The 57,671-nt window shown below is 43.0% G+C and carries 48 protein-coding genes and 4 tRNA genes (1 of these 52 running past the window's edge); 34 read left to right on the top strand and 18 right to left on the bottom strand.

Annotated features, from left to right (window positions below; genetic code table 11):
* From OO184_RS14515 to ilvA, 3 genes are all read left to right on the top strand, one after another.
* On the top strand, positions 1-505 hold the 3' portion of the coding sequence (locus OO184_RS14515) for a branched-chain amino acid transaminase (protein WP_265379800.1). It extends 422 nt beyond the left edge of the window; the window shows 505 of its 927 coding nt (coding positions 423-927); the start codon falls outside the window, past its left edge; the stop codon is at positions 503-505.
* 192 nt (positions 506-697) lie between these two features.
* A complete protein-coding gene (ilvD, locus tag OO184_RS14510; protein ID WP_265379799.1) occupies positions 698-2,548 on the top strand; it encodes a dihydroxy-acid dehydratase in 1,851 nt (616 codons plus the stop codon).
* Between the two features lie 4 nt (positions 2,549-2,552).
* Positions 2,553-4,127, top strand: coding sequence for a threonine ammonia-lyase, biosynthetic (gene ilvA / locus OO184_RS14505; protein ID WP_265379798.1), 1,575 nt, complete (start codon positions 2,553-2,555; stop codon positions 4,125-4,127).
* Between the two features lie 194 nt (positions 4,128-4,321).
* Here the strand turns inward: ilvA and OO184_RS14500 are convergent, their stop codons facing one another.
* The 9 genes from OO184_RS14500 to OO184_RS14460 all read right to left on the bottom strand — a co-directional run bounded on the left by OO184_RS14500 (position 4,322) and on the right by OO184_RS14460 (position 13,466).
* Positions 4,322-5,839: a DHA2 family efflux MFS transporter permease subunit gene (locus OO184_RS14500; protein ID WP_265379797.1), complete on the bottom strand. Its 1,518-nt coding sequence runs from the start codon at positions 5,837-5,839 to the stop codon at positions 4,322-4,324.
* Between the two features lie 7 nt (positions 5,840-5,846).
* The gene (gene emrA, locus OO184_RS14495) at positions 5,847-7,025 is read right to left on the bottom strand and encodes a multidrug efflux MFS transporter periplasmic adaptor subunit EmrA (RefSeq protein ID WP_265379796.1); all 1,179 of its coding nucleotides are present in this window, start codon (positions 7,023-7,025) and stop codon (positions 5,847-5,849) included.
* A gap of 317 nt (positions 7,026-7,342) precedes the next feature.
* The gene (gene fabG / locus OO184_RS14490) at positions 7,343-8,086 is read right to left on the bottom strand and encodes a 3-oxoacyl-ACP reductase FabG (protein ID WP_265379795.1); all 744 of its coding nucleotides are present in this window, start codon (positions 8,084-8,086) and stop codon (positions 7,343-7,345) included.
* Positions 8,087-8,142: 56 nt separating this feature from the next.
* Positions 8,143-8,958, bottom strand: coding sequence for a MaoC/PaaZ C-terminal domain-containing protein (locus OO184_RS14485; protein WP_265379794.1), 816 nt, complete (start codon positions 8,956-8,958; stop codon positions 8,143-8,145).
* The gene (locus OO184_RS14480; RefSeq protein WP_265379793.1) at positions 8,955-10,220 is read right to left on the bottom strand and encodes a beta-ketoacyl-[acyl-carrier-protein] synthase family protein; all 1,266 of its coding nucleotides are present in this window, start codon (positions 10,218-10,220) and stop codon (positions 8,955-8,957) included. Before OO184_RS14480 ends, OO184_RS14485 begins: the two co-directional genes overlap by 4 nt.
* 155 nt (positions 10,221-10,375) lie before the next feature.
* A complete protein-coding gene (locus OO184_RS14475) occupies positions 10,376-10,612 on the bottom strand; it encodes an acyl carrier protein (RefSeq protein WP_011148745.1) in 237 nt (78 codons plus the stop codon).
* 115 nt (positions 10,613-10,727) lie between these two features.
* Positions 10,728-11,918 (bottom strand): cysteine desulfurase family protein, encoded by a 1,191-nt coding sequence (locus OO184_RS14470; protein ID WP_265379792.1) that lies wholly within the window; start codon positions 11,916-11,918, stop codon positions 10,728-10,730.
* Positions 11,915-12,271 carry an iron-sulfur cluster assembly scaffold protein gene (locus OO184_RS14465; RefSeq protein WP_065388965.1) on the bottom strand — a complete coding sequence of 119 codons (357 nt, stop codon included), beginning with the start codon at positions 12,269-12,271 and terminating at the stop codon, positions 11,915-11,917. The genes OO184_RS14470 and OO184_RS14465 overlap by 4 nt, the downstream gene beginning before the upstream one ends.
* A 16-nt stretch (positions 12,272-12,287) precedes the next feature.
* Entirely contained in the window at positions 12,288-13,466 is a 1,179-nt protein-coding gene (locus tag OO184_RS14460; RefSeq protein ID WP_265379791.1) for a LuxE/PaaK family acyltransferase, read from the bottom strand.
* A gap of 390 nt (positions 13,467-13,856) precedes the next feature.
* Here OO184_RS14460 and OO184_RS14455 point away from each other — a divergent pair, with 390 nt between their 5' ends.
* A complete protein-coding gene (locus OO184_RS14455) occupies positions 13,857-14,942 on the top strand; it encodes a flavin-containing monooxygenase (RefSeq protein WP_265379790.1) in 1,086 nt (361 codons plus the stop codon).
* A 233-nt stretch (positions 14,943-15,175) separates the two neighbouring features.
* On the opposite strand, the gene OO184_RS14450 is transcribed toward OO184_RS14455, so the two are convergent.
* Positions 15,176-16,030: an AraC family transcriptional regulator gene (locus tag OO184_RS14450; protein ID WP_265379789.1), complete on the bottom strand. Its 855-nt coding sequence runs from the start codon at positions 16,028-16,030 to the stop codon at positions 15,176-15,178.
* 580 nt (positions 16,031-16,610) lie between these two features.
* A complete protein-coding gene (gene ilvY, locus OO184_RS14445) occupies positions 16,611-17,492 on the bottom strand; it encodes an HTH-type transcriptional activator IlvY (protein ID WP_265379788.1) in 882 nt (293 codons plus the stop codon).
* Between the two features lie 192 nt (positions 17,493-17,684).
* Here ilvY and ilvC point away from each other — a divergent pair, with 192 nt between their 5' ends.
* Both ilvC and rep read left to right on the top strand, forming a co-directional pair.
* Positions 17,685-19,163, top strand: coding sequence for a ketol-acid reductoisomerase (gene ilvC / locus OO184_RS14440; protein WP_265379787.1), 1,479 nt, complete (start codon positions 17,685-17,687; stop codon positions 19,161-19,163).
* A 212-nt stretch (positions 19,164-19,375) separates the two neighbouring features.
* Positions 19,376-21,403: a DNA helicase Rep gene (gene rep / locus OO184_RS14435; RefSeq protein WP_265379786.1), complete on the top strand. Its 2,028-nt coding sequence runs from the start codon at positions 19,376-19,378 to the stop codon at positions 21,401-21,403.
* 57 nt (positions 21,404-21,460) lie between these two features.
* On the opposite strand, the gene gppA is transcribed toward rep, so the two are convergent.
* A complete protein-coding gene (gppA, locus tag OO184_RS14430; protein WP_265379807.1) occupies positions 21,461-22,957 on the bottom strand; it encodes a guanosine-5'-triphosphate,3'-diphosphate diphosphatase in 1,497 nt (498 codons plus the stop codon).
* A 6-nt stretch (positions 22,958-22,963) separates the two neighbouring features.
* Positions 22,964-24,250, bottom strand: a complete 1,287-nt coding sequence (rhlB, locus tag OO184_RS14425; protein WP_265379785.1) for an ATP-dependent RNA helicase RhlB — start codon at positions 24,248-24,250, stop codon at positions 22,964-22,966.
* 118 nt (positions 24,251-24,368) lie between these two features.
* Here rhlB and trxA point away from each other — a divergent pair, with 118 nt between their 5' ends.
* The 20 genes from trxA to OO184_RS14325 all read left to right on the top strand — a co-directional run bounded on the left by trxA (position 24,369) and on the right by OO184_RS14325 (position 42,955).
* On the top strand, positions 24,369-24,695 hold the full coding sequence (gene trxA, locus OO184_RS14420) for a thioredoxin TrxA (protein WP_265379784.1): 327 nt from the start codon (positions 24,369-24,371) through the stop codon (positions 24,693-24,695).
* Between the two features lie 477 nt (positions 24,696-25,172).
* Complete coding sequence (gene rho / locus OO184_RS14415) at positions 25,173-26,432, top strand: transcription termination factor Rho (RefSeq protein WP_011148733.1); 1,260 nt, start codon at positions 25,173-25,175, stop codon at positions 26,430-26,432.
* 297 nt (positions 26,433-26,729) lie between these two features.
* A complete protein-coding gene (wecA, locus tag OO184_RS14410; RefSeq protein ID WP_265379783.1) occupies positions 26,730-27,815 on the top strand; it encodes a UDP-N-acetylglucosamine--undecaprenyl-phosphate N-acetylglucosaminephosphotransferase in 1,086 nt (361 codons plus the stop codon).
* 29 nt (positions 27,816-27,844) lie between these two features.
* Positions 27,845-28,900 carry an ECA polysaccharide chain length modulation protein gene (gene wzzE, locus OO184_RS14405; protein WP_265379782.1) on the top strand — a complete coding sequence of 352 codons (1,056 nt, stop codon included), beginning with the start codon at positions 27,845-27,847 and terminating at the stop codon, positions 28,898-28,900.
* 125 nt (positions 28,901-29,025) lie between these two features.
* Positions 29,026-30,147, top strand: coding sequence for a non-hydrolyzing UDP-N-acetylglucosamine 2-epimerase (gene wecB / locus OO184_RS14400; RefSeq protein ID WP_265379781.1), 1,122 nt, complete (start codon positions 29,026-29,028; stop codon positions 30,145-30,147).
* A gap of 4 nt (positions 30,148-30,151) precedes the next feature.
* Positions 30,152-31,414, top strand: coding sequence for a UDP-N-acetyl-D-mannosamine dehydrogenase (gene wecC / locus OO184_RS14395; protein ID WP_265379780.1), 1,263 nt, complete (start codon positions 30,152-30,154; stop codon positions 31,412-31,414).
* A complete protein-coding gene (gene rffG, locus OO184_RS14390) occupies positions 31,411-32,481 on the top strand; it encodes a dTDP-glucose 4,6-dehydratase (protein ID WP_265379779.1) in 1,071 nt (356 codons plus the stop codon). Before wecC ends, rffG begins: the two co-directional genes overlap by 4 nt.
* 21 nt (positions 32,482-32,502) lie before the next feature.
* Positions 32,503-33,384 (top strand): glucose-1-phosphate thymidylyltransferase RfbA, encoded by an 882-nt coding sequence (gene rfbA / locus OO184_RS14385; protein WP_265379778.1) that lies wholly within the window; start codon positions 32,503-32,505, stop codon positions 33,382-33,384.
* Positions 33,362-34,075: a dTDP-4-amino-4,6-dideoxy-D-galactose acyltransferase gene (gene rffC, locus OO184_RS14380; protein WP_265379777.1), complete on the top strand. Its 714-nt coding sequence runs from the start codon at positions 33,362-33,364 to the stop codon at positions 34,073-34,075. Before rfbA ends, rffC begins: the two co-directional genes overlap by 23 nt.
* Position 34,076: 1 nt before the next feature.
* Entirely contained in the window at positions 34,077-35,207 is a 1,131-nt protein-coding gene (gene rffA, locus OO184_RS14375) for a dTDP-4-amino-4,6-dideoxygalactose transaminase (protein WP_265379806.1), read from the top strand.
* A 1-nt stretch (position 35,208) separates the two neighbouring features.
* Complete coding sequence (wzxE, locus tag OO184_RS14370; protein WP_265379776.1) at positions 35,209-36,459, top strand: lipid III flippase WzxE; 1,251 nt, start codon at positions 35,209-35,211, stop codon at positions 36,457-36,459.
* On the top strand, positions 36,456-37,541 hold the full coding sequence (locus OO184_RS14365; protein WP_265379775.1) for a TDP-N-acetylfucosamine:lipid II N-acetylfucosaminyltransferase: 1,086 nt from the start codon (positions 36,456-36,458) through the stop codon (positions 37,539-37,541). The genes wzxE and OO184_RS14365 overlap by 4 nt, the downstream gene beginning before the upstream one ends.
* The gene (wzyE, locus tag OO184_RS14360; RefSeq protein ID WP_265379774.1) at positions 37,538-38,917 is read left to right on the top strand and encodes an ECA oligosaccharide polymerase; all 1,380 of its coding nucleotides are present in this window, start codon (positions 37,538-37,540) and stop codon (positions 38,915-38,917) included. Before OO184_RS14365 ends, wzyE begins: the two co-directional genes overlap by 4 nt.
* Entirely contained in the window at positions 38,908-39,645 is a 738-nt protein-coding gene (gene wecG, locus OO184_RS14355; protein ID WP_265379773.1) for a lipopolysaccharide N-acetylmannosaminouronosyltransferase, read from the top strand. The genes wzyE and wecG overlap by 10 nt, the downstream gene beginning before the upstream one ends.
* Positions 39,646-39,904: 259 nt before the next feature.
* Positions 39,905-41,281 (top strand): bifunctional threonine/serine APC transporter ThrP, encoded by a 1,377-nt coding sequence (gene thrP, locus OO184_RS14350; protein ID WP_265379772.1) that lies wholly within the window; start codon positions 39,905-39,907, stop codon positions 41,279-41,281.
* Between the two features lie 157 nt (positions 41,282-41,438).
* Positions 41,439-41,515, top strand: a tRNA-Arg gene (locus OO184_RS14345).
* Between the two features lie 75 nt (positions 41,516-41,590).
* A tRNA-His gene (locus tag OO184_RS14340) sits at positions 41,591-41,666 on the top strand.
* 15 nt (positions 41,667-41,681) lie between these two features.
* Positions 41,682-41,768, top strand: a tRNA-Leu gene (locus tag OO184_RS14335).
* A 31-nt stretch (positions 41,769-41,799) separates the two neighbouring features.
* Positions 41,800-41,876 (top strand) — tRNA-Pro (locus tag OO184_RS14330).
* Between the two features lie 776 nt (positions 41,877-42,652).
* The gene (locus OO184_RS14325; RefSeq protein WP_265379771.1) at positions 42,653-42,955 is read left to right on the top strand and encodes an NINE protein; all 303 of its coding nucleotides are present in this window, start codon (positions 42,653-42,655) and stop codon (positions 42,953-42,955) included.
* Positions 42,956-43,043: 88 nt separating this feature from the next.
* On the opposite strand, the gene hemY is transcribed toward OO184_RS14325, so the two are convergent.
* The 4 genes from hemY to hemC are packed head-to-tail and all read right to left on the bottom strand — an operon-like array spanning position 43,044 to position 47,109.
* Positions 43,044-44,276 (bottom strand): protoheme IX biogenesis protein HemY, encoded by a 1,233-nt coding sequence (gene hemY / locus OO184_RS14320; RefSeq protein ID WP_265379770.1) that lies wholly within the window; start codon positions 44,274-44,276, stop codon positions 43,044-43,046.
* A 3-nt stretch (positions 44,277-44,279) separates the two neighbouring features.
* On the bottom strand, positions 44,280-45,410 hold the full coding sequence (gene hemX, locus OO184_RS14315; protein ID WP_265379769.1) for a uroporphyrinogen-III C-methyltransferase: 1,131 nt from the start codon (positions 45,408-45,410) through the stop codon (positions 44,280-44,282).
* A gap of 20 nt (positions 45,411-45,430) precedes the next feature.
* The gene (gene hemD / locus OO184_RS14310; RefSeq protein ID WP_265379768.1) at positions 45,431-46,171 is read right to left on the bottom strand and encodes a uroporphyrinogen-III synthase; all 741 of its coding nucleotides are present in this window, start codon (positions 46,169-46,171) and stop codon (positions 45,431-45,433) included.
* Positions 46,168-47,109, bottom strand: a complete 942-nt coding sequence (gene hemC, locus OO184_RS14305) for a hydroxymethylbilane synthase (protein ID WP_265379767.1) — start codon at positions 47,107-47,109, stop codon at positions 46,168-46,170. Before hemC ends, hemD begins: the two co-directional genes overlap by 4 nt.
* A 599-nt stretch (positions 47,110-47,708) precedes the next feature.
* Here hemC and OO184_RS14300 point away from each other — a divergent pair.
* Positions 47,709-50,282 (top strand): class I adenylate cyclase, encoded by a 2,574-nt coding sequence (locus OO184_RS14300; protein ID WP_265379766.1) that lies wholly within the window; start codon positions 47,709-47,711, stop codon positions 50,280-50,282.
* Between the two features lie 28 nt (positions 50,283-50,310).
* On the opposite strand, the gene cyaY is transcribed toward OO184_RS14300, so the two are convergent.
* Entirely contained in the window at positions 50,311-50,631 is a 321-nt protein-coding gene (gene cyaY, locus OO184_RS14295) for an iron donor protein CyaY (RefSeq protein ID WP_132347367.1), read from the bottom strand.
* 78 nt (positions 50,632-50,709) lie between these two features.
* Between cyaY and lptM the strand changes: the two genes are divergently transcribed.
* The 7 genes from lptM (at position 50,710) to corA (ending at position 57,403) form a co-directional block, all read left to right on the top strand.
* Positions 50,710-50,895, top strand: coding sequence for an LPS translocon maturation chaperone LptM (gene lptM / locus OO184_RS14290; RefSeq protein WP_088374044.1), 186 nt, complete (start codon positions 50,710-50,712; stop codon positions 50,893-50,895).
* Between the two features lie 47 nt (positions 50,896-50,942).
* Positions 50,943-51,767, top strand: coding sequence for a diaminopimelate epimerase (gene dapF, locus OO184_RS14285; protein WP_265379765.1), 825 nt, complete (start codon positions 50,943-50,945; stop codon positions 51,765-51,767).
* Positions 51,768-51,799: 32 nt separating this feature from the next.
* Positions 51,800-52,504 carry a DUF484 domain-containing protein gene (locus OO184_RS14280; RefSeq protein WP_265379764.1) on the top strand — a complete coding sequence of 235 codons (705 nt, stop codon included), beginning with the start codon at positions 51,800-51,802 and terminating at the stop codon, positions 52,502-52,504.
* Positions 52,501-53,412, top strand: a complete 912-nt coding sequence (gene xerC / locus OO184_RS14275; RefSeq protein ID WP_283256311.1) for a tyrosine recombinase XerC — start codon at positions 52,501-52,503, stop codon at positions 53,410-53,412. Before OO184_RS14280 ends, xerC begins: the two co-directional genes overlap by 4 nt.
* Positions 53,412-54,128, top strand: coding sequence for a 5-amino-6-(5-phospho-D-ribitylamino)uracil phosphatase YigB (gene yigB / locus OO184_RS14270; protein ID WP_265379763.1), 717 nt, complete (start codon positions 53,412-53,414; stop codon positions 54,126-54,128). The genes xerC and yigB overlap by 1 nt, the downstream gene beginning before the upstream one ends.
* A gap of 66 nt (positions 54,129-54,194) precedes the next feature.
* Entirely contained in the window at positions 54,195-56,357 is a 2,163-nt protein-coding gene (gene uvrD, locus OO184_RS14265) for a DNA helicase II (protein ID WP_446500470.1), read from the top strand.
* Between the two features lie 95 nt (positions 56,358-56,452).
* Positions 56,453-57,403: a magnesium/cobalt transporter CorA gene (corA, locus tag OO184_RS14260; protein WP_049585403.1), complete on the top strand. Its 951-nt coding sequence runs from the start codon at positions 56,453-56,455 to the stop codon at positions 57,401-57,403.
* Positions 57,404-57,671 lie beyond the last annotated feature (268 nt).

Genomic DNA, 57,671 nt, shown 5'->3' with positions numbered 1-57,671 from the left:
GATGGTTTCTTCATGGAATCGTGCGGCGCCAAATACAATACCAACTGCGGCCAAAGCAGGTGGTAACTATCTGTCTTCACTTTTGGTAGGTAGTGAAGCCCGTCGTCGTGGATATCAAGAAGGTATTGCGCTGGATGTTTATGGTTATATCTCTGAAGGTGCGGGTGAAAATCTATTTGAAGTAAAAGATGGCATATTATTCACGCCGCCATTTACTTCATCTGCATTACCAGGCATTACCCGTGATGCCATTATCAAATTAGCGAAAGATTTGGGGCTGGAAGTGCGTGAGCAGGTATTGTCGCGCGAATCTTTGTACCTGGCTGATGAAGTTTTTATGTCTGGTACAGCGGCTGAAATCACACCCGTTCGCAGTGTTGATGATATTCAGGTTGGTATCGGTAGATGTGGGCCTGTTACTAAGAAAATTCAGCAAGCCTTCTTTGGCTTGTTTGATGGCACGACAGACGATAAATGGGGTTGGTTAGATCCAGTCAATCCTTAATAAAACTATATACCCTATGGATTTCAAGATGCATCGCGACGGCAAGGGAGCGAATCCCCGGGAGCATAGCAAACTATGTGACCGGGGTGAGCGAGTGCAGCCAACAAAGAGGCAACTTGAAAGATAACGGGTATAAATAATTTAACAGGCGGCTCGTTCCCCGCCTGTTTTGATAACACGGGAGTGAAGATAATGCCTAAGTACCGTTCTGCCACTACGACTCATGGCCGCAATATGGCTGGAGCTCGCGCTTTATGGCGTGCGACAGGGATGACCGATGCAGATTTTGGTAAGCCGATTATTGCAGTAGTTAACTCATTTACTCAGTTTGTTCCCGGGCATGTTCATTTGCGGGACTTAGGTAAATTGGTTGCTGAGCAGATTGAAGCATCGGGCGGTGTTGCAAAAGAGTTCAATACCATAGCGGTGGATGACGGTATCGCAATGGGGCATGGTGGTATGCTCTATTCTCTGCCGTCACGTGAATTAATTGCTGATTCTGTTGAATATATGGTGAATGCACACTGTGCGGACGCTATGGTGTGTATTTCCAATTGTGACAAAATTACCCCAGGTATGCTGATGGCAGCATTGCGTCTGAACATTCCGGTGATTTTTGTTTCCGGTGGTCCTATGGAGGCAGGTAAAACTAAACTGTCAGATCAGATTATCAAATTGGATCTGATCGATGCCATGATCCAAGGTGCGAACCCAAATGTCAGTGATGAGGATAGCAGCCAGATTGAACGCTCAGCTTGCCCAACCTGTGGTTCTTGCTCTGGCATGTTTACAGCTAACTCCATGAATTGTTTGACCGAAGCGCTGGGACTGTCTCAGCCGGGGAATGGTTCATTACTGGCGACTCATGCAGATCGCAAAGTGTTGTTTCTGAATGCAGGTAAACGCATTGTTGAGTTGACTAAGCGCTATTATGAACAAAATGATGATAGTGCTCTGCCGCGTAGTATCGCAACGAAAGCCGCATTTGAAAATGCAATGATGTTGGATATTGCAATGGGTGGCTCGACTAATACCGTTCTTCACTTATTGGCTGCGGCGCAGGAAGGGGAAATTGATTTCACGATGGCGGATATTGACCGTTTGTCTCGTCAAATCCCTCATCTATGTAAGGTTGCGCCAAGTACACAAAAATATCATATGGAAGATGTTCATCGTGCTGGTGGCGTAATCGGTATTTTAGGTGAGCTGGATAGAGCGGGTTTGTTGAATCGTCAGGTTAAAAATGTCTTGGGTCTGGATTTGTTACAAACGCTTAATCAGTATGATGTGATGCAGACGGCAGAAGAATCGGTGAAGGAGATGTATTCGGCAGGTCCTGCGGGTATCCGTACTACTCAGGCATTTTCACAGGATTGTCGCTGGCCCTCGTTGGATACTGACCGTGTAGAAGGGTGTATTCGCAATATTGAGCATGCTTATAGCCGGGATGGTGGTCTTGCCGTTCTATTTGGTAATTTGGCTATAGATGGTTGTATTGTAAAAACCGCGGGAGTTGATAAGGGTAGTCTGACGTTCCGTGGGCCAGCCAAAGTTTACGAAAGTCAGGAAGATGCGGTTGATGCGATCCTGGGTGGAAAAGTCGTTGCTGGTGATGTGGTGGTAATTCGTTATGAAGGGCCAAAAGGTGGGCCCGGCATGCAGGAAATGTTGTATCCGACGACTTATCTAAAATCAATGGGGCTAGGTAAAAGCTGTGCATTGATTACCGATGGCCGTTTTTCTGGTGGTACCTCAGGTTTATCGATCGGCCACGTTTCTCCAGAAGCGGCTAATGGTGGGTTAATCGGTTTGGTTCAAGATGGCGATATTATTGATATTGATATTCCACTGCGGAAAATTCAACTTGATGTAGATGAAAGGACACTTGCTGCCCGTCAAGAAGCGGAATCTGCCCGCGGTGATAAAGCGTGGACGCCGAAGGCTCGTGAACGTCAGGTATCGTTTGCCCTGAGAGCCTATGCTTCATTGGCGACCAGTGCGGATAAAGGTGCTGTCCGTGATAAATCTAAGTTAGGGGGATAATCGCATGGCTGCATTTCCTCCCTTAACTTCCGCACCAAATGGTGCAGAGTATTTGAAAGCGGCATTAAGCGCGCCGGTTTATGAAGTTGCTCAGGTGACTCCTTTGCAGGAAATGGAGAAAATTTCTGCCCGCTTGGGAAATACTATTTTGGTAAAGCGGGAAGATCGGCAACCTGTTCACAGCTTCAAGCTCCGTGGTGCGTATGCCATGATTGCAGGTTTGACTGAGGAACAAAAAAACCGGGGAGTGATTACCGCGTCAGCCGGTAACCATGCTCAGGGAGTTGCACTTTCTGCCAATCGTTTGGGAATTAAGTCTCTGATTGTTATGCCGGTCACTACCGCAGATATTAAAGTCGATGCAGTCCGTAGTTTCGGCGGTAAGGCTTTGTTGTATGGCGCTAATTTTGATGAGGCTAAAGCTAAAGCAATAGAAATGGCGCAACAGGAGGGCTATACCTTTATTCCTCCGTTTGATCATCCCGCAGTAATCGCAGGTCAGGCAACACTGGCGATGGAACTTTTGCAACAGGATGTGCGCTTGGATCGAATCTTTGTACCTGTTGGTGGTGGTGGCTTGATTGCTGGAGTGGCGGTGTTGATTAAGCAACTGATGCCAGAAATCAAAATCATTGGGGTGGAAGCGGAAGATTCAGCTTGCCTGAAAGCGGCAATGGAAGCTGGGCATCCGGTAGATTTACCACGAGTTGGTTTATTTGCTGAAGGTGTTGCTGTTAAGCGTATTGGTGATGAAACATTTCGTTTGTGTCAGCAATATGTAGATGATGTCATCACGGTAGATAGTGATGCTATTTGTGCGGCGGTCAAAGATCTGTTTGAAGATGTACGTGCGATTGCTGAGCCATCCGGTGCATTGGCGCTGGCTGGATTGAAAAAGTATGTTCAGCAACATCAGCTTAAAGGTGAACGATTAGCCCATATTCTTTCTGGTGCTAACGTAAGTTTCCACGGCTTACGTTATGTCTCTGAGCGTTGTGAGTTGGGCGAGCAGCGGGAAGCATTGCTGGCAGTGACTATTCCTGAACATAAAGGGAGTTTCCTGAGTTTTTGCCAGAAGTTGGGCGATCGGGTGGTAACAGAGTTTAATTATCGTTATACGGATGCAGATCCTGATCAGGCTTGTCTTTTCGTTGGTGTTCGCCTGAGTCGTGGTGAGGTAGAACGACGGGAAATTATCAAGGAATTGCGTACCGCAGGGTATCAGGTTGCTGATCTTTCAGATGATGAAATGGCGAAATTACATGTTCGTTATATGATCGGCGGTCGTCCATCTAAGCCATTGAAAGAGCGCTTGTTTAGTTTTGAATTTCCTGAATCGCCGGGGGCTTTACTCAAATTCCTCCAAACTTTGGGAACTTACTGGAATATTACGTTATTCCATTATCGCAATTATGGTACAGATTATGGCCGGGTGTTAGCTGCATTTGAATTGTCAGGAACGGAAGTGCGTTTTAAACGTCATCTTGATGCGTTAGGCTACGCGTATCACGATGAGACGGATACCCCCGCATTTAAATTCTTTTTAATGTGCCAGGCATCTGAAACAGCCGGAGGTTGATCGGTGTCTTGGTAATGAAAAAATATGTTCTATGAAACGACAAAATAGCGCCTTTGATAAGGTGCTATTTTGACAAGATTTAATATTCTCTGATGTCCTGCGGGAAAGAACTCAATAATAAGTTCTCTAATTATTTTGCCATTAAGCACCAATAGTTCTGTTATTAAGCTTATTTTGTTTTATTGATCATTATGTTATTTCTTTTCTCCAACAGTGGGTTTTGCCAACCAGATAAAGAGCAGTAAGATCAGAAAAATAAAGCCAAATAGCCAATAAATTTCGTTAGCAGCAATAATCAATCCCTGATTAGTGATTTCCCGTGCCAGAGAGTAACTGGCTTGGGCTTGTGACATTCCTAATTGTTCCATTTTCTCATAGGCTTGTTGGGCAATAGGATTATGGGGAGTTATCGATTCAGTTAATTGAACATGGTGGACAGCTTCGCGACGGGACCACATAGTAGTGGTGATTGAAGTGCCCACAGATGTTGCCAGCGTGCGTAAAAAGTTAAATAAACTACCCGCAGAGGCGATTTTAGCGGGTTCAACATCAGATAATATGATGGCGGTTAGTGGCATAATTAAACAGGCGATAGCAAAGCCCTGAATAAATTGTGGCCAGGCAGCGGTGGCAAAGTCCATTGATAACTCAAAAGTATTCGTTCTCCAAAAGAAACAGAGTGCAAAAATGATAAAGCTAAACATAACTAAATAGCGCATATCGATTTTTGAACTAAAACGACCAATGAGTGGAACCAGCATTATCGGTACGATCCCTAATGGAGCCATTACTAATCCTGCCCAAGTGGCTGTGTAACCAAACACCATTTGCAATAGTTGAGGTTGTAAAACCAAAGTGCCTATATGAAGCAGGAAAGCCAAACTGATACATAAGGTGCCGATAGTAAAATTACGAGATTTAAATAGTGATAAATCAATGATCGGATCATCATCGGTGAGTTCCCAAATGATCAGGAAAGTTATGGCAATGACGGCGGTAATGGCTAATACAATAATTTCTGTTGAGTTGAACCAATCAAGCTCTTTTCCTCTATCAAGCAATAGCTGAAAACAGCCAACACCGATGATCAATAAAATCAGCCCTACCACATCAATTGATCTAGCTGTTGTTTCTGTTTCCCGATCTTTTAACAACATCCAGGTGATAGCAATGGCAGCAAAGCCAACCGGAACGTTGATGAGAAAGATCCAGCCCCAATGGTAATTGTCGCTGATCCAGCCACCGAGTATCGGACCACAAACCGGAGCGATAACGATAGTCATTGACCACAGTGCCAATGCCATATTGCGTTTTAGCGGAGGGTAGTTGTTGAGTAGCAAACTTTGGGAAAGGGGCATAATTGGCCCGGCTGAGATGCCTTGCAGAACACGGGAAATGATCAGCATTTCCAAGCTATTGGCAATACCACACAACCAGGAAGTGATCACAAACAAGATCATTGAAATTAAGAAAACCCGGACTTCCCCGAACCGTTTTGCTAACCAGCCTGTTAATGGGATAGAGATCGCGTTAGCAACAGCGAATGAAGTAATAACCCAGGTACCCTGCGATACTGATGAACCCAAGTCTCCGGCAATGGTCGATATTGCAACGTTAGCAATAGTCAGATCCAATATTTGTAAAAAAGCGGCTAATGCTAAAGCCAGGGTTAGCCAGCCGAGTTTGGCTCCTGATAATGGCTCTTTTAGCATGTTAACCTCACTCATTTTTACTGATATTAGTTTGAATGATTTCGTTAATTAGGCGTTCAATTTCTCCTGTGTTGTAAGACAAGACGTTGGTTTCGTAAACCATGCCATTACGAGGCATGTCAGCAAGCACCAGTCCATCCCGATTTCGGGTATCGACGGTGGCGTGCATAGATAAACCGATGCGTAAAGGATGATCAATAAGTTGTTGTGCTTCTAGCTCAACACGAACAGGTAAACGTTGAACCACTTTGATCCAGTTACCGGTGGCGTTTTGTGCCGGTAATAAAGAAAATGCACTACCCGTTCCCATATCAAGACCAACGATCCGGCCTTTATAAATGACATCATTGCCGTAGAAATCGCTAATCAGTGTTACGGGTTGACCAATACGGACATTAGCGAGTTGAACCTCTTTGAAGTTAGCTTCGACCCAAAGCTGGTCAGCGGGTACGATAACCATCAGCGGAGCGCCACTTTTTACTTGTGAGCCTACTTGAACACTGCGGCGTGAAACGTAGCCTGTTACCGGCGCTACAATCTGGGTGCGCTGTAAGGTTAACCATGCATCGCGGAGCTGGGAGGCAGCTAGTTTAATAGCAGGTTGTTGATCTAATGGGGTGTGGGTATCTATAACTAATGCTTTGTTAGCGTAATATTGTTGTCGGGCAACATTCAGCTCAGATTTTGCCATTTGCACGCTATTGCGGGAATGGATCAGGTTTTCTTTGGCGATAGCACCTGTGAGTCCCAGATGTTCACGTCGTTTTAAATCATCTTGAGCCTGTTGTAATACCGTTTTTTTGAGCTCAATGTTAGCCAATAGTTTTTCATTATCAATAATGGTTTGGTGAGTTTGTCTGACATTACTCGCTAATGTATTTTTCGCTCGCTCAAAAGCATGTTCCGCATCAATAGAGTCTAAACGTAGCAGAATATCGCCTTGCTGAACGAAGTCGGTATTATCGGCGTAGATAGCGGTTACGCTACCGGTGATCTGGGTCATCACTTGTACCTGATTACCCACAACGTAGGCATCATCAGTCGCTTGATAATGACGTAGTGAAATAAGCCAATAGGCGAAATAACCCAACCCAGCAAAAACAAATAAGAGAGTTGCGAGGATCAGTGCTAACTTACGCTTTGACTTTTTTTCATTAAGCGGAGGTGATTGTATTTCTCCGGCCATGTGTCCTCTCCCATCACAGTGATTAAAAATAAATTTGTCTTAATTAATGTGCTCATATTTGATTAAACACCTTGGAGTCGACTACAAGGTCAAGCCCTTATCATCTGATAAAATGAAAATTGCTAATATTTAGCACTTAACGCCAAAAGCATGGTTTAACATTAAAATTATTTATTATTAACATTTGGTCAGAGAGGCTTGATTGCCTTTCTGGCAATGATTAACGGTATTTTGTGTCAGTACCCAGAACATTTGTCTGGGTACAAATAATCACAGAATAGGGATACGAACCCATTGATGTTAATTACTTAACTGACTCAGGCAGTCATTCCTCCATCAATAACGAATGTTTGCCCGGTGATGTAGCGTCCTCCAGGGCTGAGCAGGAAATTGATTGTCAGAGCAATATCTTCCACTGAACCCAAGCGGCCCAATGGAATATTAGATAACAGTTTTTTCCTATGTGGTGCGGGGATATGATCCAACATTTCAGTATCAATCAAGCCTGGCGCAACGGTATTGACTCGAACATTAAATCGGCCAACTTCAACCGCTAATGAGCGGGTAATACCGATCATAGCGGCTTTGGTTGCAGCGTAGTTAACTTGCCCTGAGTTAGCTTTAAATGCAGTGACTGAGCTCATGTGGATAATGCAGCCTTCTCCCGCAGTAATCATTTCAGGGAGAAAGGCGTGATTGACTAAATAAACAGAAGAAAGATTGGTAGAAATCACATTGTGCCACTCTTCTTCTTTCATATTTATCAGCAATGCATCTTGTGTAATTCCAGCGTTATTGATGATGGCATAAGGAGCGCCATATCGTGAAATAAGCTCTGTTGACAATGTTGTGACTTCTTCAGCGTTTGAGACATCACATTGATAGCCCTCACAGCGATAACCTTGCTGTTCAATTTCCTGACACAATGTTTGAGCTTCATTTGTGCTTGATTTATAGGTAAAAACCACGTGATAGTTCTGAGCGGCTAGCATTTTTACTATGCCTTTGCCGATACCACGTGATCCTCCTGAAATAAAAACCCAAGGGAGGCTGATACTCATTAAGTTATTCCTCTAAATTTTTGCCATCCGTCTGCCAATACCGTATTCATCAAATCTTAGTTGGCAATCTGCTTTCTTTTTGTTGTTCCCATTAAGCTCATCTCAACAACTAAAGAGATTTCTCCATTCAGCCAGATTGGGATTTCCAACGTACCGTATAACGAGCCATCAACATCGAATGTATCTTTTGGCAGGATCGTATATTCGATATTCGGCATTTCATCTGGGATTTGGCGATTGAGCAGCGCTGGAGAGAAACTCACTGTATGCATGACATGTAAGACAATAAGGTCTTTGAGACATGTTTCAGCATGTTCTTGTCTGCCAAAATAGGTTTTAAATTCTGTTGCTAGCGCAGTTTTGGCACTTTGCTGCATAAAGAGATAAAACATCAGCGCATCGAGAAAGATCCAAAATTCGTTCACTTCCGGGAAGGTATGTTTGAATTCGACGGATTTTCTTATTGTCTCTTGTATGGCAACTTGGCAACGTGGTTTTTCGGGAAAGCTAGTTTTTTGTGAAAAATCAAAACAACTATAGTGACCAACCAGAGGTTTCAGGTTAGTTGTTTCGTCTTGCAGATTAAAAGTTGTTTTCCCGTTCCGATCAGTGTGCTTAGTTTTGACACAATAGCAGGCATCCAGAGGTACGGGATTGCGTAAATTAACGTGCCACTGTCTGCCCATTTCCCCATTTGGTTGTGACAGATAATCGTATCCGCTTTTGAGCGGGATCATTGCCAGCATGCCATGTACTGCAATACCACCTAACCCGACTTCTCTTGCGATTTTTTCATCAAAATGGATAGGATTGTAGTCTCCAGAGAATTTAGCCCATTGACTGAGATCTTCTTTACTGAATTGAACGTTCATCTGTCGGCTTTCCTAAAAATAAGCGCACAGTTTGTACCACCGAAGCCATAGTTAACATTTAAAGCAGTGTCGATAACTTGGTGAGTTCGGTGGATGTTGGGGACATAATCCAGATCGCATAGCGGATCAGGATTATTCAAGTGCATCGTTGCGGGAATCGTTGCTGTCTCTATTGCTTTGATACAGAAAATAGACTCAATTGCTCCTGCTCCGGCAATAAGATGGCCTGTATAGGATTTTGTACTGGAAATAGGAATACGATAAGCGTGCTCGCCCAGACTCATTTTTAGAACATCGGTTTCGTTAATGTCGTTGAGTGGGGTTGATGTCCCATGAGCATTAATATAGTGAATATCTGAGGTGGAGAGTTTGGCCTGTTCCAGCGCCATCTGAATCGCCATGACCCGTCCTTTGCAATCTGGCGCCGGGGCGGTCATATCTGATGCATCAGAGTAATTACCATAGCCAATCACTTCCGCCAATATTTTGGCGCCTCTGGCAACAGCGCTGTCATAGTCTTCAAGACATAATATTGCGGCGCCCTCTGACATAACAAAACCACTGCGATCTTTGCTAAATGGGCAGCAGGCTTTTTCGACAGAGTCCTGTTCTTTACTCAGTGCCCCAAGAATGTCGATACTCCAGACGATGAATGGATCTCTGATACTTTCACCGCCGCCTGCCAGCATCATTTTAGCGCGTCCGCTGCGGATGAGTTCAAATGCATCACCTATCGCCATACTGCCGGTTGCACAAGCTGCAACTGGGGTATTTTGATATCCCCGCAAATTCCAGTTCATTGAAATCGCTGCCGTTCCTACGCTGTGCATAGACATGATGTTGGTCATAGGCGAGGCAATGCCTTGATCAGCATAAGAATGGCTGTTTTCAACGGTTGCATCTTCTCCCCCCCAGCCAGTGCCAAAAATGACGCCGCGTTCAAAAGGGGAATAATTTTCGTCAAGAGCAGCTTTATCGTTACCAAATGCCATCTTGATTGCTTCATCTGCCGCAATCAGCCCAAGTTTGCTGAATTTGGGCAGGTTCTTTAATAATTTTTTAGAAAACCGTGATACATCAGGAGAGAAAGGGATATTGCCGAAAAATTTTGCTACAACAGAAACGTCCGAGTGTTCTTCCTTTTTGTAGCCTACACGATAGTTTAGGATTGCATCCCAAATTTCTTGGGTATTTTGCCCAAGAGAACAAATAGAGCCATAGCCTGTGACGGCAACGCGACGATAGCCGGTTTGAATATTCATGAAACATTATCTCCAAAATTCATTTCCTGGTGACATGCTTTATTTTTTAATATAACCAAATAATAGGATTGGTAGATAAAAGCATCATAAAAATGAATGTTAGCTGTATTGTGATATTGCCATAGACAGCTAACATCCCAGTGTATTGGTGATGATTATTTTGCTAATTCACTGACATAATTGACAAAATCACCGATTGTCGTCGTGTTGTCTCGCTGGAACTTATCGAAATTCAGTTGAATTCCCATTTCTCTTTTTAAAGCAACTTGAATAGAGACGAAATCCAGACTTACCAAATGAATATCATCAAGTAGGGTATCAAGAGTAATATCTTCTGGTTCGATATCAGTTAATTCAGTAATTTGAGATTGAAGTAATTCAAACAGTTTCATATTAATGTCCCCTAAAAGTTTAAATAATATTGGCGGAGCTTAGGTGCCAGAATGTAGATATCAATTAATAAATGTGTTATTCCGGCCACACCGTCTTTTAAATATCGTTTTGCTATTATTCCTGGGTGATTAAAGATTTCCCTGAAATTTTAAGTAAGTTATACGTTTCTTGTTTAATGGCGTTAGCCAGTATCTCAATATCATCTTGGCTTGTGGTATATCCGAAGCTGATGCGTACTGCGCTATCAATACGATCATCGGGTAACCCCATAGCAGCCAGAACGTGAGAACGTTGTGTTGATTTGTTATTGCTACAGGCTGACCCTAGAGATAAAGAGATGCCGTGACGTAAATCTAGCCTGCTGGCTAATGATTCAGCGCGAATACCAGGGAAACTTAAATTAAGTGTCCAAGATGCCTGAAACGCTGGATTGGTATTGCCATTAATCAGGTAATTAACACGATGTTGTTCTAACAGAAATAGTAGGGCTTCTCTGAGCGTTTTGTAAGTATTGAAGCGTTCTTGCAAGCCGTTCAGTGATTCTTTCGCTGCTGCCGCTAGTCCTGCAAGGCCCAAGGTGTTTTCAGTGCCGCTGCGTACTCCTTGTTCTTGCCCTCCGCCATGTAGCAAGGGATTTAATTGAATCTCTGGCGCATGGTAGAGCCCGCCAATACCTTTCGGGCCGTTAAATTTATGGCCGGAGAAAGACACAGTCGTTACGCCGGAAAGGGTGTCACAGTTAAAAGGAAGTTTACCAATAGCTTGTACTGCATCGATATGCAGGTAAACACCGGCCTCTTTTGCTAAAGAGGCGACAGCTTCATAGGGCTGGATCACACCGGTTTCGTTGTTAATCGCCATCAAGGTGATCAGACGGGTTTGCGGCCGTAGGTTTTCCTGGATACTTTGTACACTTATCCTCCCTTGGTTATCAGGGTTGATCAGCGTTAGCTGAAGCCCGCGTTGCTGATACCAGAGTAACGGCGCTAGAATAGACGGATGCTCAATGGAAGAGCTAATAACATGATGGGCAGACAGATCCGAACCGGGAAGCGTTGCTAACAAGCTGGATAAGGCTTGGTTATTACTTTCGGTTCCTCCTGATGTAAATAGGATTTGCTCTGGCACTGTGCCCATTAATGAAGCCATCGATCTTCTAGCGTCAGTGAGCAACTTTTTAGCCATGCCGCTTAAGCTGTAGTGGCTGGACGGATTAGCAAAAATAGACATTGCATCTTTAATCGCCAACTGCGCTTTAACACTTAGCGGTGTTGTGGCGTTGTAGTCGAAGTATAGGCTTGTCATATTTTTCCCTTTAGCTGCTCAAATAGCTTATGCAGCATATCAAGGCAGTGTTGTTGTGCGGGTTCTAACTCGCCTAATAACGCATCAATGCCCTCAGGTGATAATGCATTCAATTCTTCGAGAGTCTTACCCTTAGCATGGCGACAAAATTGGTTAGACATTGCCAGGGAGGCGGTACATCCCCATGCACGAAAACAGGCATTATCTACTCGCCCTTGGTTATCCAGTGTCAGGTCGATATCAACCTTATCACCGCATACCGGGTTACCTAATGCCAATTTAATGGTGGGAGTGGATAACGTCCCCTGGCAGTCAGGATTGCAAAAGTTGTCAATAATGATGTTGTTAAACATAATTCCACCTTGCTATTTAGACTGCGGGTGTCGCTGCGGGGCCTTCATCGTCTGACATTTTTCTCTCAAGGTTGACTGCGCAACAACCAAACTCTTTAGCAGCAGCGGTACGCATAACAAACTGAACTCGCTGAGAATTACGCCAGGATTTGTTAGGGTCGGTACGCAAGTAGACCAAATCTTCTGTTAGTAACATGCCGGGAGTGGAAACAGAAAGTGGATCTAAAATCACTAATTGCCCGGTTTCACCATCAGGTAGCTCGCGTGTTAAATCATTAGGATCACGAACGGAGAAATGAATATAAGGAGGAACATGCTTATGATTATATTCATCTTCGATAGCAAGAACGTTTGCTTCAACCAGACCATACATATCACGTGTCCGGGAAGCTGGAATGCCCATCCATTCTTCAATATCTGCATTCAATTCGCCGCGGGAGATCATATCCCCGGTAAAACGTTTCCAGCCGCCCATAGTAATGACCATGCTATCGCGATCTAAAGTGAGCTTGGTATTATTCTCTTTTAAGAACGTGATAAAACGATGGATCATGAATGGAGGGCCAATTAAATGCCGGGTGAATTTGCCTTTCCACTGGATTAATTGGTTCAGTGCATCTTCTGGAGAGAAGCGGTCCTGATTAATCATATAACGTCGGGTATCGAGCAAACCTGTCAGGAAATTAAAGATTTTAACCAGCGCCATTTCTGGAATATCTTCTGTTGACGGGCATAAACATAGGCCGGCACCGCCAGATACTTTGAATATACTGCGATAATTAGAATAGACAGCCAATACGGTATGATCCATCGTATCGTGGCAACGACGATAAACGCTAGGAATTCCACTGGTACCCGTTGAGCGCATTTCATGTTCGATTTCAGATAATGGCTTGCTTAATAAACGGTGACTTTCGGCCGATTTATAAGTTGCAACGGGTATTAATGGGATGCGAACTAAATCATCATAGTTCTGGATGTCTTCTGGTTTAATACCTTGTTTTTCACAAATATCTCTATAGTAAGGGTTATTGTGATAATGGAAATGAAAAGCGTCTTTGAGCAAACAGGCTTTTAATTCCTGTTGCTCTTCTTTAGACAGCTTATAGAGCAGATCGACATCGGCTATTAACCATTTCAGCGGATTTCCGCCACGAGATTTTATACCGTTGTATATATTTTTGATATTTTCCATTTTTTTCATCTCCGGTAGGGTAATGAGTAGATAAATTAATCTTTGTTTATTATAAGTTATAGCAATAAAGCATAAGTTATGTAGGCAAAAAGGATAGTCATTAATAATTTATTTTTATTGAATAAATTGGCTATATTATTGCTTTGATTATTATATGGATTTGTCAATATTGTTAAAATTATGCTAAAAATAGCTGGTTTATTCAAAATATTCACTTTATTGCGAATATGACCAGTTAATTCAAGTAAATTTTTTAATTGTCTTTTATATTTTTGTGAGGTTCGTTGTTTTTTGATCTATTAGATGTTTTTTTGTAAAGTTTTTCATTGTCCTAAGATTTCGATGATGATAAAAAATATAGATAAATACCAAATTAAAAAATGAGTACGCATGATGAAGATGGATTGCTTAATTGTAGGTGCCGGTCAAGCCGGATTAAGTTTAGCTGCTATCCTTGCGGCTAAGAATATTAATGTCTGCATATTAGAGCGAGAGGCACGTATTGGTGATGTGTGGCGCAGGCGTCCTGATAATATGCTGTTATTCACTTCACGCGGTATGACTCAGCTTCACGGTTTACCATTTTCTGGAATCGAAGATGGCTATCCAGATAAAAATGAAGTTGCTGATTACCTTGAACGCTATGCTTCACATCATAACCTTGCTATACATACCCAAACTGAAGTGGTTGAGGTGAAGCATGATAAAAATGGCTATCGTGTTAAAACAAAAGACGGAAAAGTATTTCATGCGCCTTGTTTAGTTAATGCAACCGGTGCTAATCAATTAGCTGATATTCCGGCGCTTGCTGAACAACTTTCTACCGATATACAGCAAATCGCAGCAGATCAATATCGGGAGCCTAAGCAAATTAAAGCGGGCAGCCGAGTCGCTATCATTGGCGATGGTGCGAGTGGCCGTCAGATTGCTAAAGATTTGGCAGCAACGACGAAGGTGACGTTATTTTGTGGTTCTTCCCGTCCTCTCTTACCTAATAGAATACTGGGCAAAGATATCTTTTGGTGGTTAAGCAAAAGTGGTCTGTTATTTGCCAATTATGACAGTTTGGTAGGGAAAATCATGCGGCGGCGTAATCCTATCCCTTGTGGCGATCTGAAAAACCATCGGTTAGCCGCTTTGGATATAAAAATAGCGAATAGGTTAGTTGATATAAAAGACAATAAATTATGTGATTTGTCTGGCAATCAATATGAGGTGGATACGGTTATTTGGTGTTTGGGGTATAAAGATGATACAGCATGGTTAACGCTTCCCGGCGCTGCGGATGCTAATGGATTCGTTTGTAAAAATGGTCATGCGGAAGGTGGCAAAACCCCTTACCCTGGGTTATTTATCGTTGGGCGGAAATGGTTGAGTAGCCGTGGTTCTGAACTGATGTTAGGGGCTTATAAAGACACTTGTCGCGTCGCTAAATGGGTAGAAAATTATCTGAAAGGGCATGTATCATTAAAATGAATTATTAATACAGAATAGTGATATTTTACTCTGTATGTTTTATTTGTTGTGGATTGATGGTTTATTCTGTAGTATTGCTATGGCATTATTCTGAATTCTGTATCATTACTAAAAGTGCATAATATACTAAATGTGCTATTAGGAATAAAATGATACAGAATCTCTAACATACTGGCTTTGATAATAACGGTTATAAATATAAATTATTTATTTTAGGTAATTTATCAAAAATATTATTTATTCATGACACAGATATTTTGCTTTGTAAAATTTAGACCTGTGAATGTTGATGATAAATTAAAATATTTTTGTTGTGCTTGTTGTATTCTGTTCTTACTGGCATGCTTTAATTCAGAGGGCCTTAATCCATATAGCGTCATACAGGTACGACTGAAATGTGCGCCATCGGAAAATCCGCTATTACAAGCTAATAAAGTTAGTGAATCTGATGAATGTATCTCATCAATAGCATGATGCAGACGTTTCCATAATAGATAACTACGGAAATTAGTGCCCATTTTTTCTCTAAATAGATGCAAGAATCGACTTTCGGATAAGTAGAGTTGATTTGATATTTCACGAGAAGATATACATTTAACCGGTAATTCAGTAATAAGAGAGGCTGCTTTCATGATTCGTTTATCCTGATAACAATGGCAATCTTCTATTTTACCTAAAAGGTTATTTAAGATGAAAATATCTGGAGAGGTTTCTGATTGTAAGCAGTGACTAAAATAGTTTGCTATCAAACCAGATGATTCTTGGTTTAAATATATTATGTCTGAACCTCTCATCTGATGTAGTAATAAATGACATAGCGGGTTGGCCAGGTCTATCAGTAAATTAAAACAGAGTTGCCCTTCTGAGTGTAATTTGTGTCTAATATTAGAGGAAATAATGAATCCATGTACTTGCTTCGATTCATTTTCGGTATCAATCCTCATGAGTGAATTATGGGGTGATACACTTAATTGGATACAAGGATGATGATGCCATTCTGTTTGCATATTGTAAGAGAAAACCAGATCTTGTAGATGGAATTTATAGAATTTAATAAAATACGGTGATTTATCTATTTTGTGTAACATGATGGTGTCCTTTATTAAATTGTTATGTGTATTTGAATTAATTATTTTATTTAATTATTATAAATCCTTGGTGTTATTTTTTAATTAAATTATATTAACTCATTAAATAATTAATATTAGTTATTATGTCATCACAATACTATTAAATTATTATTATGAAGTTTCCTCCTCTGGTATCTAGGGAAAGATAATCTCATTATTGGGAAATATTGTTATGGCATGGCGTAAAGAATTATTTTCCACTCTGTTTTTTGCTGGTGGAATATTCAATTTTTGCTGGCCAAGCTTAACAATATCTAAATTATTTAATGTTAAATAGCTATTATCTGCTTGATATAATTAAAAGTATTTTCTTTCGTAACATAATTAATGACCAAAAATTTAATGCGGGGCCAATATTTTCATATAATTATTTTGATTGGTTATAACTTATATTAAACATATTATCATGAGAACAATATGGTTATATTTTTATGTTCTTTGTGAATTAGGCCACATAAATTATAAGTATATTGGCATAATACCAAAAATAAGTTGCTTCAGACTTGTAATGAATAAAAAGACCTGTTAAAGCGGTTTGTTATAACAATCCCCAAAATGCTTTAATCAGGGGTTCATTGAGCCGTTTTCTCTGTACACATATACCCAATTCAAACGGCTCTACTAGGGAAATATTGTCTAATAAAGATATGCGATTGCGTACCGGTTCAGGGCTATTTTCTACAACGACATTAGGAATTAATGCCACTCCACAACCCAATGCAACCATAGAAACAATAGCTTCATGACCGGACACGGTAGCGTAAATCAAAGGGTTGTTAATTTTATGGCGGCGGAACCAAGATTCAATGCGTTTACGTGAAGGACCGTGTTCCGGCAAAATAAAGGGAATGTTATTCCAGTCAGGGTGCTCTTGTATGACAAGTGCACGTACAGAGCAGGGAAGGGAAGGCGCGATCAGTACCAGCGGGACTTCACCAATTTTGGTGAAGCTGACATTATCTGGAAGTTTTTCCGGCTTACCGGCGATGCCTAAATCGGCATCATTAGACTGTATCTTATTGACTGCATCTGCGGCATCGCCCGTGATGAGTTTGATTTCAACCATAGGATGTTCTGCACGAAAACGGTCTAGGATCTGTGGTAAGTGACTGTAGGCCGCAGTGACTGAACAAAACAGACGTAACTCGCCGCTTAGAGATGGGCTTTGTTGATTCAGTGAGTGTTTTAGTTGCTGGTATTGTAACAATGTCTGTTGGGCGAATTGTTTAAATTGCTCGCCGGCAAAGGTCAGTTTTACGGTGCGATTATCCCGTAAAAATAATGGATGCCCCAAAATATCTTCAATACGCTGAATCTGGCGAGATAATGTGGATGGACTGACATGCATTGCTTTTGCTGTACGGCCAAAATGACAGCTTTCAGCCAGATGTAGAAACAGTTTGAGATCGCGTATATCCATAGCCTATTCTCCTTTTCCTGTCTAATAATCTGTATTGCATAAAGTGCAATGTAGTATTGTTAATATATCAATTTAAGCAATGGCTTTCATGTCATATATTGAAAATATATAAACACCTCACAGGGTGGGGAAATCTAAAAAAACAGTCGCAGCACTTCATTGCTGAGCACAACAGGATAACGGAGTCCACTAATGGCTAATTATTTTAATACGCTGAATTTGCGTCAGCAGTTGGCGCAGTTAGGTAAATGTCGTTTTATGGCGCGGGAAGAGTTTGTTGATGAAGCAGGATATTTAAAAGGTAAAAAAGTGGTTATCGTCGGTTGCGGAGCGCAGGGGCTGAATCAGGGCTTGAATATGCGTGACTCCGGTCTGGATATCGCTTATGCCCTGCGTAAAGAGGCCATTGAAGAAAAACGTGCTTCATGGCGTAAAGCGACGGAAAGTGGTTTTCAAGTCGGCACTTATGAAGAGTTAATACCGCAGGCTGATTTGGTCATTAACCTGACGCCGGATAAGCAACACTCTTCTGTTGTTCGCGCGGTTCAACCGTTGATGAAAGAAGGCGCTGCACTGGGTTATTCTCACGGTTTAAACATTGTTGAAGTAGGTGAACAAATCCGTAAAGACATCACTGTGGTGATGGTTGCGCCTAAGTGTCCTGGTACTGAAGTGCGTGAAGAATATAAACGGGGTTTTGGTGTGCCTACTTTGATCGCAGTTCACCCGGAAAACGATCCGAAAGGTGAAGGCATGGCAATCGCTAAGGCATGGGCTGCGGCAACGGGAGCGCATCGCGCCGGTGTTCTGGAGTCTTCTTTCGTGGCTGAAGTGAAATCTGACCTGATGGGTGAGCAAACTATTCTGTGCGGTATGTTACAGGCTGGTTCACTGCTGTGTTATGACAAACTGGTGGCAGATGGCGCTGAACCAGGTTATGCAGGAAAATTGATCCAGTTTGGCTGGGAAACCATTACAGAAGCACTGAAACAAGGTGGTATTACCCTGATGATGGATCGCCTGTCTAACCCGGCAAAACTGCGAGCGTATGCGCTGTCTGAGCAGTTGAAAGAAATAATGACGCCGCTGTTCCAGAAACATATGGATGATATCATTTCTGGTGAATTTTCCTCCGGGATGATGGCTGACTGGGCCAATGATGATAAAAAGCTGTTAGGCTGGCGTGAGGAAACGGGTAACACTTTGTTTGAGAATTCACCTGAATATGATGGCAAAATCAGTGAACAGGAATACTTTGATCACGCCGTTTTAATGGTTGCTATGGTGAAAGCCGGGGTTGAACTGGCATTCGAAATTATGGTTGATACCGGTATTATTGCTGAATCTGCCTATTATGAATCTCTGCATGAATTACCCCTGATTGCGAATACTATCGCTCGTAAACGCCTGTATGAAATGAATGTCGTTATTTCTGATACCGCAGAATATGGTAACTATTTGTTCTCTCATGTTGCGGTCCCACTGTTGCAAGAGAAGTTTATGGGTTCGCTACAGGCGGGTGATTTGGGTAAGTCCGTTGCAGACAACGGTATCGATAACGCCCAGTTACGCGATGTAAACGAGGCTATTCGTAACCACCCAATTGAAGTTGTTGGCCGCGTATTACGTGGTTACATGACAGATATGAAACGTATTGCTGTTGGTGGTTGATATTGATAAAGATAAGGGGGAGAAATCCTCCCTCTTTGAATCCAATGAATGTGGTTGTTGAGACCGTTTGCTAAGGCCTTGAGGGATAAGTCACGATTTACCAACTAATTAAGAGTGTTTTTCTTTCATAAAGAAAACGGCGTTTCCTTTCCCCCCTTTCTGCTACAATTCTATCCCCTGAGATACTGTCCTGATATAACTTATTAAACATCATGCGATTAAATCCTAGCCAACAGCAAGCAGTTGAATTTGTTACCGGTCCTTGTCTGGTCTTGGCGGGGGCAGGTTCTGGTAAAACTAGAGTGATCACCAATAAAATTGCTCATCTTATCCGTACTTGTGGCTATCAGCCTCGTCATATCGCCGCTGTGACGTTTACTAATAAAGCTGCGCGGGAAATGAAAGAGCGTGTAGCACAAACTCTAGGGCGCAAAGAGGCTAAGGGACTGATGATTTCTACTTTCCACACGTTGGGATTGGAAATTATTAAGCGCGAGTACAAAGCTTTAGGAATGAAAAGTAATTTCTCGTTGTTTGATGAGCAGGACCAGATGGCTCTGTTGAAAGATTTAACAGCCGATTTACTGGAGGAAGATAAAGATCTATTACAAAAATTAATCTCTGCCATTTCAAACTGGAAAAATGATCTACTTTCTCCACAGCAAGCTCTGGCATTGGCCCGTTCTGCTCAGGAGCATCAGTTTGCTGAATGTTATCGCCGTTATGATTTACATCTGGCGAGCTGTAATGTATTGGATTTTGACGATCTGATTACTAAACCGACTTTGCTGATGCAGCGTGATGAAGAAGTCAGGGAACGTTGGCAAAACCGTATCCGTTATCTGTTGGTAGATGAATATCAGGACACCAATACCAGTCAATATCAACTGGTTAAGTTGTTGGTGGGACAAAGGACTCGTTTTACGGTGGTGGGTGATGATGACCAGTCGATCTATTCATGGCGCGGCGCAAGGCCTCAAAATTTGGTGTTACTGCAAGAAGACTTCCCGAAGCTTAATGTGATCAAATTGGAACAGAACTATCGTTCTTCTGGCTGTATTCTGAAAGCGGCTAATATTTTAATCGCCAATAACCCTCACGTGTTTGAAAAGCGGCTTTTTTCTGAACTGGGGTATGGCGCTCCGTTGCAAGTGATTACCGCTAATAATGAAGAGCATGAGGCGGAAAGGGTTATTGGGGAGCTGATGGCACATCACTTTATCAATAAGACTCAATATAAAGATTACGCCATTCTCTACCGGGGAAATCATCAATCCCGGGTGTTTGAAAAGATGCTGATGCAAAACCGCATTCCTTACCGGATTTCTGGTGGCACTTCTTTCTTTGCCCGCCCTGAAATTAAGGATTTGCTAGCTTATCTACGGGTGCTGACTAATCCTGAAGATGACAGCGCATTCCTAAGAATTGTCAATACACCAAGGCGTGAAATTGGGGCGGCTACTATTCAAAAACTGGGTGAATGGGCGAATCAACGCAATAAAAGTCTCTATCAGGCTAGTTTTGATCTTGGTTTGGAACAAAGTCTAACCGGCCGCGGTTTGACGGCGCTACAGCGTTTTACTCATTGGATGGATGAAATAACTCGTCAGGTTGAACGAGATCCTTTGCTAGCTGTGCGTGATCTACTACATGGTATGGATTATGAAAGTTGGTTGTATGAAACATCTCCGAGTCCAAAAGCGGCTGAGATGCGGATGAAAAATATTAATCAGTTATTCACTTGGATGAGTGAAATGCTGGAAGGTGATGAACTGAACGAAGCAATGACTTTATCTCAGGTGGTCGCGCGTTTCACATTACGGGATATGCTGGAGCGAGACGAGGATGGTGAGGAGTTTGATCAGGTGCAATTGATGACTCTACATGCTTCTAAAGGGTTGGAGTTTCCCTATGTATTTCTGGTCGGCATGGAAGAAGGGCTATTGCCTCATCAGAGCAGTATTGATGAAGAAAATATTGATGAAGAGCGCCGATTGGCTTATGTGGGAATTACCCGCGCTCAACGGGAGTTATTCTTTACTTTATGTAAAGAGCGTCGTCAATATGGCGAGTTAATCCGTCCAGAACCCAGTCGTTTTTTGTATGAGTTGCCGCAGGATGACTTACATTGGCCGCAAGATAAAAAAATCGTGACTGCTGAAGAAAGAATGCAAAAAGGGCAATCGCGTATCGCGGATATCAGATCGCGTTTAGGGCTTGGACAAAAAAATAAGTCGTAAATTATATCGAAAACTCCCTGTATCACAGTGATACAGGGAAAATGGTTTAATTCAGATTTAAGTATTCTGCTCGCCTAAAATAAGCGGCCATTGAGCATGGTTTTGCCACTGAATTTCCTGCTGTAAAGATTCTGCCCGTAGAGGATGCTGCATTAGCCAGCCATGAGGTAACGTTATTGTTAACGTTTCACCACTCACTTTTAAATGTAGAGCAGGGAGTGTGTCATCCCGGCGGCGATTGGCGAAGATGATAGCTAACCGCAACAGACGACATAAACGTTGAGCTTGTATCAGAGGTAAGGCGTTTTGTTGATTAAAGGAAAACAAATCAATGGGGCCACTTTGGTTCTTTAGTAATGTGGCTAAGAGTTTTTTCTGTGCGGGAGTATAGCCGGGGAGAGCGAGATAATTGATAAGATAGGCTGCATGTGATGGAGCTTGGTGGAAATCAATGCTCAGGCCAATTTCATGTATCAGACAGGCACTTTGTAATAATTCATAACATCGGCTATCAAGTTCCCAAGGTTTAGCAATTTGTGGTAGGAAGTGTTCAGCCAATTGTTTAACCCGTTGAGATTGTTCAACGTCTAACTGAAAACGGCGCTGTATATTACGTAGTGTTCTAGTACGAATATCTGGCTCTATTGGTAAATCCAGCATGCCGTAAACAAGACCTTCCCGTAAGGCGCCGCCCGCAAGGATCATACTTTCAATATTTAATGCCTGGAAAATCGCTATCAGGATAGCCAGACCACTTGGGAAAACTAAAGCCCGTTCCAGCGTTAATCCTTCTATTTCCAATTCTTCCAGCTTACCGCACTCAATCGCTTTATGTTTGAGTTCTTGAAGTTTTGGTAAAGTGATCAGCTCATCCATACCCTGAGCAATCATGATTTCTTGCAGAGCTTGAACGGTGCCGGAAGCGCCTACACAAATCTGCCAGCCTTGTTCGATCAGCTTTGGAGCAATGGGTTTCAACGTTTCATGTGCGGCAGTTTCGGCTTTGGCGAAATTTTCTTCCGTCAGACTACGGTCATTAAAGTAGCCTTCAAGCCAGGTAACACAGCCCATACTTAGGCTGGATAACTGAGTGGCTTTTGCTCCATTCCCCGTAACCAGCTCTGTACTTGCACCGCCAATATCGACAACCAAACGTTTTTCAGGGCCGCCGGTTGTATGGGCAACACCTTGATAAATAAGCCGAGCTTCATCTTCGCCACTGATTACCTTAACCGGACAATCAAGGATTTCTGATGCTTTTTTCACAAATTCGTCTGAATTTTCAGCGATACGTAAAGTTGCCGTAGCAACAACGCGGATTTGTGATGGTGGTATATCCTGTAAGCGTTCAGAAAAAATCCTGAGACATTGCCAGCCTCTCTCCATTGCCTGTTGAGATAAGCGGTTGTTTTTATCTAATCCGGCGGCCAGTCTGACTTTACGTTTGATTCGTGCCAGTATCTGCATACTGCCGGATATTTCGCGCACAACCAGCATATGAAAACTGTTTGAACCCAGGTCGATAGCCGCATAGAGCGAAGAAGAACTCAGCATCATTATTCAGCCTGAACGTTTACGGTTATTACGTGGTGTATTATTACGATGCGACAAATTGTTACGGCGCTGATGGTTTCCTGAACGCGAACGGTGGCGGCGTTTAGGAGCCGGTAAATCTTTCAGCAAGGCTTGACTGTTATATTTGCTGACCGGGATAGTGTGCTGAATATAATTTTCAATCGCTGGCAGGTTTAAAACATATTCTTCACAGGCCAGGCTGATCGAGTGGCCGCTTTCACCTGCACGACCTGTACGGCCTATGCGGTGGACATAATCCTCGCAGTCATCGGGTAAGTCATAATTAAAAACATGAGTGACTGAAGGAATGTGCAATCCACGGGCTGCGACATCAGTTGCAACCAGAATATCAATATTGCCGTTGCTGAATTCTTCCAGAATGCGTAACCGTTTTTTTTGTGCTACATCACCGGTTAGTAACCCAACTCGATGTCCGTCAGCAGCCAGATGCGCCCAGATATCTTCACAACGATGTTTTGTATTGGCGAAAATGATGCAGCGATCAGGCCATTCTTCTTCCAATAATGTTTGAAGCAGGCGCATCTTTTCTTCATTAGAAGGATAAAACAGCTCTTCGCGGATACGGTGTCCCGTTTTCTGTAACGGTTCTACCTCGACATACTCGGCATGATTCATTTGTTCAAATGCCAATTCTCGGACTCGGTAAGAGAGTGTGGCAGAAAACAGCAGGTTCATACGTTCGTTTGCTGGTGGCATCCGGCGGAATAGCCAGCGGATATCTTTGATAAAACCGAGATCGTACATGCGATCAGCTTCATCAAGAACCACAACTTGGACCACATTTAGATTAATGTGCCCCTGTTTGGTGTAGTCGATCAGACGTCCGGTAGTGCCGATAACAATGTCAACACCAGATTCCAGTACTTTTAGCTGCTTGTCGTAACCATCGCCGCCGTAGGCAAGACCCATCTTTAAACCTGTTGCCTGCGCCAGAGCCTCTGCATCCGAGTAAATCTGTACAGCAAGTTCACGGGTAGGAGCCATAATCAGCGCTCTTGGCTGATTGGTTTGACGCTCCTCCGCTGCGGGATGAGTCAGTAAATAATGAAAAGCAGACGCTAAAAATGCCAGCGTCTTCCCCGTACCGGTTTGCGCTTGCCCCGCGACATCACGACCTTCGACAGTGAAAGGCAATGTCAGTGCTTGTATCGGTGTACAATTAGAAAAACCCTTATTATCAAGAGCTTCTATAACCTTGGGGTGCAAGGCGAAGTCGGAAAACTTCTTTTCTGTCAAGTGTGTTTTACTCATAGTGTGGTAGAATATCAGTTAACCATTGTCTTACGAAAGTGTATCCGCTGAAATAAAGGCAACCTTATATCAGTAATGTTACACTAGCATGGTAAAAAATTATTCTTTGGAGTAAAAAATGAGCGAAAAAATTATTCATTTGAGTGATGCTAGCTTTGATACTGACGTTCTTAACGCAGCAGGCCCGGTTCTTGTCGATTTTTGGGCTGCCTGGTGTGGACCATGTAAAATGATTGCACCTATTTTAGATGAAATTGCCCCAGAATATTCAGGCAAACTGACTATTGCTAAACTGAACATTGATGAAAACCCGGTAACGGCTCCTAAGTATGGTATCCGTGGTATTCCTACTCTGTTGTTGTTTAAAGATGGTCAGGTTGCTGCTACCAAAGTGGGAGCATTGTCAAAAACTCAATTGAAAGAATTTTTGGATGCTAATCTCTGATTGAAGTGAGCTCACATTAATACCGGGCGTTTAGCGTATATTATTATTTATTTCATTGACCGCTAGACGTCCGTAAAGAAGCGTGATAAGTTAGCGCCACTGCTTGTATCACATACATCATGTTAGAAGTATGTTGCATACTGAATAATCTGTAGTGTCTGATAAGTCTGTTATCTCTGGATAGTCTAAAATATCCAATGGGTTATACGGGAATAATCTGGCGTATAGCTCGTTACGTTGAGATAGTTTTTATAGAAATCAGTAATGTTTCAGCATTATCTCAACAGCGTTTTTGACAGCCTGTCAGTCTTATTTGAGCTCAATCTTAGTACTTCAAATTATTACCTTTTTATATGAATAATGTATTAAAGGTCTGATTTGTTTTTTGTACAAAATAAACAGGCACCGATCGATGACGCTGCCATACTATTCACGTTCATAGTTCGAGATATACCCCGAGTTTAAGAACCCACCATTATGAATCTTACCGAATTAAAGAATACGCCGGTATCTGAACTGATTACACTCGGCGAAAATATGGGGCTGGAAAATCTAGCCCGTATGCGTAAACAAGACATTATCTTCTCTATCCTTAAGCAGCATGCGAAAAGCGGAGAAGATATCTTCGGTGATGGCGTGTTGGAGATATTGCAGGATGGATTTGGATTCCTCCGTTCAGCAGACAGTTCCTACCTTGCCGGCCCCGATGATATCTACGTTTCTCCTAGCCAAATCCGTCGTTTTAACCTCCGCACCGGTGACACAATTTCAGGTAAAATTCGTCCACCTAAAGAAGGTGAGCGCTATTTTGCCCTGTTAAAGGTTAACGAAGTTAATTTTGACAAACCAGAAAATGCTCGCAGTAAAATTCTTTTTGAAAACTTAACACCTCTGCACGCTAATAGTCGTTTGCGTATGGAGCGTGGTAATGGTTCCACCGAGGATCTGACTGCCCGTGTTCTGGATCTGGCTGCACCGATTGGCCGTGGACAACGTGGTCTGATCGTCGCGCCGCCAAAAGCGGGTAAGACGATGTTGCTGCAAAATATTGCTGCTAACATTGCTCACAATCATCCAGATTGTGTATTGATGGTACTTCTGATTGATGAACGTCCAGAGGAAGTCACTGAAATGCAACGTCTGGTAAAAGGTGAGGTTATTGCTTCTACTTTTGATGAGCCAGCTTCTCGTCACGTTCAAGTGGCAGAGATGGTTATTGAGAAAGCAAAACGTCTGGTTGAACACAAAAAAGACGTGATTATTCTGCTTGACTCCATTACTCGCTTAGCACGTGCTTATAACACGGTTGTTCCTGCATCCGGTAAGGTATTGACTGGTGGTGTGGATGCTAACGCGTTACATCGTCCGAAACGTTTCTTCGGCGCTGCGCGTAATGTGGAAGAGGGCGGAAGCCTGACCATTATTGCGACTGCGTTGGTGGATACGGGTTCCAAGATGGATGAAGTGATTTACGAGGAATTTAAAGGCACTGGTAACATGGAGCTGCATCTCTCCCGTAAAATTGCTGAAAAACGTGTCTTCCCAGCTATCGATTACAACCGTTCTGGTACACGAAAAGAAGAGTTACTCACCACCTCTGAAGAGCTACAGAAAATGTGGATTCTGCGCAAAATTATTCACCCGATGGGAGAAATTGATGCGATGGAATTCCTTATCAACAAACTGGCTATGAGCAAAACGAACGACGATTTCTTTGACATGATGAAACGTTCATAGTTTTAACTCAGTTCATGATCATTTTAATCAGCGCCACAGTTTCGTGGCGTTTTTTGTATTCACTGTACTGTTATAGCATATATATGGCATGTATTTTGCATGCTGTATATGTTGCCATATATTTGAAATAAGCATTAAAAAGAATGATGTAAGAGTATAAAGGCCATTAATTTTTTCATAATAAGCAGTGTTTTCGCAAGTTAGGATGCTCGTGAGGGTAGATTCTGGCTAGAAAATCATATGTTTTCGGTTGATAAATGACCAGGGTGTGTTTACTTTTTACAGAGAGTTATCATCGTGAATATTCTTAGCATGAATATTGAAATTTTTTATGTTTTTCTCTTTTCTTTTGCGTTTTTGTTTATGGCACGCAAAATAGCAAAGAAGGTTGGCCTTGTTGATAAGCCCAATTATCGTAAGTGTCATCAGGGGTTAGTGCCTCTGGTTGGAGGAATCTCAATATTTGTTGGAATCTGTTTTGCTTTTGTTATCACAAAAGAATTTATTCCTCACAAGTGGTTATATTTGGTTTGTGCTGGTGTGTTGGTATTTATCGGCGCATTGGATGATCGTTTTGATATCAGCGTTAAGGTCCGGGCAACCATCCAAGCTCTGGTTGGTATGGCGATGATGTATTTTGCCGGCCTGAAATTAGATAGTCTTGGTTATGCTTTTGGCCCCTGGGACATGACACTTGGACCGTTTAGTTATGTTGTGACACTATTTGCTGTCTGGGCTGCTATCAATGCATTCAATATGGTTGATGGGATAGATGGATTATTAGGTGGATTATCCTGTGTCTCCTTCGGTGCTTTGGGGGTCTTACTGTATCAAAGTGGCAATACGGCGCTAGCATTATGGTGTTTTGCATTTATTGCCGCCATTCTCCCTTATATTGTTCTTAATCTTGGTTTATTAAGTCAACGCTTCAAAGTATTTATGGGAGATGCGGGCAGTACGCTGATTGGTTTTACCATTATCTGGTTGCTCATTGAATCTACTCAGGGGAATGAGCATCCGGTTAATCCAGTTACTGCGTTGTGGGTTGTTGCTATTCCATTAATGGATATGGTTGCTATTATGTACCGCCGGTTACGGAAAGGGATGAGTCCATTTTCTCCTGATAGGCAACATATTCACCATCTAGTTATGCGGTCTGGATTCTCATCACGTCAGGCTTTTATTTTAATCACTGTTGCCGCCGCTTTATTAGCCGCTATCGGCATTACTGGAGAATGGCTGGAATTTGTGCCTGAGTGGGTAATGTTGGCACTGTTCTTGCTTGCATTTGTTTTGTATGGCTATTGCCTCAAGCGTGTATGGAAGGTAGCCCGTTTTATCAAACGGCAAAAGCGCCGTATGCGCCGTTCAGCTAACCATTAAACATCTATTATCAGCAGAGGTTCTGTGCAGTGATAAAATCAGAAACGAAGTCTATTCAGGATGAACAAGCTCTGGAGCATGAGCTGGATATCAGAGCTTTGTGCAGTGCGCTATGGCGTGGAAAGATATGGATTGTTGTACTGGCAATAATTTTCGCAATTGGGGCGCTAGGGACATCTTATCTGATGCAACAAAAATGGAGTGCCACAGCAATCACTGATCTGCCTACGATTAATCAATTGGGAAGTTATTACTCTCAGCAGCAGTTTTTGCGCAATCTGGATACTCACATTAACATTTCACCGGAAATGCAGTTACCGTCTATTCCAGAGGAAGCCTATAAGGAGTTCATCACTCAGGTTGCAGCATACGATACTCGCCGTGAATTCTGGTTGAAATCTGATTATTACAAGCAGCATCAGGAGGGCGATGCCAGAGCCGATGCGGCCTTATTAGATGAATTAGTCAATAATATTCAGTTTATTCCTCATGATGATAAAAAAGTACTAAATGACAGCATTAAACTGACTGCGGAGTCTTCTGGACAAGCAAATCAACTCCTGCGCCAATACATTGCTTTTGCCAATAGTCGTGTTAGTACTCATTTAAATGATGAAGTGAAAGGCGCATGGGCTACCCGTGCCCAATCTATGAATGCACTGGTTAAACGCCAGGAAATGGTTGCTAAAGCGGTCTATAACCGTGAAATGAATGTATTACAGCAATCTCTGAAAATTGCGGAAAAACAAGGTATTCGGCGCAATCAAACGGATACGCCGATAGATCAGTTGCCTGATTCAAAAATGTTTATGTTAGGGGTGCCGTTGTTACAGGCTCAACTTGAGACTTTGGAAGCAATAGGGCCTAAGTATGATGTGGACTACGACCAAAATATTGCAATGTTAGCGACATTGAATATTCCCCCGATATCACCGGATCAATTCCAGACTTACCGCTATTTGAGAACACCAGAGGAGCCTGTTGCCAGAGACAGTCCTCGCAGAATGTTCTTGATGATCATGTGGGGTGCCGTGGGTGCGTTAGTGGGGGCCGGCGTGGCATTGGTTAGATGTTCGCGTAAATAATCAGATAATTTTAGGAATAACGGCTTCTAAGGGATCTCTTCTGCAACTCTAGCAGCAGGAGTAAATAGCATTGAGAGTATTGTTTGCAGGAAAATCTGCAAGTTACTGACTATAAGAGAGTCACTGTGAAAGTGTTGACTGTGTTTGGTACTCGGCCGGAGGCCATCAAGATGGCTCCGCTAGTACACGCATTGGCAAGGGATGAAGCCTTCGAAGCGAAAGTATGTGTCACTGCCCAACATCGGGAAATGTTGGATCAGGTGTTACACCTTTTTGAGATCACTCCCGATTTTGATCTCAATATTATGAAATCAGGGCAAGATCTAACGGATATTACCTGTCGTATTTTGGCAGGATTAAAGCCCGTTTTAGCAGAATTTAAGCCTGATGTTGTATTGGTTCATGGAGATACTACCACAACGATGGCAACCAGTTTGGCTGCGTTCTACCAACGTATCCCTGTTGGTCACATTGAAGCTGGATTAAGAACGGGAGATCTTTATTCTCCTTGGCCGGAAGAGGCAAACCGTAAGATTGCTGGGCATCTGGCAATGTATCATTTTGCTCCGACAGAAAACTCCCACAATAATTTATTGAAAGAATCTATTGCAGATAATCGGGTTTTTGTTACCGGAAATACAGTGATTGATGCGTTGCTGTGGGTACGTGATCGAATAATGAATGATGAGGCTATGCGGAGTAAGCTAGCGAAGCGCTACCCATTCATTGATACTAATAAAAAAATGATTCTGGTGACGGGGCATCGTCGTGAAAGTTTTGGCGGCGGATTTGAACGAATTTGTGAAGCTTTGGCACAGATAGCCCGTACTCATCCAGATGTGCAAGTAGTCTATCCGGTTCACTTAAACCCGAATGTCAGTGAGCCAGTAAAGCGTATTTTGCATAATATTGATAACGTTATTCTCATTGAACCCCAGGATTATTTGCCATTTGTTTATCTAATGAACCATGCCTATATGATCCTGACCGATTCCGGCGGCATTCAAGAAGAAGCTCCTTCTTTAGGAAAACCGGTATTGGTAATGCGTAATACGACTGAACGGCCAGAGGCGGTTGATGCTGGAACGGTGCGTCTGGTAGGGACAGAAACGAAAACTATCGTGGAAGAGGTGACTCGATTGTTGACAGACGATGCTGCCTATCAGCAAATGAGCCGCGCTCATAATCCTTACGGGGATGGCGATGCTTGTCAACGTATTCTCGACGCTTTGAAAAAAATCAGGTGACACTATGAGCTTTGAAACTATTTCTGTTATTGGTCTTGGTTATATTGGTTTGCCAACGGCGGCGGCGTTTGCATCCCGTAATAAGAAAGTCATTGGTGTGGATGTTAATCATTGTGCAGTAGAAACCATCAACCGTGGTGCAATTCATATTGTAGAACCAGATCTAGACAAAGTGGTGAAAGTTGCCGTAGAAGGCGGTTACCTGAAAGCGGTGATTGCTCCGTTACCTGCGGATGCTTTTTTGATAGCTGTTCCGACTCCTTTTAAAGGCGATCATGAGCCGGATATGACATACGTCCGTTCCGCAGCCGAATCTGTGGCGCCGGTGTTGAAAAAAGGTGATCTGGTTATTCTGGAATCTACCTCACCAGTAGGTGCGACGGAGCAGATGGCAGAATGGTTAGCAGCAGCCCGTCCTGATTTAACTTTCCCACAACAGGTTGGAGAGGAGTCCGATATTGATATCGCTTACTGCCCTGAACGAGTATTACCAGGGCAAGTTATGGTTGAATTAATTAAGAATGACCGCGTTGTTGGCGGTATGACATTAAAATCTTCAGCCAGAGCGAGTGAGCTGTATAAAATTTTCCTTGAAGGTGAATGTGTTGTCACTAATTCAAGAACAGCAGAAATGTGTAAGCTGACAGAAAACAGTTTCCGAGATGTAAACATTGCATTCGCCAACGAACTTTCTCTGATTTGTGCTGATCAAGGTATTAATGTGTGGGAACTGATCAGTTTGGCAAATCGTCATCCACGCGTAAATATTCTCCAGCCGGGTCCTGGTGTGGGTGGTCATTGTATTGCTGTTGATCCGTGGTTCATTGTTTCTCAAAACCCGAAACAATCACGTCTTATTCATACAGCACGTAGGGTTAATGATGACAAACCATTGTGGGTTGTGGATAAAGTAAAAGCGGCTGTTGCGGATTGTTTGGCTGAAAGTGGAAAACGTGCAAGCGAAGTGAAAATTGCCTGTTTTGGTCTGGCATTTAAACCCAATATTGACGATTTGCGTGAGAGCCCAGCGGCACATATCACCGGTATGATTGCGCAATGGCATGCAGGTGAAACGCTGGCTGTAGAACCTCATGTTGATAAATTACCTGCTTCCTTGAAGGAAATAACTCGATTAGTTAATTTGGAAAAGGCGCTGGAAGAAGCAGATATCCTGTTGATGCTGGTGGATCATCATCAGTTTAAAGCTGTAAACAGTCATGAAATTAAACAGAAGTGGATTGTTGATACAAAAGGAGTCTGGCGTTGAGACGTATTCTAATCACAGGTGGTGCAGGTTTTATTGGTTCCGCGGTTGTGCGGCATATCATTGATAATACAGAAGACAGCGTGGTTGTGGTTGATAGCCTGACTTATGCCGGTAATCTGGCGTCTCTTACTCCGGTGGCGGATAGCCCTCGTTATGCGTTTGAACAGGTTGATATCTGTCAACGTGGAGCGCTGGATCGAGTCTTTGAACAATATCAGCCGGATTGTGTGATGCATTTGGCGGCAGAAAGCCATGTAGATCGCTCTATTGATGGCCCTGCGGCATTTATCGAAACCAACATTGTGGGGACTTATACTTTGTTGGAAGCTGCGCGTGCTTTCTGGCAGAAACTCAGTGAAGAGAAACAGGCTGTTTTCCGTTTTCACCATATTTCAACAGATGAAGTGTATGGTGATTTACATGATGAAGAGGGTTTCTTTACCGAAACAACACCTTATGCGCCAAGTAGTCCATATTCGGCGTCCAAAGCATCCAGCGATCATTTGGTAAGAGCGTGGCACCGGACTTATGGTTTACCGGTCATTATCACCAATTGTTCAAATAACTATGGTCCTTACCATTTCCCGGAAAAACTGATCCCACTGATGATCTTAAATGCATTAGCAGGAAAATCTTTACCGGTATATGGTGAAGGGAAACAAATTCGCGATTGGTTGTATGTGGAAGACCATGCCAGAGCACTCTATTTGGTTGTGACAAAAGCTGAACCGGGCAAAACCTACAATATTGGTGGTCATAATGAACGCAAAAATATTGATGTGGTTTGTGCGATTTGTGAATTGCTGGAAGAATTTTGTCCTGAGAAACCAGCGGGAATTGCTTATTATCGAGATTTGATTACTTATGTTGCGGATCGCCCAGGCCATGATATGCGCTATGCCATTGATGCGGCTAAAGTTGAGCATGAGTTAGGCTGGAGACCACAAGAGACATTTGAATCAGGTATTCGTAAAACAGTTCAGTGGTATTTGGAAAATGAAAACTGGTGGCGTAAAGTTCAAGACGGCTCTTATGCCGGTGAGCGCCTTGGATTAGGTAAAAACTGAGTGACGATGGGGGCAGTAAAGATGAAAGGGATCATTCTGGCAGGTGGATCAGGAACCCGGTTGCATCCGATAACACAGGGTGTTTCCAAACAATTACTGCCAATTTATGATAAGCCAATGATTTACTATCCTTTGTCAGTACTGATGCTAGCAGGGATACGTGATATTCTGATTATCTCTACACCAGAAGATTTACCTTCTTTCCGTCGGTTGTTGGGGGACGGTAGTCGATTTGGTATTCACTTAAGTTATAAAGAACAGCCATCACCGGATGGTTTAGCTCAGGCATTTTTGATTGGTGAGGAGTTCATCAACGGCGGGCCTTGCTGTTTGGTATTGGGAGACAATATTTACTTTGGACAAGGGTTCAGTCCGAAACTGAGGAATGTGGTTTCCCGTGGAAAAGGGGCAACTGTTTTTGGTTATCAAGTGATGGATCCTGAGCGATTTGGGGTGGTGGAATTTGATGATGCGTTCCGCGTTCTTTCTATTGAGGAAAAACCAGAAAAGCCAAAATCCAACTGGGCGGTAACGGGTCTCTATTTCTATGATAATCAAGTAGTAGATTTTGCTAAGCAGGTCAAGCCTTCTGCCAGAGGTGAACTAGAGATTACCAGTATTAACCAGATGTATTTGGAATGTGGCGAACTAAATATTGAGTTGTTAGGGCGTGGTTTTGCCTGGTTGGATACTGGCACTCATGACAGCTTGATTGAGGCTAGCACTTTTGTGCAGACCGTTGAGAAACGTCAAGGCTTTAAGATTGCCTGTCTTGAAGAGATCGCTTGGCGTAATGGTTGGCTGGATGATGTACAGTTAAGAGAAACAGTAAAATCCTTGTCAAAAACTGGCTATGGCCAATATCTGCTGGATCTGCTACATGTCCGTGCGCGCCAATATTGAACTATTAGAGTGGGATAGCCACTATTTTGGGCTGTTCACCGCTCGCCTTGATTTCACATCTGATGCCAGTCTGCTAACTTCATCTCAGTTAGATCAGTATGCTTTAGTGCAAGCTAAAGTACCTACGCAGCGATTAGATCTTATTGATGGATTATCCGTATTGGGCTTTTCGCTAGTGGAAGGAGAAGTAGACCTTTCCTTAATGATTGGCATAGAAAATGCTAACAATGACAACTCTGAGAGTAAGCTGCTTTCGGCTGAGCGGCGAGATATCCCGATGTTGAAGCAGGTAGCTTCCAACGTATTTCCTTTGAGTCGTTTCCGAACCCCGTGGTATCAACCGCAGGATAGTGGTCGTTTCTACGCTACTTGGGTTGAGAAAGCGGTATTGGGGACATTTGATCATCAGTGTTTACTGGTAAATGGAGATAATGGGCAACCCGCAGGATTTGTTACCTTACGGGATATAGGAGCAGGAGAGGCTCGTATAGGTTTGCTAGCCGTATTCCCAGGAAATATTGGCTGTGGGATTGGCTCAAAATTAATGTTGGCGGCGCAGCAGTGGTGTCAGCACCACCAAATACATCAGTTAAGAATTGCGACACAAACCAGCAACATTGCTGCTTTGCGCCTTTATACACGCAGTGGTGCGTTTGTTGAAAGCACCGCGTATTGGTTATATAGGGGATGAAATGATTCCATTTAACAGACCGCCAGTCGTTGGCACTGAATTAGGTTACATGAAGCAAGCAATGGAGAGCGGTAAGCTTTGCGGGGATGGTGGTTTCACCAAACGTTGTGAAGAGTGGATGGAACAACATTTCAATTGCCCGAAAGTTCTATTGACACCATCCTGTACAGCTTCACTGGAAATGGCAGCTATTTTGCTGAATATTCAACCCGGTGATGAAGTTATTATGCCGAGTTTCACTTTCGTTTCCAGTTCTAACGCGTTTGTACTGCGTGGAGCAACCATTGTATTCGTGGATATCCGTCCGGATACCATGAATATTGATGAAACCAAAATCGAAGCAGCAATTACAGCGAAAACCCGCGTGATTGTTCCAGTGCATTACGCTGGCGTGGCCTGTGAAATGGATACCATTATGGCTCTGGCCGAGAAATATAACCTGTTTGTCGTGGAAGATGCTGCACAGGGGGTAATGTCTACTTATAAAGGGCGTGCACTGGGAACTATCGGACATATTGGTTGCTACAGTTTCCACGAAACCAAAAACTACTCCTCTGGCGGTGAAGGTGGCGCAGCGCTTATTAATGATCAATCATTGATTTCCCGGGCGGAAATTGTTCGCGAAAAAGGGACTAATCGTAGCCAGTTTTTCCGTGGTCAAGTTGATAAATATACTTGGCGCGATATCGGTTCGAGTTATCTGATGTCGGAGCTTCAGGCTGCTTATTTGTGGGCGCAATTGGAAGAAGCTGAAAAAATCAATGAGCGTCGCCTTGCCTTGTGGAATACCTATTATCAAGCATTAAAACCGCTGGCTGATGCTGGCTTCCTGACGTTGCCTGTCATACCGGAAGGGTTGGAGCATAATGCTCATATGTTCTATATCAAGCTGAAAGATGTTGGAGAACGCTCAGCATTCAATAGCTATATGAAGGACGCGGGTGTATTAGCGGTATTCCATTATGTTTCTCTGCACACCAGCCCCGGTGGTGAAAAATTTGGCCGTTTTCACGGAGAAGACCGTTTTACTACCTGTGAAAGTGATCGTCTAGTGCGCTTGCCGATGTTTTACAACATAACAGACGCTGAACAACAGATCGTCATTAAACACATTCGAGAATACTTTGCCTGATATGTCGTTGGCTAAAGCATCAATATGGACTGCGGGCTCCACACTGATAAAAATCGGTTTGGGGCTTTTAATCGTTAAATTACTAGCAGTTGCTTTTGGTCCCAGTGGGGTTGGGCAGGCGGGTAATTTCCGTCAGCTTATCACCGTACTTGGGGTGTTGGCTGGTGCCGGTATTTTTAATGGTGTGACTAAATATGTTGCTGAATATCAGCAGCAGCCGGAAAGATTGCGTGCGGTACTGGGAACATCTTCTGCCATTATCCTGGGGTTTTCCACGCTGTTGGCAGTAATTTTTTTGCTGTTTAGCGGGTATATCAGTATTGGGTTATTTGGTCATCAAGATTATGAGCCTGTTGTGCAGGCACTTGCCTTTATTCAAATGGGGATTGCTTTTGCCAACTATTTTTTGGCTATTTTGAAAGGATACCGAGATGCGCAGAGGAATGCGCTGGCGATTATTTTTGGTAGCGTGATTGGTGTGATGGCCTATTATCTCTGCTTTATCCTTGGTGGGTATGAAGGTGCTTTGGCGGGTTTGGCTTTAGTGCCAGCGTTAATCATATTTCCCGCGGGATTGATGGTTTGGCGTCTCAAAGCGGTATCGATTTCAAGTTTTAAGCCCATGTGGGATAAGGTACTGGCTGGTCAGCTTGGCAAATTTACCCTTATGGCGCTGCTGACTTCTATTACCTTACCGGTTGCCTACATTATGATGCGAAATCTGCTGGCAGCGCATTATAGTTGGCATGATGTGGGTATTTGGCAAGGTGTAAGCAGTATTTCCGATGCTTACCTGCAATTTATCACAGCATCTTTTACTGTTTATCTGTTGCCAACGCTTTCACGGTTGCAGGGTAAGAGCGAAATATCGAATGAGATAATTAAGGCGTTGAAATTTGTTTTGCCTGCTGTGGTCGTTGCAAGTTTTACTGTATGGCTGCTGCGTGATTTTGCCATTTGGTTACTGTTTTCTGACAAATTTACTGCTATGCGTGATTTATTTGCCTGGCAGTTGATGGGTGATGTTCTAAAAGTGGGCGCTTATGTTTTTGGCTATCTGGTGATTGCCAAGGCTGCGTTGCGTTTTTATGTGTTGACAGAAGTGAGTCAGTTTTTATTGCTTACTGGTTTTGCCCACTGGCTTATTCCTGTAAACGGAGCGTTAGGTGCAGCGCAAGCCTATATGGCAACTTACATTATTTATTTCACCCTTTGTTGTGGTGCATTTCTTATTTATCGTAGGCGAGCATGACAACCCTCATTCACGTTTTGGGATCTGATATCCCACATCACAATCGAACAATATTGCGCTTTTTTAATGACGTCTTAGTACAAGAAATGGGTTTTTTAGCCAAACCGAAGTTTATGGTGGTGACCAAAAATCGCGCTTTATTGGATGATTGCCCGGCATTGGATATGGCGTTTTTCGATAGTAAAAAATCTCTGGCGCAGGCGGTTATTGCTCAAGCGCGTTCAGATAGAAATTGTCGGTTTTTTTTTCACGGCCAATTTAATATGAGTTTATGGCTGGCGCTGTTGTTAGGAAAAATCAAACGTAATCAGTTTTGGTGGCATGCCTGGGGAGCTGATCTGTATGAAGACTCTAATCAGTTAAAATTCCGTCTATTCTATTTCTTGCGTCGTCTGGCGCAGCGTCGGGTAGGGCATGTGTTTGCGGTTCGTGGAGATCTCTATTTTTATTCTCAACATCATCCGGACGTACCAACATCATTGCTCTATTTTCCAACTAGAATGGAACCTGCTTTGACAATTGCAGAAAGAGTACCAGTTAAAGATGACAAAATGACAATTTTGTTGGGGAATTCTGGTGATCGATCTAACCGCCATATTACGGCATTGAAAACGATTCATAAGCAGTTTGGCAATAAGGTGCGAATCATTATCCCAATGGGTTATCCTGAAAACAATCAGGCTTATATTAATCAGGTCGAACAGGCTGCTTTATCGCTGTTCCAGCCAGAAAATTTGAACATTATTAAGCAAAATATGGCGTTTGATGATTATCTGGCATTACTGCGCCGTTGTGATTTAGGATATTTTATGTTTAATCGCCAGCAGGGGATTGGAACAATTTGTCTGTTGATACAATTTGGTGTGCCATTTGTACTTAGTCGTCAGAATCTTTTTTGGCAGGATTTGACAGAACAACAAGTGCCGGTATTTTTCTCTGGCGATCCTTTAGATAGCCAACTAATTGCGGAAGCACAACGGCAGATGCTCTCCTTGGATAGAAACGCGATAGCTTTCTTTAGCCCGAACTTTATTGATGGCTGGCGGCAAGCACTGGCGAAAGCAGCGGGAGAGCAGCAATGACTTTAACGCAGTTTGGCGGATTGTTTGTTGTTTACTTGATATCACTGGTTTTCATCCTGACGTTGACCTATCAGGAATTCCGGCGTGTACGTTTTAATTTTAATATATTCTTCTCATTGCTTTATTTGCTGACATTTTATTTTGGTTTCCCACTGACATGTTTGCTGGTTTTTCAGTTTGATGTTGAAGTGGTGCCTGTAGACGCTTTACTACATGCTCTACTGGCTTCGACCTGCTTTTATGGTATTTATTACGTCAGTTATAAAACACGACTAAGAAAGCCATCTATGCAGCCTAAAGCACCGGTATTTACCATGAATCGGGTAGAAACTAACTTTACATGGTTACTACTGGCATCAGTTGCGATGGTGACAGTGGGGCTGTTCTTTATGCAAAACGGTTTTCTACTGTTTAAGTTACAGTCGTACAGTCAGATTTTTTCCAGTCAGGTTTCTGGTGTTGCATTAAAACGATTTTTTTACTTCTTTATTCCTGCCATGTTGGTGGTTTATTTCTTGAAGCCGACACAGTTACGCTGGCTGTTTTTTCTGATGAGCACAGTGGCTTTTGGGATACTGACTTATGTCATTGTTGGTGGAACACGGGCTAATATTATCATTGCATTTGCGTTGTTTCTGTTTATTGGCATTGTGCGTGGCTGGATAACCTTGTGGATGTTGGCAACGGCTGGCGCAATAGGGATTGTCGGCATGTTTTGGTTGGCGCTCAAACGCTATAGTTTGGATGTCAGTGGTGCAGAAGCGTTTTATACTTTTCTCTACCTTACAAGGGATACTTTCTCCCCGTGGGAAAATCTTGCGTTACTGCTGAATAACTACGACAAAATTGATTTTCAGGGGTTGGCGCCTATTATCCGTGATTTCTATGTCTTTATTCCAAGCTGGCTTTGGCCGGGACGCCCTGATGCTGTGTTGAATTCTGCGAATTATTTTACCTGGGAAGTACTGGATAACCACTCTGGTCTGGCAATTTCTCCAACTCTGATAGGCTCATTGGTTGTGATGGGGGGCGTGCTGTTTATCCCGATTGGTGCGATTGTAGTTGGATTGATAATTAAGTGGTTTGACTGGATTTATGAATTAGGGAAGCAGGAGACTAATCGTTATAAGGCCGCGATCTTGCAGGCATTTTGCTTTGGAGCGATTTTCAACATGATTGTGTTAGCTCGCGAAGGGGTGGATTCATTTGTTTCCCGGGTGGTGTTTTTCTGTATTATTTTTGGCTTATGTCTGGTAATTGCTAAGTTGTTGTACTGGTTATTTGAGAGTGCAGGGCTGATTAAGAAGTATCTGATTAGCAACTTGGTTGTATCACAAAAACGTTCGCTGCAATGTAAGGAAAGAAAATGGAGCTAAACAATATTCCTAAATACAGTATTCGTGGTCTGAATATTTGGGGCTTCCGCGATATGGCGCATTTTCTTGACCATATTTTTCAACGTGGACAGGTAAAAACAGGTACTCTGGTTGCGATTAATGCGGAAAAAGTTCTGACGGCAGAGGAAAACCAAGATTTAAGTACACTGCTGAGTGATGCAGAATATCTGTATGCTGATGGCATCAGCATTGTACGTGCTATTCGCCGTAAATACCCTGACGCTGAAGTTTCTCGTGTAGCGGGCGCTGATTTATGGGAAGCCATCATGGAGCGTGCTGGCAAAGAAGGCACACCGGTTTTTCTGGTTGGCGGTAAGCCAGAGATATTACAACAGACGGAAAACAAATTACGGACTCAGTGGAGCGTCAATATTGTTGGCAATCAGAACGGTTATTTCACACCAGAAGAACGTAATGCTGTTTTTGAACGGATTCATGCTAGTGGTGCGGCGATTGTGACAGTTGCAATGGGATCGCCGAAACAAGAAGTTTTTATGCGTGACTGTCGAAAAATTCATTCGGATGCGTTGTATATGGGGGTTGGCGGTACTTATGACGTATTTACCGGCCATGTAAAACGTGCGCCAAAAGCATGGCAGAATTTGGGGCTTGAATGGCTTTATCGCCTGTTATCACAACCAAGTCGTATTCGTCGCCAGTTCAACTTATTGAAATTTCTTGGATATTATTACGGCGGCCGTCTGTAAACCCGCATCTTGCCTGTCGTGTGAATTTTCGACAGGCGATACTTTTGTCAGTCGATACAATGAATTTATTCCACAATATTTACCTAACAGTTTGATCCTGCCGGATTTTCACTATTTATAGTTAATTATTGGATAATTTTTTATTCCACTCAGTGGAAAAACATGTTTTGATCCCTGACCTTTTTATGGCTGATCAACATCAGTCTTGTATGTTTTTAGTATTACACATTACAACAATATAACAATGGACAGGGAATTTATGGCAGATCAACAACATAGCTTGCAACGGGGGTTAGAAGCCCGTCATATAGAGCTGATAGCATTAGGCGGCACAATTGGTGTCGGCCTGTTTATGGGTTCGGCCAGCACACTGAAATGGGCTGGCCCTTCCGTTTTGCTAGCTTACATTATTGCCGGAATTTTTGTTTTCTTCATCATGCGATCGATGGGGGAAATGCTATTTCTTGAACCTGTCACGGGTTCTTTTGCCTCTTTTGGTCATAAATATCTCAGCCCATATTGGGGATGCCTCACCGCTTGGGGTTATTGGTTTATGTGGGTGGCGGTAGGAATATCAGAAATAACAGCTATCGGCGTTTATGCTGAGTTTTGGTTCCCTGAACTTCCTCAATGGGTATCAGCATTGATTGCGGTGGCATTGGTTGCGGTGGCGAACCTTGCGGCGGTACGTCTTTATGGTGAGCTGGAATTTTGGTTTGCCATGATTAAGGTAACCACAATTATCGTCATGATCTTGATTGGACTCGGATTGATATTTTTCGGTATTGGTAATCAATGGCAGCCTATTGGGTTGGGTAATCTAACTGCTCATGGCGGCTTCTTTGCGGGTAATTGGCAAGGATTCTTGTTTGCGCTCTGTATTGTGGTTGCATCTTATCAAGGGGTGGAATTGGTTGGTATTACTGCGGGGGAAGCGAAGAACCCTCAAGTGACATTGAAAAAAGCGATTAACAATATTCTCTGGCGTATCCTGATTTTCTACGTGGGCGCGATCTTTATTGTAGTTACATTATTTCCGTGGACAGAAGTGGGTTCACAGGGCAGCCCGTTTGTCATGACATTTACCAAAGTGGGGATCACCTCAGCGGCAGCCGTGATTAATTTTGTTGTATTGACGGCTGCACTTTCCGGCTGTAACAGCGGTATGTACAGTGGTGGGCGGATGCTTTATGCGTTGGCGAAAAACAATCAGTTACCTTCATCCCTGACTAAATTGTCAAAGAATGGGGTACCGGTAATTTGTATTGCTATTACAATCCTGTGCCTGACGGTGGGCTCTAGCTTGAATTACTTGATCCCAAATCCGCAGGCGGTTTTTGTTTATGTTTACAGTGCCAGTGTATTGCCAGGAATGGTACCGTGGTTTGTTATTCTGGTGAGCCAATTGCGTTTTCGTCAGTATCATCAACAAGCACTGAAACAACATGGTTTTAAATCTATCCTGTTCCCCTATGTAAATTATCTGACATTGGCATTTTTATGTTGTGTGTTGATAGGTATGGCAATTAACCCAGATACTCGTTTCTCATTGCTGGTAGGTGGGGGATTTTTGTTGATAGTGTCGCTGATTTATTGGTTGGTGAAGCTTTTGAACGGTAAAAAACTCAAAGCTTGATCGACTAATTTACTATCAGGGTGGTAATGAGTAGGGAAATTAAGGGCTGGCTTTATCTACGAAATGAACAAGGTGTAATCAAACGCATCATTTCTTTAAAAAAGCACTGGACAGTAGATCATTAAATCCGTACTATCCCCATCCGCAACGGCGTTAAGCGCCCGTAGCTCAGCTGGATAGAGCGCTGCCCTCCGGAGGCAGAGGTCTCAGGTTCGAATCCTGTCGGGCGCGCCATTATTTGCGTGCAAGAGCTGCGGTGATGTATTACGCTGTTGGTAGTTAAGTGTTTAGCAGTAAATAGCTGTTATGGTGGCTATAGCTCAGTTGGTAGAGCCCTGGATTGTGATTCCAGTTGTCGTGGGTTCGAGTCCCATTAGCCACCCCATCTTTTTTATGACACGCGAGGGTGGCGGAATTGGTAGACGCGCTAGCTTCAGGTGTTAGTGTCCTTACGGACGTGGGGGTTCAAGTCCCCCCTTTCGCACCATAAAAAAGAGAAAAGAAAGAATAGAAAATTTCGGCGAGTAGCGCAGCTTGGTAGCGCAACTGGTTTGGGACCAGTGGGTCGGAGGTTCGAATCCTCTCTCGCCGACCAAATTCTAAAAGAACCCTGCAATGCAGGGTTTTTTGCGTTTTATCCCTTTTTGTTCCCCCTGACTTTTTATTTCCTTTCCTATCCATATACCTTCAAGTTGTGTTCTGTTGATTCAAATTTAGGGGATTGTTTTTTTAAAATAACTATTTGTTTTATATGTAAATTTCTTATTTTTTGTATTTTGACGACAATTGATATATTAGCTGTCTCAAATAAGAGACTTATAACAAATTGAATTTTAATGAAAATAATAAATACCTTATGTTTTGTCTCAAATAAGAGACAATGTATAAAATGGATTTTGTGATGATTCGATTTCTTGTTGTAATAAATAGAGAAATAGCTGATGAAGCGAGGCAGCGTTCATTTGAATAAAAGTTGGCACACTAAATGCATTATTATAAACGTAGATGCTCATCCTATTTCTTATGATTGCATATGCTTCATAAACCCAGGGATGATGCAGAGCCGATTATCGGTGCCTATTGTCCATGTCACAGATGAGTAAGATATAACCTTCTTTTCATCGCCGACCGGACTCAACGTTGAGTGAGGCACTATCCGTCTGTAGACCTGATTGTATTTGTACACCTATCTTTGTTTTATAAGGTAGGTGTTTTTTTTATTCCTAACAGATATATCTGGTAGGTTTATATACTGTTTAGATATTACTATCTAATATAAGCAGAACTGAAAATATGATGGTTAGTTTTTTTAATATAAAATTAATTTAGCTACTTATTTTCATTCTTAAACTTATCTTAAGGGGAATGTTGATGTCAAAAATGATTGGATGCTTTGGGTGTGGTCGAATGTTGCATGAGTCTGCACAATCATGCCCACATTGTGGCGCGATGATAAAGGCTTATTCTTCTGGTAGTAAAAACCGAATTGTTGCTGCACTTTTGGCGTTTTTTCTTGGTTACATTGGCGCTCATAAATTTTATCTGGGCAAAATCGGTATGGGGATTTTATATCTGCTATTTTGCTGGACATTTATCCCTGTACTTATCGCATTTATTGAATTTATTATTTATCTTTGCACTTCCGATGAAGATTTTGCCAAAAAATATGGTTAGAAAATGCCCCGTGCGGGGCATTTTTAATTAGGGCATGCAGACTGGCTAATAAAGATGACAATGGATGAGAGATCACGACGCTACGGTATTAGCTGACACTATTGTTATTAGCTAAATCACTCTTCACTACATTACTCTCACGTTTTAAAGTAAGTACTAATCCCTCGCGACGAACCTGTGCGGCTTCTTCTGGTTTACGCAGTTTATCCAATGCATCTGCTAACCAGGCATAATCATGTGCATCAGGACGTTGGGCTAGTGCGGTTTTAAAATCTTTTACTGCTTTTTCCCATTCTCCGTGGCGTAAAGCAACTTGTCCCAGCGTACTGTTTAGCAGGGGAGTTGAGCCATGTTGTTTTAACTGATGATCCAACTCGTTTTGTATCGGCTTTGGATCTTCGCTTTTTAAGCGTGGGATCAATAAGAGTAAACGTTCGTCGTATTGACGTTTTAAACTTTCCAAAATGATCTTTTGTGCAGTTTCATGGTCATCACATTCAATTAAATGTTCAGATATTGCAACTTGTAAAGCCACATCATGGCGAATTTTCCGGCTTTGATCATGCCACCAACGTTTTAAACCTTCGCTGCCTTGTTCTGCCATGTACTGATTCATCAGGCCGATATACGCCTGCTGGCGCAATTTGTGAATTTGTAATTCATCGTGTAGATGGATTTTTTCCATTACCGGTATTATATCAATCAGTGACTGGTAGGCTCCTGATTTCATATAAGCCTGTTCAGCCAAGCGTAGGACTTCTGGATGGCGAGAAGCTTGATTCAATAGCTTGTCTACACCATGACGAGCTGCATGAATTTCACCTTGCGTGAGTTGAATACGTACACGGGTAATATCCACAGGCAACTGGTTATTATCTGCGACTTCTGCCGCGCGTTGTAAGTATTGATTAGTACGGAATTCATCCCCACGTTGTTGGGCTGCTTCAGCCGCTAGTAAATAGTTGACTACCGGTTGTTCTGCATGATCAGCGTTACGGGTCAGTAATTGCTCAACTTGTTTGAAATCACCTTCTGCCAGTTTGATCAGCGCTTCTTTGGTTTGAGCATGGGCACGGCTGCGTTTGCGTCCAAGGAACCAGCCGCGGGTACGTGAGCTTGTGCGTATAACTCTGCGGTAGCACCAGCCGAGGAAGCAGAGTACCAGTTGTAAAAGAACAAATATAATGAACAGGCCGGTAACACTGGTTTCAATGTTGTAATTGTCAGTTTGAATCAGAACATATCCCTGATGGCCGGCAACTATTGGACCAAGCACAATACCAACAATGAGTACCACAAACAGTAATAGAACTTTCAGCATAGCTTAGCCCTCCTGATTAGTTTCAGAAGATTGGGAAAGCAAGCTACGAACTCGGGTTTGCATTAGTTTTTCCAATAAAGGCTGGCTTGAAAGTTGATCTGGCGCAGTGATGGAAATAGGCTGCTGGCTTAATGAATCAATTTCTTCCAGGAATGCTTTGGTATTGGGATCGTTGATATCAAAGTAAGCTCTAACCCAAGTTGAAACCGTTTCTAATGACTGTTTAAAAACTTCACCTTGATGACGAGGTATTGCTTGAGCGGCAATCAACAGACGGGCACGGATATTCTCTCGTAGATAGATATCCTGGTTTGGCGCCAGTAATGGTTCTGCTGCGGTATCCCGGCGACGGATGGTAATGAAATTATCCATGAAACTCTTCCAGCTTTTGCTCAGATTCTGGCGCCATTCAGATAATGTACCGGTTAATTCATCATTATCTTCGTCCATTGGCGAACCATCGGTTGTATTGTCTGCCAGACGTAGGTTATCTACCTGGTTAGAAAGCTGGTTAACTCGCAGGATAATGCCGTCAAAATCAATCTGACTAATGGCAGATAATGTACTGATGTCTTGTGTAATTGCACGGCGGATTTCAATCAGGCTTGGATCATGCATTTCAGCGAGACTGGCATCTGCATTTTTCAACAGAGCAGCGGCGGTGACTATATCTTGATCATTCCATAATTTCCGGCCTGCCATTTTGACCAGAAAATCAGCTTGTGCCAGTAGCCAACTTTTTACATCAGAACTGGATAACGTAGAGATTTTGGCCTGTAACTCTTGTAGGCTATTACCTAGTTGCTCATTTTGTGCGGCAAAATGGCTTAAAGTCTGTGATTGTTCTTTGAAACGCGCTTCAATATGCTGTTTATCCTGTGATTGCTGTTGTTTCATTGATTCCAGTTGTTGGCGTAGCTCGTGGTTCTCTGCACTCAATAAATGGCTTTGTTGCTGTCCGTAATAATAAAGACCACCACCAATTGCCAGCATGATTGCAATGGCAATAATGTTTTTTAGCGTGCCAGAACGTTCTGGCTTTTGAGGTGCTGTTTTGGGCTCGGGCTGTTGCGAGTTTTCAACCGTAGTTTTTGTTTGTTCAACTGTCTCGGAGGACTGTTTTTGCTCCGTCATAGTGGGCATCCCATGTCAGTTTATTCTAGTGCCTGAATTAAGGCGTCGTTATCTGCGCTTTTTGCAACTTTAACATCCTGCCAGCCCAAGTTCCGGGCGGTATGTGCAAGACGCTCGCTTACCACAATCAGGCGGCAATGCAATAACCACCTGTTTCGATCACTTTCGGGTATTAAGTTATATAACAGTTGCAGTATTTCGCCACTGGTTACAACTAAAGTTTGTACTCCATACTTTTGCCAGTGGGCACTGAATTCTGCTGCCGGGTAGTCTACTGGCTGGCGGAAATAACATTCACAATAGTTAACTGTAACGCCTCTTTCTGTCAGCGTCCGGGCAATAAGTTCACGTCCGCCATTTCCTCTGAGCAGCAAAGCTTGTTTATTTTCAACCTGATGTAGTGATGGTAGTTTTAGCAGGATTTCGCTGGTTTCACCCTCTGATGACCAGATAACATTCATACCCGTTAGTTGATGAAAAGCCAGAGCGGTTGATCTGCCAATAGCATAATAAATCAGCTTGTCGGGCCATGACAGATTAATTTTATTTAACTGCAAGTTTGCATAGTAAACTGCATTTTTTGACAACAGAAATACCATATCACTGGTATTTAGATGGCTAAGCTTCTCAGCTAGCTGTGGCAGCTCTGAACCTGGGTGAATATTGATTAAAGGCGCGCTGAAAGCTGTTTTTCCCGCTGCCTGTAACTTTCTGACTAGCTCCTCTCCGGCAGGAGCAGGGCGAGTCACCAGAATGCTCATGTGGAGGGATTTCCTCGATAAACTTCGGTTAGAATTTCCCGTGCGCCCCGTTCTAACAATTCTTCTGCCAATTCAACTCCTGCCTGACAAGCATCTTCTGGTAAAGCCGTTCTTTCACCGCGAATAATAACGCTACCATCAGGTGCGCCAACCAATGCTCGTAACCAAATTTTCTCATCCTGCCAAATGGCATAGCTACCTATTGGTACTTGGCAGCCCCCTTCTAGCCGGGTATTCATTGCACGTTCGGCAAGAACACAGATTTCTGTATCATAGTGGTTTAATGGCGCTAACAGAGTTTGTGTTTGTTGGTCGCCAAGGCGGCATTCAATTCCTACCGCGCCTTGACCAACAGCAGGTAATGATTGTTCTGCCGCCAATGGCGTACGGATACGCTCATGCAGTTTTAACCTATTCAATCCTGCGACGGCGAGGATGATGGCATCATAGTGACCATTATCCAACTTGTTCAGGCGGGTTCCAACATTGCCCCGAAGGTCACGGATAATCAGGTCAGGACGTAATTCACGGATTTGACACTGACGGCGTAAACTTGATGTGCCAACAATGCTGCCTGTTGGCAATTCATCAAGAGAGTGATATTTGACAGAGACGAAAGCATCACGAGGATCATCACGTTCACAAATAGTGACCAGACCAAGCCCTTCTGGAAAAGAAACTGGGACATCTTTCATTGAATGGACAGCGATATCGGCTCGGCCTTCAAGCAGAGCTAATTCTAACTCTTTGACAAACAGTCCTTTTCCTCCGATTTTTGCCAGAGGCGCGTCCAGAATGACATCGCCCTTGGTTACCATCGGAACCAGTTGAACCTCCAGATCTGGGTGATATTGTTGTAGTTTTTGCTGAACATACAGCGCCTGCCACATGGCTAGAGGGCTTTGTCGGGTCGCGATACGGATGGTTTTAGTTGACATAGATGTTTGTATTTCTCAGGCTTTTCGGCCGTCATATAAATGAAAAACATAGCACTCGTTTTAACATTTCAGCACTTTTTTTTCCAGCTAGGGGGTTAAGAAGAAGATATGCCGGTTATGTTAAAGTGTAAAATAAATTTTAATTTTTTAAATTATTTTTATGGCAATGAAAATAGATTGATTTAATTATGAATTAACTTTTCTAGTAAATTATTTCTGTAATTAAGGAATTCTGAATGAAAAGAATCATTAATTAAAATATAGCCAACGGAGTCATTTTCATCGGATTGATGATAGCAAGGTATTATGCGTATTAGGTTGAAAAAATGGACGGAGAAAATTTCTTTCGTATAAGAAAGTATAAACGGTATGGTTTTTTTGATTATTTCCATATATAACAATGTATTATTTGATTTTTCGTACAACAAGACATCGTAATTCAATTGCTTTACTGACTTTACGGTTTATCGACAAGGTGTTAAATTGATCACGTTTCCGGTAATAAATTGGTAAAAATCATTCTAAATAATTCCATCAAGCTATAACAGCCGGAAACGGGGGATTTATCTGGGCACTGGAACTCAATCGGGCGAGACGTCTTGTACCTTTATATCGAAACACTGAAGCAGAGACTGGATGCGATAAACCAACTCAGGTTAGAACGCGCCTCTACCGCCATGAGTGCGGAATTTAAGCAGGTATACAGTTTACTGCCAGTATTACTGCATTATCAGCATCCAATGATGCCAGGTTACATTAACGGTAATGTTCCCTATGGCGTATGTTTTTTCGTGCATGATGAAGCACAAAAATCTTATCTTAATGATTTAGAAAATAAATTAGATCACTTTATAGAACAGCCTGCCAATGGTGAACTGCCGATTACCGGTATTTACTCAATGGGCAGTACCTCATCAATCGGGCAGAGCGGTTGCTCTGATTTAGATATCTGGGTATGTCATCAGTCATGGCTTGATAATGATGAGCGCCTTTTGCTGCAACGTAAGTGTACGCTTATTGAACAGTGGGCGGCGGCGCTAGGTATTGAAGTCAATTTTTTTCTTATTGACGAAAACCGCTTTCGCCATAATGCGAGTGGTAGTCTCGGTGGTGAGGACTGCGGTTCTACTCAGCATATTCTATTACTTGATGAATTTTACCGTACCGCTGTACGTATGGCGGGTAAGCGTTTGTTATGGGAAATGGTGCCCGTAGAAGAAGAGCGCCATTATGATGAATATGTTTTATCCCTTTATGCGCAAGGTGTTCTGACGCCAAATGAGTGGCTTGATCTTGGCGGATTGGGTGAACTCTCCGCTGAAGAGTACTTTGGCGCTAGCTTATGGCAACTCTACAAAAGTATCGATTCCCCTTATAAAGCGGTATTGAAAAGCTTATTACTGGAAGCCTATTCTTGGGAATATCCCAATGGTAAGTTACTGGCAATGGAGATGAAACAGCGCCTGCATGCTGGTGAAATAGTCTGCTTTGGCCTTGATGCATACAGTATGATGCTTGAGCGTGTTACCCGTTATCTGACGGAGATTAATGATACAACCCGGTTAGATCTAATACGTCGATGTTTTTATTTAAAAGTTTGTGAAAAGCTCTCTCTTAATCAAGATGATAAAGGTTGCATTGGCTGGCGACGTCAGGTATTGACTCAACTGGTTTATGAGTGGAAGTGGGAGCCAGAGCGGTTGAACATTTTGGATAACCGCAACGCATGGAAAATTGAACAGGTTCGTGATGCGCATAATGAACTGCTTGATACCATGATGCAGAGCTATCGTAATCTTATCCGTTTTGCCCGCCGTAATAATCTGAGTGTCAGTGCCAGTCCACAGGATATTGGTGTGCTGACGCGTAAACTTTATGCTGCATTTGAAGCATTGCCCGGAAAAGTAACGCTGGTTAATCCGCAAATTTCGCCAGACTTATCAGAGAAAAATTTAACATTTATTTATGTTCCTCAAGGACGAGCAAACCGCAGCGGTTGGTATCTTTACAATCAGGCGCCGACTATTGGCTCGATCATTGGTCATCAACCTCTGGAATATAATCGTTATCTCAATAAACTGGTATCGTGGACCTACTTTAACGGCTTGTTAACAGAAAAATCGTGTGTCCATATTCATCATGGTGAAACTCAATGTGATGAGCTGAAACTGCATGAATTGATTAATGATATTTCTGCTCATTTCCCGATTCGTCTGCCAGCGCCGACACCGAAAGCACTCTATAGTCCGTGTGAAATTCGCCATTTGGCAATTATTGTCAATCTGGAGAAAGATCCGACGGCTGAGTTTTCGAATCAGGTTGTACATTTTGATTTTCGTAAACTTGATGTATTCAGTTTTGGTGAATCGCAACAGTGTTTGGTGGAAAGTATTGACTTACTTTACCGCAATTCATGGAATGAAGTGCGAACCTTACACTTTAGTGGTGAACAATCTGTGCTGGAAGCGTTGAAGACCATATTGGGCAAGATGCATCAGGATGCTGCACTGCCGGCAGCGGTTGAAGTATTCTGTTACAGCGAACATTTACGAGGGCTTATTCGAACTCGAATCCAGCAACTGGTATCTGAATGTATTGAATTACGTTTATCCAGCAATCGTCAGGACCCAGGTCGTTTTAAAGCATTACGCATTGCTGGTCAGACTTGGGGACTGTTCTTTGAACGTCTTAATGTATCGGTGCAGAAATTGGAAAATGCCGTGGAATTCTATGGGGCAATTTCTAATAACAAATTGCATGGATTGCCGGTGAAAATTAATACTAAAGAGACACATTTGCCCGCAGTGGTTGATGGTTTTGCCAGTGAGGGTATTATTCAGTTTTTCTTTGAAAATATGCAAGATAATAAAAGTTTTAATATTTATATTCTGGATGAAACTAACCGGGTAGAAATCTATTCTCATTGTGAGGGAAGTAAGGAAGAGTTGGTACGTGACGTCAGTCGGTTTTATTCTTCATCTCATGATCGGTTTACTTACGGCTCAAGTTTTATCAACTTTAACTTGCCGCAGTTTTATCAGATAGTCCAAATGGAAGGACAAACTCAGGTTATTCCATTTAGTGGAACATCTTTTTCACATTTGTGTGTGACTCATGATGGGGAAAGTGGAGAAGAACGGTCAGAACTTTATCGTTCTGTGTCACATTACTGATTTACCCCGCGGTGCGGGGTAGGTTCAATTATGGAAAACTGAACTGTTCGCCACTTTGCTCAGTGATGGCGTGTGCTAGCATGGTTAAAAAGTTGTCACCGCTACGGTCGCAAATCCACTGACCTTCTTTATAGTCAAAATGGTAACCCCCGCTTTTGGTTGCCAGCCAGATTTGATGGAAAGGCTCCTGGCGATTGATAATAATTTTGCTGTCATTATCAAAGCTCAGAGTCATGACACCGCCATTGGTTTCACAGTCGATATCGGCATTGCCATCATAATTATCCAACTGCCCTTCGATATAAACCATCAGTTGGTCAGCTAACTGGTGAAATTCACTGTCGTTCATCTTCATTTCCTATTTGCTTTTCGAGGTCTAACTGCGATTATAGAGAATATTGACGTATGAATTACAGGCATTAATGCAATGAAGAAAAAATTACGCGGATTTCTGGCTATCATAACTTTATTTATACTTTCCGGCTGTGGACTAAAAGGTCCTCTCTATTTTCCTCCAGAACAACCATCGACCGAGAAGGCGACAACGGCATCTCAGATTCCCGCGAATACTGAGCAGCAAGGGCAAAAAGTGGATAGCACCTCTCAGAAATAAGCGAGATAAGCCGATAGTCAGTGACTATGGCTTACGTGGAGCATGATATGCAGTTCTCCAAAATGCATGGCCTGGGTAATGACTTTATGGTCGTTGATGCTGTGACCCAAAATGTTTATTTCTCACCAGAGCTGATCTGCCGTTTAGCAGATAGGCATACTGGTGTGGGCTTCGATCAGTTGTTAGTTGTTGAAGCGCCTTATGATCCAGATATGGATTTTCACTATCGAATTTTTAATGCTGACGGTAGTGAAGTTGCACAGTGTGGTAATGGAGCGCGTTGTTTTGCCCGTTTTGTTCGTCTTAAAGGATTAATTAATAAGCGTGATATTAAAGTCAGCACGCAATCGGGACGGATGATGTTGAGCATCACCAATGATGATCAGGTTTGCGTTAATATGGGGGAACCTGAATTTGAGCCGAATCATGTGCCATTTCGTGCGTTAAGGGCAGAAAAAACCTATATTTTACGGGTAGTAGAGAGAACCGTGCTTTGTGGTGTTGTCTCTATGGGGAATCCTCATTGTGTGATTCAAGTGCCAGATGTAGAAACAGCCGAAGTAGAAATTTTGGGGCCAGCTTTGGAAAGCCACGAAAGATTTCCTGAACGGGCGAACATTGGTTTCATGCAGATTTTAAACCGTGATCATATCCGCTTACGGGTTTACGAACGTGGCGTTGGGGAAACCCAAGCTTGTGGCAGTGGTGCTTGTGCAGCGGTAGCAGTAGGCATTCAGCAGCAACTACTCGACAATCATGTTCGGGTAGATTTGCCGGGAGGTTCACTGTTGATCTGTTGGGATGGGCCGGGAAAACCGCTCTATATGACGGGGCCGGCGACGCATGTTTATGATGGCGCAATTCATCTGTAATCGATTTTGTTTTGAGCTGCGGAGCATCGAAGATGGAGAAAAAAGAAGAGCAGTTAAACATCAATGACATACTTGATGATCAGACGGTTGTGGATTATTTATTGGAAAACCCCAATTTCTTTATCCGTAATGCATGTGTCGTTGAACAGATGCGGGTTCCTCACCCGGTAAGAGAAACGGTTTCTTTGGTTGAATGGTATATGAACCGCCAGAGAACGCGGATTGCTTATCTGGAAGAAGATATCACTCTGCTCATGGAACAGGCTAGAGTGAATGAACAACTGTTTGAGCAGTTGCTTAAATTACTGATTGATTTGGTTGCGGCAGAGAGTTTGCAGGATATGCTTAGTCGATTAAGTTCATGGGCTAAGAATATGGGGCTAAATAGTGCTAGCATCCGTCTTTTCAATGATAAATGGCATATTGGCGCACCACTTGATGCACCTAATTTAGCGCTTTCCCGCAATGCTTTTGAACCAATCCGTATTCAGCGTTTTGGTAATAAAAACCACTATCTCGGTATGCTAAATGGGCCGGAAATTTTATTGTTATTGCCGCAAGTTCGGCATGTAGGTTCGGTTGCCGTTTCTCTACTGGGAACGAGGGGCGAACTGGGTATGGTGATATTTAACAGTCGGAACCATCAACATTATCAAGAAGGTATGGGAACTGACATGCTTGAGCATCTGGCTAATTTATTGCCGGATATACTGTCTCGTTGGATTAAACGAATATGATGCAGGAAATTGACCGGTTACTGGAGCCGATTGAGGCATTTTTGCGCTACCTCAGGGTAGAGCGTCGGTTAAGTCCAGTGACTATCACCAATTATCGTCGCCAGCTTGCCACATTGGCTGAGATGGTTTTAGAAATGGGTGTCAGCCAATGGAAAGATCTTGATCCCGCGAAAGTGAGAATGTTGGTAACACGTAGTCGTCGGGCTGGTTTGCAGTCCGCTAGCTTGGCGTTGCGTTTATCTTCCTTGCGCAGTTTCCTTGATTGGCAGGTGATTCAAGGCGAAATTTCCGTTAATCCGAGTAAAACCGTCAGTACGCCGGGAACCAAGCGTCATTTGCCGAAAAATATTGATGTGGATGAAGTGAACCAACTGCTGAATATCAATTTTAATGATCCATTATCAGTGCGTGACCGGACGATGTTAGAAGTGATGTATGGTGCTGGATTACGGTTGTCAGAGTTGGTGGGCCTTGATTGCCAGCACTTGGATCTTGAAAGTGGAGAAGTATGGGTTTCAGGTAAAGGCAGTAAAGAGCGGAAGGTACCTTTGGGACAGACCGCGGTTGAATGGCTTAATCGTTGGTTGGAGATGCGGAAACTATTCGGGCCGGAGGATAACGCTGTTTTTGTCTCAAAGAGTGGGCGGCGAATATCAACCCGCAATGTACAAAAACGATTTGCGCAGTGGGGAATACGCCAAGGAATGAGCAGCCATATTCATCCTCATAAATTGCGCCACTCTTTTGCCACTCATATTCTGGAATCTAGTGGTGATTTGCGCGCAGTTCAGGAATTACTGGGCCATGCCAGCCTATCTTCCACACAAATCTATACTCATTTGGATTTCCAGCATTTGACAAAAGTGTATGATGTAGCCCATCCCAGAGCCAAACGGGGGAAATCATAATGCGTTTTTACCGGCCTCTTGCGCCAGTGTTAGCGATGACATTTGATCTGGATGATACGCTGTATGATAATCATCCAGTCATGGATAAGACGGAAGAGGAAGTACTGAATTTTGTACGGCAGTATGATCCCAGGTTCAGTCATCTTGATCACCAGGATCTATATGCTTTCCGTGAATTGACACTTGAGCAGTATCCTGAAATTTATCATGACATGACTTTATTGCGTTGGCACTCCTCAAGGTTGATGTTTTGCCATTACGGTTTTAGCCGCGAAGATGCTGAGCGAGGGGCAGATGACGTCATGGCGTATTTCACACTTTGGCGTAATCGGATTGAGATTCCTGAATCAACACATAAAACTCTGGCGGCACTTGCTGAACAGATGCCGCTGGTAGCGATTACTAATGGTAATGCAGAACCTGCCGCCTGTGGCCTTGCCCCTTATTTTAAATTTGTGCTAAAAGCTGGCCCTGATGGCCGTGCAAAACCTTGCAGCGATATGTACTATTTGGCCGCAGATCGTCTGGGTTTACCGCTTGGGCGAATCTTACATGTTGGTGATGATTTGAGTACGGATGTGGCAGGGGCGCTGAGTAGTGGTATGCAGGCTTGCTGGATGAATACCAAGAATAAAAAATTATTGCAGACGATGGAAAGCCACTTATTGCCTCACATTGAGATTTACGATTTGGCTTCTTTGACAGCATTGATATAATCAAGAAATTATTCTGTATAAAAACACAGCAACCTCTGGTCGCTGTCTAATCAATTGATGGTAACTATGGACGTCTCCTATCTGCTCGAAAGTCTGAATGACAAACAACGGGAAGCCGTCGCTGCTCCGCGGACTAATATGCTGGTTTTAGCTGGCGCGGGGAGCGGTAAAACCCGGGTTCTGGTACACCGAATTGCTTGGTTGTTGTCGGTGGAGAAGGCTTCGCCATTTTCCATTATGGCCGTGACCTTCACCAATAAAGCGGCTGCGGAGATGCGTCATCGGATTGAAAACCTGATTGGTACCAGTCAAGGGGGAATGTGGATTGGTACGTTCCACGGTTTGGCTCATCGTTTATTACGAGCGCATCATCTGGATGCCAATTTGCCACAGGATTTTCAGATTCTTGATAGCGAAGATCAACATCGACTGCTTAAACGCATTATTAAAGCGATGAATCTGGATGATAAACAATGGCCGGCTCGCCAAGGCATGTGGTACATCAATGGCAAAAAAGATGAAGGATTGCGGCCACAGCATATTGAAAGTTATGGCAACCCTGTTGAAGCGACATGGCAGAAAGTTTATCAAGCTTACCAAGAGGCTTGTGATCGAGCCGGGTTGGTGGATTTTGCCGAGCTTTTACTGCGAGCGCATGAGTTGTGGCTGAATAAACCTCAGATCCTGCAACATTACCGTGGCCGCTTTACTAATATTTTGGTGGATGAGTTTCAGGACACTAACAGTATTCAATATGCTTGGATTCATTTGTTGGCAGGTGAAACAGGCAAAGTGATGATTGTCGGGGATGATGATCAATCTATTTATGGTTGGCGTGGTGCTCAAGTTGAGAATATTCAGCGTTTTCTGAAAGATTTTTCTGGTGCTGAAACTATCCGTTTGGAGCAAAATTACCGTTCCACCAGTAATATTTTGAAAGTTGCCAATACATTGATTGCCAACAACAGTGATCGTCTGGGTAAAAATTTGTGGACTGAGGGCGTAGAGGGTGAACCCATCTCCCTTTACTGTGCATTCAATGAATTGGATGAAGCCCGTTATGTGGTTAGCCGGATAAAAAACTGGCTTGAAAATGGCGGCGCTTTGAAAAATTGCGCCATACTTTACCGCAGCAACGCTCAGTCCCGTGTATTGGAAGAGGCGCTGTTACAGGCATCAATGCCATACCGTATTTATGGTGGTCAACGATTCTTTGAACGTCAGGAAATTAAAGATGCGCTGGCTTACTTGCGTCTGATCGCCAATCGTCATGATGACGCGGCGTTTGAACGTGTAGTGAATACGCCGACTCGTGGTATTGGCGATAGAACGTTGGATCTTGTGCGCCAGGCGGCGCGTGAACGGCAGCAAACATTGTGGGACTGTTGCCAAATATTGCTGCAAGAGAAGGTGCTGGCCGGGCGAGCGGCTGCTTCCTTACAACGTTTTATTGAACTGATTGACGCATTATCGACAGAAACCGAAGATATGCCATTGCATATTCAGACTGACAGAGTTATCCGTGATTCTGGCTTGCGAGCGATGTACCAGCAGGAAAAAGGTGAAAAAGCGCAGGCGCGTATTGAAAACCTTGAAGAACTTGTTACGGCAACTCGCCAGTTCAGTTATCAGGAAGAGGATGAAGATTTAACGCCATTGCAGGCGTTTCTTTCTCATGCTGCGCTGGAATCGGGAGAAGGGCAGGCCGATGCCTATCAGGATTCAGTGCAACTGATGACATTACATTCGGCTAAGGGACTGGAATTCCCACAGGTATTTATTGTTGGCATGGAAGAAGGTATGTTTCCAAGCCAGATGTCGATTGAAGAAGGCGGACGTCTGGAAGAGGAGCGTCGCTTGGCTTATGTGGGTCTGACGCGTGCAATGGAAAAATTGACCATCACTTATGCAGAAAGTCGCCGTTTATATGGCAAAGAGGTGTATCATCGGCCATCTCGTTTTATTGGGGAACTACCGTCAGAATGTATTGAAGAAGTTCGGTTACGTGCGACAGTCTCTCGTCCCGTTAGCCATAGTCGGTTAGGTACGCCAATTAGCTCCAATGATAGCGGTTATGCTCTTGGACAACGTGTTCGTCATCCTAAATTTGGTGAAGGAACCATTGTCAATATGGAGGGGAGTGGTGAACATAGCCGATTGCAAATCGCGTTTCAAGGGGAAGGGATTAAGTGGCTGGTGGCTGCTTATGCCAGACTTGAAATGGTCTGAAAATAATATCCAGGTTGAATGTTGACAGGCTTTTTCTTCTAAGCGTAACATTCGCGCCTTACGATCACGTAGGGAGTAAAGGAGACTTATGATACATGCTGAGCGCATTTAAGTTAGAGAATAATCGCCTACTCCGTCTTGAGTTTGAAGAGGGAGAAAAGTTATCTGATTCCTTATGGGTGGATTTAGTTGAACCGGGAGAGCAAGACAGGCTGCAAGTTCAAAATGAATTAGGCCAAATTCTGGCAACCCGACCGGAACTGGATGACATTGAGGCGTCGGCGCGTTTTTTTGAAGATGAAGACGGGATACACGTTCACTCGTTTTTCTACTTTGAAGACGCGGAAGACCATGCTGGCAACGCAACCGTTGCATTTACTATTCGTGATGGTCGTCTCTATACATTGCGAGAGCGGGAGCTCCCTGCGTTCCGATTGTATCGTATGCGTGCTCGTAATCAGACATTAGTTGATGGTAATGCTTATGAAGTGCTAATGGATCTGTTTGAAACCAAGATTGAACAGTTGGCTGATGTTATCGAAAATATTTACAGTGTGCTGGAATCCCTGAGCCGAGTCATTATGGAAGGGAAACAGGGTGATGAGTTTGACATAGCCTTATCCAGTCTTGCGGAGCAGGAAGATATCGGCTGGAAGGTTCGCTTGTGTCTTATGGATACTCAGCGTGCGCTTAACTTCTTGGTGCGACGGGCCCGTTTGCCGGGGGATCAACTGGAGCAGGCTCGTGAAATCTTGCGCGATATTGAATCGCTGTTGCCACATAATGAATCTCTGTTTCAGAAAGTTAATTTCTTGATGCAGGCGGCAATGGGTTTTATCAATATTGAACAGAGCAGAATTATCAAAATCTTCTCGGTTGTTTCTGTGGTATTCCTGCCGCCGACGCTGGTGGCTTCCAGTTACGGTATGAACTTTGAATTTATGCCGGAATTGCACTGGACATTTGGTTATCCGGGCGCAATTGGTTTAATGATTGCTGCCGGTCTTGCGCCGTATCTCTATTTTAAGCGGAAGAATTGGCTTTAATATACGGCCGCCGTAATAATTTTATTACGGCGGTCATAGCAGTTATAGAGACATGGGAATAACATATTAAAAGTTTAATATCTATGTTTTTCAGATTTTATTTTAAATTTTTATTATTTTTTGAGAATAATCTTAATGCTGTTTAATTATGGAATTATTATTTTTAAAGAGGGCGTTGTCATTATTTAAAAAAAGTATTTAATTATTGAAAATAAAGTAGATGTAAGGATAAAAGGCATTGACTTACAGAATATAATTTATATTATAA

Origin of the sequence: Photorhabdus aballayi (assembly GCF_026153155.1) — a bacterium.
In the GTDB taxonomy this organism is placed as follows: Bacteria; Pseudomonadota; Gammaproteobacteria; order Enterobacterales; family Enterobacteriaceae; genus Photorhabdus; species Photorhabdus luminescens.
This window is presented reverse-complemented; position numbering and strand designations above follow the sequence as displayed.

Excerpts from the sequence above, each read along its gene's own strand:
- ilvD (WP_265379799.1), top strand. The coding sequence starts at position 698 with ATGCCTAAGTACCGTTCTGCCACTACGACTCATGGCCGCAATATGGCT.
- ilvA (WP_265379798.1), top strand. The coding sequence starts at position 2,553 with ATGGCTGCATTTCCTCCCTTAACTTCCGCACCAAATGGTGCAGAGTAT.
- OO184_RS14500 (WP_265379797.1), bottom strand. The coding sequence starts at position 5,839 with ATGCTAAAAGAGCCATTATCAGGAGCCAAACTCGGCTGGCTAACCCTG.
- emrA (WP_265379796.1), bottom strand. The coding sequence starts at position 7,025 with ATGGCCGGAGAAATACAATCACCTCCGCTTAATGAAAAAAAGTCAAAG.
- fabG (WP_265379795.1), bottom strand. The coding sequence starts at position 8,086 with ATGAGTATCAGCCTCCCTTGGGTTTTTATTTCAGGAGGATCACGTGGT.
- OO184_RS14485 (WP_265379794.1), bottom strand. The coding sequence starts at position 8,958 with ATGAACGTTCAATTCAGTAAAGAAGATCTCAGTCAATGGGCTAAATTC.
- OO184_RS14480 (WP_265379793.1), bottom strand. The coding sequence starts at position 10,220 with ATGAATATTCAAACCGGCTATCGTCGCGTTGCCGTCACAGGCTATGGC.
- OO184_RS14475 (WP_011148745.1), bottom strand. The coding sequence starts at position 10,612 with ATGAAACTGTTTGAATTACTTCAATCTCAAATTACTGAATTAACTGAT.
- OO184_RS14470 (WP_265379792.1), bottom strand. The coding sequence starts at position 11,918 with ATGACAAGCCTATACTTCGACTACAACGCCACAACACCGCTAAGTGTT.
- OO184_RS14465 (WP_065388965.1), bottom strand. The coding sequence starts at position 12,271 with ATGTTTAACAACATCATTATTGACAACTTTTGCAATCCTGACTGCCAG.
- OO184_RS14460 (WP_265379791.1), bottom strand. The coding sequence starts at position 13,466 with ATGGAAAATATCAAAAATATATACAACGGTATAAAATCTCGTGGCGGA.
- OO184_RS14455 (WP_265379790.1), top strand. The coding sequence starts at position 13,857 with ATGATGAAGATGGATTGCTTAATTGTAGGTGCCGGTCAAGCCGGATTA.
- OO184_RS14450 (WP_265379789.1), bottom strand. The coding sequence starts at position 16,030 with ATGTTACACAAAATAGATAAATCACCGTATTTTATTAAATTCTATAAA.
- ilvY (WP_265379788.1), bottom strand. The coding sequence starts at position 17,492 with ATGGATATACGCGATCTCAAACTGTTTCTACATCTGGCTGAAAGCTGT.
- ilvC (WP_265379787.1), top strand. The coding sequence starts at position 17,685 with ATGGCTAATTATTTTAATACGCTGAATTTGCGTCAGCAGTTGGCGCAG.
- rep (WP_265379786.1), top strand. The coding sequence starts at position 19,376 with ATGCGATTAAATCCTAGCCAACAGCAAGCAGTTGAATTTGTTACCGGT.
- gppA (WP_265379807.1), bottom strand. The coding sequence starts at position 22,957 with ATGCTGAGTTCTTCTTCGCTCTATGCGGCTATCGACCTGGGTTCAAAC.
- rhlB (WP_265379785.1), bottom strand. The coding sequence starts at position 24,250 with ATGAGTAAAACACACTTGACAGAAAAGAAGTTTTCCGACTTCGCCTTG.
- trxA (WP_265379784.1), top strand. The coding sequence starts at position 24,369 with ATGAGCGAAAAAATTATTCATTTGAGTGATGCTAGCTTTGATACTGAC.
- rho (WP_011148733.1), top strand. The coding sequence starts at position 25,173 with ATGAATCTTACCGAATTAAAGAATACGCCGGTATCTGAACTGATTACA.
- wecC (WP_265379780.1), top strand. The coding sequence starts at position 30,152 with ATGAGCTTTGAAACTATTTCTGTTATTGGTCTTGGTTATATTGGTTTG.
- rfbA (WP_265379778.1), top strand. The coding sequence starts at position 32,503 with ATGAAAGGGATCATTCTGGCAGGTGGATCAGGAACCCGGTTGCATCCG.
- rffC (WP_265379777.1), top strand. The coding sequence starts at position 33,362 with ATGTCCGTGCGCGCCAATATTGAACTATTAGAGTGGGATAGCCACTAT.
- rffA (WP_265379806.1), top strand. The coding sequence starts at position 34,077 with ATGATTCCATTTAACAGACCGCCAGTCGTTGGCACTGAATTAGGTTAC.
- wzxE (WP_265379776.1), top strand. The coding sequence starts at position 35,209 with ATGTCGTTGGCTAAAGCATCAATATGGACTGCGGGCTCCACACTGATA.
- OO184_RS14365 (WP_265379775.1), top strand. The coding sequence starts at position 36,456 with ATGACAACCCTCATTCACGTTTTGGGATCTGATATCCCACATCACAAT.
- wzyE (WP_265379774.1), top strand. The coding sequence starts at position 37,538 with ATGACTTTAACGCAGTTTGGCGGATTGTTTGTTGTTTACTTGATATCA.
- wecG (WP_265379773.1), top strand. The coding sequence starts at position 38,908 with ATGGAGCTAAACAATATTCCTAAATACAGTATTCGTGGTCTGAATATT.
- thrP (WP_265379772.1), top strand. The coding sequence starts at position 39,905 with ATGGCAGATCAACAACATAGCTTGCAACGGGGGTTAGAAGCCCGTCAT.
- OO184_RS14325 (WP_265379771.1), top strand. The coding sequence starts at position 42,653 with ATGTCAAAAATGATTGGATGCTTTGGGTGTGGTCGAATGTTGCATGAG.
- hemY (WP_265379770.1), bottom strand. The coding sequence starts at position 44,276 with ATGCTGAAAGTTCTATTACTGTTTGTGGTACTCATTGTTGGTATTGTG.
- hemX (WP_265379769.1), bottom strand. The coding sequence starts at position 45,410 with ATGACGGAGCAAAAACAGTCCTCCGAGACAGTTGAACAAACAAAAACT.
- hemD (WP_265379768.1), bottom strand. The coding sequence starts at position 46,171 with ATGAGCATTCTGGTGACTCGCCCTGCTCCTGCCGGAGAGGAGCTAGTC.
- hemC (WP_265379767.1), bottom strand. The coding sequence starts at position 47,109 with ATGTCAACTAAAACCATCCGTATCGCGACCCGACAAAGCCCTCTAGCC.
- cyaY (WP_132347367.1), bottom strand. The coding sequence starts at position 50,631 with ATGAACGACAGTGAATTTCACCAGTTAGCTGACCAACTGATGGTTTAT.
- lptM (WP_088374044.1), top strand. The coding sequence starts at position 50,710 with ATGAAGAAAAAATTACGCGGATTTCTGGCTATCATAACTTTATTTATA.
- dapF (WP_265379765.1), top strand. The coding sequence starts at position 50,943 with ATGCAGTTCTCCAAAATGCATGGCCTGGGTAATGACTTTATGGTCGTT.
- OO184_RS14280 (WP_265379764.1), top strand. The coding sequence starts at position 51,800 with ATGGAGAAAAAAGAAGAGCAGTTAAACATCAATGACATACTTGATGAT.
- xerC (WP_283256311.1), top strand. The coding sequence starts at position 52,501 with ATGATGCAGGAAATTGACCGGTTACTGGAGCCGATTGAGGCATTTTTG.
- yigB (WP_265379763.1), top strand. The coding sequence starts at position 53,412 with ATGCGTTTTTACCGGCCTCTTGCGCCAGTGTTAGCGATGACATTTGAT.
- uvrD (WP_446500470.1), top strand. The coding sequence starts at position 54,195 with ATGGACGTCTCCTATCTGCTCGAAAGTCTGAATGACAAACAACGGGAA.
- corA (WP_049585403.1), top strand. The coding sequence starts at position 56,453 with ATGCTGAGCGCATTTAAGTTAGAGAATAATCGCCTACTCCGTCTTGAG.